Raw genomic sequence first — 57,671 nt, forward strand, 5'->3', positions numbered from 1 at the left:
TCAGCTCCCGCGCTGAAGCAACATCACTTGATACAAGCACATTTAACGCCAGCTGCATGTTCGCCAACACACGGTCATGCATGCTTTCCAGTTCCCTCTGCCCCTCTCTGGAGAAACTGATCTTGTTTTCCCGCAGTTCCCGAGCCCGTTCCAGAAGGTTTTTCGACACAAGATCGCCGGCACGTTCCAGGTTGATCGCAAAACTCGCCAGTTCCAGGCTTCGCTCAGCTTCCTCGGACGTCAGCTCCCCTCGGTTCAACTCGGCTATGTAAAGCTTGACCTCCGAGTGGATGGTATTGACGCTTGCATCCATTTGCTGGAGGCGCTGAATGTCTTCAAAGCTCCCGCTTTCCAACATCATCATGACGGGTCTCGTCATGATCTCCACCTCTTCACCCATGCGAAGCAGCTCGCGAGTGGCGCTTGCGAGCGCGAGCCGGGGCACATGCACAACCCTCTGATCCAGCGCGCTCTTGGGAGGCATTTGCTCCCCCTCTCCTGCGGCTGATCTATCGGGCATGATCGCTTCGACAAGTCTCGCCATCGGTCCTACAAGCGGCAGGCAAACGAGCACCAGGGCCAGATTGAATATGATGTGAACCGAAACCAGTTGCTGTGCCGGCACATTACCCAGCCTCTCAAACGGCAACTGGACCGAAGTCACCAGCAAGAGGGCCACAAGGGCGCCTGAGGTCCTGAATATGAAGTTCCCGAGTGGGAGAAGCCTGGCTTTGTGCTCCATCCCGCGAGTCAACCACAGCGCAACGGCTCCTGCTCCGACATTGGCACCGAGCACAAGGGGGACAGCGGCCTCAAGCGGAAGGCCTGCCTTTTGCACAAACGCGGCTATCATCAGAACCGCAGCAACACTTGAATGGATAAGGAAAGCCAGCAGGGCACCAACAGCAAGAGCCGTAGGCGCATCCGCAGCCAGATAGGACGCAATCTGAGGCATGAACTGCGCCTCTTTCAGCGGCACCGTCGATTCCCCGATCATCTGGAGCGAGATCAGGACAAGCGCAATTCCGATCAGAATGCGTCCGGCCTGCTTTACAGTTCGGTTTTCCACCTTCAGGAACAGCCAGGCCCCAACCGCCAGCAACAGCGGCACCAGCCAGCTCAGATCAAAGACCAGGAACTGGACAACAAGCGAAGATCCGAGATCCGCCCCGAGCAGAACCGCCAGTCCCGCTGCAGTGGTGAGAATGCCGGATGTGGCAAAACCCGCCGCCAACACGGCGACAGCAGTCGCGCTTTGTAGAAGGATGGCAACCACCACTCCCGAAATGGCGCCCGTCACACGACCCGATGCAGCCTTGCTGATCGTACGCCGCAATACGGGGCCTGACGCCCTCTCAAATCCGGTCCGCACCATACGGACCGCGTAGAGGAGCAGCATCACCGCACCAAGCATCTTGATCAAAATAAGAATCGCCATTTCGGATAAACTTCTATTTCTTCGCTGTTTTTTATTTAGCCGGTGAAACTTATAAACAGCAAAGAGGCTCAAAAACAAGAAAAAAGACGCACTCAGTGCATGACAACAAATTGACGCACCGATTTCCACGCCAGGCGGCCCAGGCGGGTGCACACAAAGTCAGGTTGGATTGTGGTCTGAAGTTAACTGCACAAATGACAGTCAAATGAGGTCATCGCAGCTCGATGGGCCAAACTTTGCCCGGAACGTTCAAGAAACCAAAAAAGGAAAACAGCCGCGCAGAGTTCTAACCACAGCCTGAAAAGGCCGTGTAAGCGCAGACAATTGATTTGAAGAGAGAATGGTGGGCGATGAGAGACTCGAACTCCCGACATCTTCGGTGTAAACGAAGCGCTCTACCAACTGAGCTAATCGCCCTCAACGAGGTGAGACGCCTTTTAGGAGGTCCCATTCGGCTTGGCAAGAGCAAATTCAAAGAAATTAGTTTCTCTTCAATCCGCCTGTGGATGACGGATCACAATCAAGTAGTGCCAAACGCCAAAATCCGCCAATGCACTGTGCCGACACGGGGTTTTGAACAGCATCTGATAGTTGGGGATCATTTTCTGAAGGAAGACTTCCGGACTTCAGGTGCGCAGCTTGTTTCCCGAGCCTGAATCGATCTCGAAGTCTGAATAATCAACCGCTGCAAGAATATCCGACATGTGCCACCGCACGTCACAGTTTCCCAGTCTCTACGGTTTCCGGTCAGACCGACGTGTCCTGGCAACGAAGGTCGAACGCCCCCCTCCCATCCTTGGATCTGTCTGAGCGAATTTTTCACGCTGCAGTGGTCCCGGCAAAGAAAATGCGCCACGAGCCTCTGCTGCTGATGACAGGCTCATCACTATATATCTGGGGTAGGTTATATGGTCGAACAAAGAGCGTGCGGTATCGACCAGCAATGAACAGTCGCTCGAAAGCTGCTTTGACACGTCCCCCGCTTCTTCCGCGCAATCTGGAGGGATCGAGTTCAATTGCGCGGTCGAATCTCTCCGAGCTGCTTCAATCGGGCGCAAAGCAGTTTTCACGGGCCCTGAAGTGTGGCCCTCAGGGGAAGCGTTCACCGACAATTCGAAACGTTTCCGGCCCTGCCCCATAACAAGCGACGAACCGGTGCAGTTGTGCAGGCTGGTTCACTCGAAGCCATGACTGAATTTTCATCTCTGAAAACTGAGACTATAGGACTTACCAAAACGAAAAACCCCGTGCCGGATAACCCAGGCACGGGGTAATTCAAGACAAACAGTCTATGAACGATTAGCCGTTCACTGCGTCCTTCAGGCCTTTACCAGCCTTGAACTTCGGCGTCTTAGAAGCCGGGATCTGGATCGTTTCGCCAGTCCGCGGGTTACGGCCTTCGGTTGCTGCACGCTCGGAAACCGTGAAGTTACCAAAACCGATGATGCGGACTTCGTCGCCGCCTTTCAGCGTCTGAGTGACTGCATCAAAAGTTGCGTCAACTGCTTCGCCTGCCTGCGCCTTTGTCAGGCCGGTCTTTTCTGCAACAGCTGCGATCAGATCGTTCTTATTCATAGCAGATACCTTTCTAAGAAACGGCAGAGTGCCGACGATTCCTGTCAGCGCCGTTAGCGCGAAATTCGGGCGAAATGAATCGAAACGCAAGTGGTTTTTTCGCAGAAAACAGCCATTTTGCCCGATTATTCAAAGGAAAAGCCCCGGTTGACCCGGGGCTTGCCATTTTGTGCACTGCAATTTGGCCTTTAGTGAGCCAAAACGCCGGACTTGTCCTTTTCCGACTCACCCGCTTTTGCAGCGGCTTCGGCAGCACTTTCATCCCATTCGATGGGTTCCGGAAGACGGACGAGTGCGTTCTTTAACACCTCTTCCATGCCGGAAACCGGGATGATTTCAAGCGAGTTTTTGACCGAGTCCGGAATGTCAGCCAGGTCTTTGGCATTGTCTTCCGGGATCATGACCAACTTGATTCCACCACGCAAAGCGGCCAGCAGTTTTTCCTTCAAACCACCGATCGGCAGGACGCGACCACGCAGGGTGATTTCACCCGTCATGGCCACATCACGCCGAACCGGAATTCCGGTCATGGTCGAGATAACGGCCGTTGCCATGGCGATACCGGCGGACGGGCCATCCTTGGGGGTTGCCCCTTCAGGAACATGCACGTGGATATCAGTCTTGTCGAACTTGGGCGGCTCGATACCGAAATCGACGGAACGAGAGCGAACGTAGGAAGCAGCCGCGGAAATCGACTCCTTCATGACGTCCTTCAGGTTACCGGTAACGGTCATCTTGCCCTTGCCTGGCATCATCACGCCTTCGATGGTCAGCAACTCGCCGCCAACTTCGGTCCATGCCAGTCCGGTTACGACACCAACCTGATCTTCAAGTTCAGCTTCGCCATAGCGGTACCGCGGCACACCGAGATAGTCTTCAACCACCTCCAGTGTCACCGTGATGCTTTCCTTGTCGCTCATCAGAATCTCCTTGACTGCCTTACGGGCCAAGGTCGCCATTTCGCGTTCAAGGTTACGCACACCGGCTTCGCGGGTGTACCGGCGAACAACGAATTGAAGCGCGTCGTCTTCAATCTTGAACTCACCATCGCGCAGTCCGTGATCCTTCTCCGCTTTCGGAATGAGGTGACGGCGGCAGATTTCCACCTTTTCCTCTTCCGTGTAGCCAGCAATCCGAATGATTTCCATGCGGTCCATCAGAGGGCCTGGAATATTCAGCGTGTTGGCCGTCGTCACGAACATCACATCCGAAAGGTCGTATTCGACCTCAAGATAGTGATCCATGAAGGACGAGTTCTGTTCCGGATCGAGCACCTCAAGCAGTGCAGAAGACGGATCACCGCGGAAATCCATGCCCATCTTGTCGATTTCGTCGAGCAGGAAGAGCGGGTTGGACTTCTTGGCTTTCTTCATCGACTGAATGACCTTGCCGGGCATCGAGCCAATGTAAGTGCGGCGGTGGCCGCGGATTTCTGCTTCATCGCGCACGCCGCCAAGCGACATACGGACAAACTCGCGTCCGGTTGCTTTCGCAATGGATTTACCGAGCGACGTCTTACCAACGCCTGGAGGCCCAACGAGACAGAGAATCGGACCGCGCAGCTTGTTCGCCCGGCTTTGCACCGCCAGATACTCGACAATGCGTTCCTTGACCTTGTCGAGACCGTAGTGGTCGGTGTCGAGAACCTTCTCGGCAAACGCCAGGTCATGCTTGACCTTGGACTTCTTGCTCCACGGAATACCGATCAGCCAATCGAGGTAGTTGCGAACAACCGTTGCTTCCGCGGACATCGGGCTCATCTGCTTGAGCTTCTTGATTTCCGCAGCCGCACGTTCGCGTGCTTCCTTGGTCAGCTTGGTCTTCTTGATCTTCTCTTCCAACTCCGCGATTTCATCACGGCCGTCTTCGCTGTCGCCAAGCTCCTTCTGAATGGCCTTCATCTGCTCATTCAGATAGTACTCGCGCTGCGTCTTCTCCATCTGCCGCTTGACGCGGGAACGGATACGCTTTTCGACCTGCAGAACGGAGATCTCGCTCTCCATCATGCCGAGAACACGTTCCAGACGCTCAGCAACGGAGACAACGCCGAGGATCTCCTGCTTTTCAGGGATCTTGATCGCAAGGTGAGACGCAATTGTGTCTGCCAGCTTCGAATAGTCGTCGATCTGGTTGACCGCGCCGAGTACCTCCGGCGACACTTTCTTGTTCAGTTTCACATAGTTCTCGAATTCCGAGACTACGGAACGCGCCAATGCTTCCACTTCGATGTTTTCGCCGTCCCGCTCTGGCAGAACGGTTGCGGACGCCTCGAAATAGTCGCTGCGGTCGGTGTATTCGCCAATCTGCGCACGAGCGCCACCTTCCACCAGCACCTTGACGGTGTTGTCTGGCAGTTTCAGCAGCTGCAAAACAGTGGCAAGCGTACCGACATTGTAAATCTGGTCCGGATTAGGATCGTCATCGGCCGCATTCACCTGGGTCGCCAGAAGAATGTGCTTGTCAGTGGTCATGACCTCTTCCAGCGCCTTGATTGATTTTTCACGGCCGACAAACAGCGGCACAATCATGTGCGGGAAGACAACAATGTCGCGCAGGGGCAATACGGGGTAAACAGCGGTGCCGTCAGGCTCGGTGGCGCGGATTTCTGCGTCGCTCATTTTTTATCCTTTCTCAGCGTGCTCTGGCCCCACTCAGCAAAAGGCAGCCAAAACACTGGAAAACGGCTTTCGGGTCGACATCCCGACAGGCCTAACCGCAGCACCCCAACTGGGCGCGCCAACGGTTCGCACGAGCCGTTCTTTAGCCCTATTAGGTGGACACCTGACCAGCCGGTGTCAAGGCGGGGCTGCGTTGCAAATGGGTCTTGTCTGTTGACGACTCACACCACCGGTGGAAAACGCACACCGTCCCGGCGAAAATGCGCTAAAAAAACAAAATGCCGCTCAGTTTGAGCGGCATTGTTTTCCTTGCATATCAACAGGTCTGAGAACCTCAGGCGCTGGTTGCGGAAGTCTCTTCCCGATCCTCGTAAATGTAAAGCGGACGCGCCTCGCCTTTCACGACTTCTGGCGAGATCACAACTTCCTTCACACCTTTGAGACCCGGCAATTCGTACATCGTATCCAGGAGGATCGATTCCAGAATGGACCGAAGTCCACGGGCACCGGTCTTGCGCTCGATTGCCTTGCGGGCAATTGCCTTCAGTGCCTCGTCGTGGAACGCCAATTCCACCTGCTCCATCTCGAACAGGCGCTGATACTGCTTGACGAGCGCGTTCTTCGGCTCCGTCAGGATCGTTACCAGGGCGTCCTCATCGAGATCCTCGAGCGTTGCGATAACCGGCAAACGACCGACAAATTCCGGAATCAGACCGAATTTCAGCAGGTCTTCCGGCTCAAGCTCGGAAAACAGCTCGCCGATGCGGCGATCTTCAGGTGCATGCACCTGAGCCTGGAAGCCGATGGAAGTCTGTGTACCGCGATCGGAGATGATCTTGTCGAGACCGGCAAATGCACCACCACAGATGAACAGGATGTTCGTGGTATCCACCTGCAGGAATTCCTGCTGGGGATGCTTGCGGCCACCCTGTGGCGGAACGGACGCAACCGTGCCTTCCATGATCTTCAGCAGGGCTTGCTGCACACCTTCACCGGAAACATCGCGCGTGATCGACGGGTTGTCGGCCTTGCGGCTGATCTTGTCGACCTCATCGATGTACACGATGCCGCGCTGTGCGCGCTCCACGTTATAGTCGGCAGACTGGAGCAGCTTGAGGATGATGTTCTCGACATCTTCACCAACGTAACCTGCTTCTGTCAGCGTCGTGGCATCGGCCATCGTGAACGGCACATCCAGAATACGGGCAAGGGTTTGCGCCAGAAGCGTCTTGCCGCAACCGGTCGGGCCGACCAGCAGAATATTGGACTTTGCCAGTTCCACATCGTTGTTCTTCGATGCGTGGTTGAGGCGTTTGTAGTGGTTGTGAACGGCGACCGACAGAACTTTCTTCGCGCTGCCCTGGCCAATGACATAGTCATCCAGAACGTCGCGAATTTCCTGAGGGGTCGGGATTCCGTCCCGTGACTTCACCAGCGAGGATTTGTTTTCCTCACGGATGATATCCATGCACAGCTCGACACATTCATCGCAAATGAAAACAGTCGGGCCGGCGATCAGCTTGCGAACTTCGTGCTGGCTCTTGCCGCAGAAGGAGCAGTAAAGCGTATTCTTGGAATCGCTGCCGCTGGCCTTGGTCATGTAGTCAACCTCGCGTTAGTGGGGAGTATCTCCCCTTATCTGCCCGGTTGCGGCCAAATTATGGCCTAACCGGTTTTGAAGGGGCGCCTCACGTACGCCTCTTCCAAGAGTGATGTCATCATGCTTCGCCGGTAAAAATCAATATAGGTTTAAAGCGAAGATGAAAACCCGGCTTCGTTCCGGGATTTTCCGGCCTTATTCATGGAATTTCAATCCATGCTTAAGGCCGGGTTAGTCCGATCAGTCGTCACTCTCGCCGCCAAGGGTCGAGCGATCGGTGATCACATTGTCTACGATACCGAATTCCTTAGCCTTTTCAGCAGTCATGAAGTTATCGCGCTCAAGCGCTTCTTCAACCTGATCGAGGCTTTGACCGGTGTGTTTCACGTAGATTTCATTGAGCCTGCGCTTCATCGCCAGGATTTCCTGTGCATGAAGCATGATATCGGCCGCCTGACCACGGAACCCGCCGGACGGTTGGTGAACCATCACACGCGCATTCGGAAGGATGAATCGCATATCCTTTTCACCGGCAGCCAGCAAGAGCGAGCCCATGGACGCGGCCTGACCGATACACAAGGTGGACACAGCAGGACGAATGAACTGCATTGTGTCGTAGATCGCAAGACCGGAGGTAACAAGACCACCCGGAGAGTTGATATAGATTGCGATTTCCTTGGACGGGTTTTCCGCTTCCAGGTAGAGCAACTGAGCGCTCACCAAGGTTGCCATGTGATCCTCAACCGGACCGGTGAGGAAGATGATGCGCTCCTTCAGCAAGCGCGAGTAGATATCGAAGGCCCGCTCGCCCCGGTTCGTCTGCTCGACGACCATCGGCACGAGAGTGTTCATGTAGATATCGACAGGATCCTTCATACCTCATCCATATGCTTGAGATGATGCCCGGAGAAGCCCGGGCAATACACAGACCCTTGAAGCGCATCGATCAGGGGCCTGACTCGAAAAAAGCGACATCCCGTATATATGAGATGTCGCTCCATTCGCAAAGTCATGACAGATGCGGCGTGAAGGCAAGGTTAAAGTTCACTCCGCACCTGGGGATTTTTTGGAAAACGCTTATGCGTCTTCCTCATCTTCAGCGACCAGCTTTTCCAGCTCTTCCTTGGTCACGGTCTTGTCAGAGACCTTTGCAAGTTCGAGCATGAAGTCGACAACTTTTTCTTCGTAGATCGGCGCACGAAGGGAAGCGAGAGCCTGCTGGTTGTTCTTGTAGAATTCGAACACCTGCTGCTCCTGCCCCGGGAACTGGCGAACGCGGTCGTAAAGAGCACGCTGCAGTTCTTCGTCGGTAACCTGGATTTCGTTCTTCTCGCCGATTTCAGAAAGAACCAAGCCGAGGCGAACACGGCGCTCGGCGATCTTGCGGTATTCCGCTTTCGCCTCGTCTTCCGTGGTGTCTTCGTCTTCGAAGGTTTTCTCGTTGCGCTTCATGTCCTCTTCGACCTGACGCCAGACAACGTCGAACTCGGAGTTCAGAAGTTTTTCCGGCAGTTCGAAGGAATAGTGCTCGTCGAGCTTGTCAAGCAGCTGACGCTTCACACGCTGACGGGTCATCGCACCAAACTGGCTTTCGATCTGACCGCGAACGATTTCCTTCAGCTTGTCGAGAGACTCAAGGCCGAGGCCTTTCGCGAATTCATCGTCGATCGTAGCTTCGCCCGGAGCAGCAACTTCCTTGACTTCGACATCGAAGGTCGCGGCTTTGCCCGCCAGGTGAGCGGCCGGATAGTCTTCCGGGAAGGTCACTTCAACGACCTTCTTGTCACCAGCCTTGGAACCGATCAGCTGATCTTCGAAGCCCGGGATGAACTGGCCGGAACCGAGAACCAGCTGGCCGTTCTCGTCAGCACCGCCTTCGAACGGCTCACCGTCGATCTTGCCGAGGTAAGACATGGTGACGCGGTCGCCGTCTTCAGCAGCACCGTCCTTGGTGTCGAACGGAGTGTTGTTCTTGGCGATGTCGGCAACCTGGGTGTCGACTTCTTCATCAGCGATCTCAACGACCGGACGCTCGATTTCAATGCCAGCGAAATCGACGATCTCGAATTCAGGCAAAACGTCATAGGTCATTTTGAAGGAAAGATCGGCATCGCCAGCCATGATCTTTTCTGCTTCGTCTTCCGGCAGATCAATTTCCGGTGTCAGAGCCGGGCGCTCGGAGCGCTCTTCAACGGCTTTCTGGGTCGTTTCCTGGATGGTGTTCGACAGGATCTCGGCCATTGCCTGGCGGCCGTACATCTTTTTCAGGTGCGCGACCGGCACTTTGCCCGGACGAAAGCCCTTGATGTTGGCCTTGCCTTTCAGGTCGGCCATGTAATCTTCGAGCTTGGCAGCGAGATCGCCAGCCGGAATGTCGATTTTGAGCTCTCGCTTGAGGCCCTCGGCGAGGGTTTCAGTTACCTGCATGGGTTTTGCATCCTCGATCCGCAGCGGCAATCCGCCCCGGAGGTTCTGTTTTTAAAATCCCGTGTGCCGCACCGCCCGCACTCTCCTTTTTACGAGAGCGTTCAAATAGCAATGCATCGTCTCAGATAGAGTCCGAGACGCACGATGGGAGCGCGATAAAGCTTGGACCCGAAAGTGTCAAGGGGAGACGCCGGATTTGAGACGGTATAGACACCAGAAAACGCGTTGCACGTCTGTGAACCGGCACCGCGTCTGTACTGTCAAAAACAACGAATAAGATCTTGGATCATGTTTGATCCGTCCATTTACTGAAAAAATTACGTGACAAATGGAGTTTTAGACCTTCGCTTTCACTCCTTGATCTTCTTTCAATACATCGTTTTCCCGTACTCATCTTCAAGTTCTTCATCGATTCTGCGCATCTCACCCGCGGTATTCGGCGCACCTGTCGTTTGATCCAGAATTATCTTTGAAAGCGACGGCATTTCATCGCGATCCTGAAACTGGTCCGGATTCCACAATTGGGAGCGCCGAAACGCTTTGGCGCAATGCATGAAGACTTCGGTCACCTTCACGATGATCGCAAGTTTGGGAACCCGGCCTTTCACGCTCATTTTTTCAAGAATTTCAGGATCGTTGGTCAGAAAAGCCCTCCCGTTTACACGTAACGTGTCATCAAACCCCGGAACGATGAACAATAGTCCGACACTTGGGTTGGCAAGAATGTTAACCAGCGAATCCAGCCTGTAGTTGCCTGGCCTGTCAGGTATCGCCAACGTGCTCTGATCAAGAATACTGACAAAGCCAGCAGGATCACCACGAGGACTGACATCTGCATTCGAATCCAGGTCTTGCGTACCAATGCAGACAAACGGTGACCGCGTGATGAAGTTCTGCGCGTGCTGGTCGAGCACCGTTAGACATTTCTGGGCAGCAAGAGAATTTACAGCAGGAAACAAACTTCTAAGCGCCTGTTCGTCAGATATGACGAAGTCCGGATTTGGCTCGAACTCTTCCATGAATTTCTCCCCTCAAACCATTCTCAAGCAATCTGTTCGTCAGAAACTCCTGACGACTATTTCTGCCATCTGCTTCTTCAGCCTGAAATGAAGGTACCGCCAAGCACGGTCATTCATATTTCTCGCTTCGCCCATACAGATGCAAAAAGAAACATGAGGTACGCTCCTCAAAATTTACACATCTGTCAACTTCCGAAGCATTGAACGCCGAAACAAGCTGCTCGAACAAGGAAGTTGTGAACACGGAGGTCAAACACACAGCGACAGGAAACGCATTCGCGTCGAACGGGGAGATTTATCGCAACGCGAGCACACGGGACATTCTGATAAAGGGAGAACGCTCTCAACTACCGAGGATCAATAGTGGAGCCAATAATGGTGCGGATGGAGGGACTTGAACCCCCACGCCTTGCGGCACCAGAACCTAAATCTGGCGTGTCTACCAATTTCACCACATCCGCAACGCTGGAGCTTGGGCGCCCCGCGTTTGAAGCGGGGCCTCTATAGCACCACAGATTTTCCCGTCAAAGGAAAAAGGTGAGCTCAGCCTCCTTCCCCACCCTGTTTGTCCACAAGCGAGGCAATAACGGGTTTGAGAGCTGGAGCAAGATCTTCTGCCGTCAGCCCCGGGCCGACGCCTTTCCCAGCCTCGCCATGCAGCCAGACCGCCTGACAAGCGGCCTCAAATCCCGGGACATTTTGCGCCAGCAACCCAACTGCAATTCCTGCAAGAACATCCCCGGAACCGGCGGTTGCCAACCAGGGTGGTGCGTTCGAATTGATAGCCGCCCTCCCGTCGGGAGCCGCGATAACCGTGTCTGCCCCCTTCAGGATAACAATTGCGCCAGATCTTTCCGCCGCCTTGCGTACCCGGTCGAGTTTTCCGCCGCCAAGATCGGGAAAGACTCGCCGAAACTCACCTTCATGAGGTGTCAGGATGACCGTGCCACCGGCAAACCTGATGATATCGAACAGACTGCCCGGATCGTCCGCAATGCTTGTCAGCGCATCCGCATCGAGCACAGCAGTCCGTCCATGCTCCAGTATGGTCCTGACAACTTCGCGAGTCTGTGGACCAACGCCGAATCCCGGCCCGATCAATGTGGCATTCAACCGGCCATCGGCAAGAAAGTTTGAGACGGCTTCGACACCTGCAACCTTCTTGAGCATCACCGCCGTCAGGTGACAGGCATTGACCATCAATGCGTCCGGCGGCGACGCCAGTGTCACCAATCCGGCCCCTGCGCGAAGCGCTGCGCCCGCCGAAAGCCTGGCTGCACCGGTCGCACTGACAGGACCGCCGAAAACCACCGCATGTCCTCTGTTGTATTTGTGCTCCATTGGATGCAGCACCGGCCAGTCTGACAACCAGACAGCCGGCATATTTTCGAACAAGGCGGGTTCGATCTGATCAAGCACGCCCGGCCCGATGCCGATGTCGGCAACTGTAATTGAACCACAAAGTTCCCTGCCCGGATAAAGCAGATGACCGGGCTTTTTCCGAAAGAAGGTAACCGTCGCGAGCGACTTGATCGCCTCACCTAATATCTCGCCATTGTCGCCATGAATTCCGGAAGGAAGATCAACGGCAACGACCGGCACATTCACTCGGTTAATTTCCCGAACGACCTGTGCAACGGTTCCAGACAAAGGGCGATCCAAACCTGCTCCGAACAAGGCGTCAATGACGAGGTCGGACGCTTCAAGGTCACCCAGAAAGCCGCGCGCGACTTGATCGCCCTCGCAAATCGCCTCGTGGGGCAAACACATGCGCTCGAATGCGATGAGAGCATCCCCCTTGAGGGAACCCGGATCCTTTAGCAGGCGAACACGGACCTTATACCCCAACGCCGCGAGGCAGCGTGCAGCAATGAAGCCGTCTCCTCCATTGTTTCCCGGACCGCAGACAATCAGAATTTCGCCCTCTGAAGGTGCGTTTTCCGCAGCTGCTCGTGCCACCGCCTGCCCCGCCCGCTCCATCAAATCTATTCCCGGAACGCCTCCTTCAATCGTCAAACGATCCGCCCGCCCCATTTCTTCGGACGTCAACAACATGGATGCGGATTGAGTTGAAACGGACATCATTCGAGACAGGCCTCCATTACGATGAGCGGCACGTTGCATGCGATGTGCAACTTTGTCGAGCTTCGCACCCGTGATGACTTAAACATCACAATTTGAGCTCATTTATTAGGCAATTTGCACACAAAATATGCAATGTTTTCGCATCGCAAAAATCGAAAGGGATGGCTCCAGAGGAAACTTGCCACTTTTTTTGGCGGATTTCTCCAACTTGCAAAAAAACACGAGCCCGCAATCCAGATTGGCACGCATCGTGCTAACAGGATTGCAACGGTCCCTGCCGGGTGACTTTTCTGCTTGCCCGGGCCTTCCGACATTTAAGAGCCAGCCGAGACTTCCGGCCTGAAATTGTGGAGAGAGAAACAAGGTGATGAAAAAGATCGAAGCGATCATCAAACCCTTCAAACTGGACGAGGTGAAGGAAGCTCTGCAAGAAGTCGGTCTTCAGGGTATCACTGTCACAGAAGCGAAAGGCTTCGGCCGTCAAAAGGGCCACACCGAGCTTTATCGCGGTGCGGAATACGTCGTCGACTTTCTGCCCAAGGTAAAGGTCGAAATCGTTCTTGGAGACGACATGGTCGAAAAGGCCGTTGAAGCTATCCGCTCCGCCGCTCAGACCGGCCGGATCGGCGACGGCAAGATATTCGTTTCCAATATCGAGGAAGCTGTCCGTATACGTACCGGCGAATCCGGTATCGACGCCATCTAATCAGCAATTCCGGCATCCGCCGGCACTCCGAATTCCAGTCCACGAACCAGAGCAACCCAAGATCCTCTGCCGGACCGGAACAAAACCCAACCGTTCAAACGAAAAACTAAAGGGATGGACATAATGACCACCGCTGCTGACGTCCTGAAGGAAATTCAGGAAAAGGACGTTAAATTCGTCGACCTGCGCTTTACCGACCCGAAAGGTAAAATGCAGCACGTCACCATGGACGTTGCGCTTGTCGATGAAGACATGTTTGCAGAAGGCGTTGCCTTCGATGGCTCCTCCATCGCCGGCTGGAAGGCCATCAACGAATCCGACATGATGCTGATCCTGGACCCGGAAACAGCTCACATGGATCCGTTCTTTGCTCAGTCCACAATGTCGATCTTCTGTGACATTGTCGACCCGGTCACCGGCGAAGGCTACAATCGCGACCCGCGCATGACCGCAAAGAAGGCTGAAGCCTACGTCAAGTCCGGCGGATTCGGTGACACCGTTTTCGTTGGCCCTGAAGCTGAATTCTTCATGTTCGACGACGTTCGCTTCAACGCTGACCCTTACAACACCGGCTTCATCCTGGACAGCTCCGAACTGCCGTCCAACATGGGTTCTGAGTACGAAACCGGCAACCTCGGCCACCGTCCGCGCACCAAGGGCGGCTACTTCCCGGTACCGCCGGTCGACAGCGCTCAGGACATTCGCTCCGAAATGCTGTCCGTTATGGCTGAAATGGGCGTTCCGACCGAAAAGCACCACCACGAAGTGGCAGCTGCCCAGCACGAACTCGGCATGAAGTTCGACCACCTGACCCGCTGCGCAGACAACATGCAGGTCTACAAGTACGTCGTTCACCAGGTCGCACACGCTTATGGCAAGACCTCGACCTTCATGCCGAAGCCGGTCTTCGGCGACAACGGCACGGGCATGCACTGCCACCTGTCCATCTGGAACAACGGCGAGCCGACCTTTGCCGGTAACCAGTATGCTGACCTTTCGGAAAGCTGCCTGTATTTCATCGGCGGTATCCTGAAGCACGCCAAGGCCCTGAACGCCTTCACCAACCCGTCCACCAACTCTTACAAGCGTCTGGTGCCGGGTTACGAAGCTCCGGTTCTGCTGGCTTATTCCTCACGTAACCGCTCCGCATCCTGCCGTATTCCGTTCTCGTCCAACCCGAAGGCGAAACGCGTTGAAGTCCGCTTCCCGGATCCGACAGCAAACCCGTATCTCTGCTTCTCCGCTCTGCTGATGGCTGGCCTTGACGGCATCAAGAACAAGATCCACCCGGGCGACGCAATGGACAAGAACCTCTACGATCTGCCCGCGGAAGAGCTGGCTGAGATCCCGACGGTTTGCGGCTCCCTGCGTGAAGCTCTGGAAGCTGTCGATGCCGACCGTGAGTTCCTGAAAGCCGGCGGCGTCTTCGATGACGACCAGATCGACGCATACATCGAACTGAAGATGGAAGAAGTCGAGCGTTTCGAAATGACCCCGCATCCGGTCGAATTCGACATGTACTACTCCGTCTAAGAGGTCTCCTCTTTCGGAAACGGAAAACCCCGGCTCTTCAGCCGGGGTTTTTTGTTGTCCGATCAAGACGACGATGCTGGTCAGATCAAGCGCTTGCTCAAGCCTCGTTGACTGTGCACCAATCTGCCAGAGAAGGCCTCTTGCTGCGCCCCCTGCCCCGCATCGCAGGTGAAGCGATCATTGAATTCAACACTGCCTCCTGGGTCGTTTCCGCGGCAGCCCTGAACAGAAGATCAATCTTATCCTCCGCAACTATATCGCGCACGACAACATCACACTCTTCGAAATGCATGATCCGCTGGGCAGTGGAAAATGCCAGGGCAATGTCACCGCTGCCATTGCCGTAGAAGGCACCGAGGCGAGCCAGACCTGCCCCGGCACGTTTTGCTATCCGCTTTAACTGGCGGCTCTCCAGAGGCGCATCCGTTGCAAGAACAATAATCACGGAGCCTCGCTCTTCGCTCTGCTTGACGTCCTTGGGATGGGGCATACGTCCGTCGGGCAGAACGAGATCTCCAGGCCTCCCGAAATTGGCCAGAACAAGCGCGCCGAGTGTGTACTGACGTTCCGCTAGATCAAACACGCGTGACGCCGACCCGATGCCGCCTTTGAAACCGAAGGCACTCATTCCGGTTCCAGCGCCCACACTGCCCTGTTCAAAATCTTCAGAAGCAGCTTCTACGGCAGCATCGGCATCTGCCTCGGTCAGGGCCATGGCCTGAATATCACTGAGATATCCATCATTACATTCCATCACCAGTGGATTGACTGTTCCGGTCGACCGTCCGATTTCAGAGTTTTCTGCGATTGCTCTGCGGATCAGAAAATTGACACCCGTACCGACACCGAACGTGTTGGTCAGCAAGATGGGCGTCTCCAGTGAGCCGAGCTCGTCTACCTGTACCAGCCCCGCGCTCTTGCCGAACCCGTTGATGATCTCGACAGCGGCGGGAAGTTTTTCGCGAAAGATGTTGCCCTGATGAGGCAGAACGGCGGTGAACCCGGTTCTTTGCTCGCCATCAATCAGGGTGAAGTGCCCAACAGTGACACCTGAAACATCTGTAATTCGGTTACTTGGACCAACAGGCATGGAACCGCAGGTAAGCCCGAGCGAACGGGATGGGGAAACGAGTTCTGAGGACATATAACACCAGAAAAAGATATCAATCGGCTGCATTGATAAAGAATTCGGTCCGTCTCTCAAAACGAAAAAGCCTCCCGAAGGAGGCCATTCGCGGTTCTGAACAAGTTGACCTTAATGGCAAACCTGCCGATAGCCGACGACAATGTACTGGCGATAGTAAGGGCTCCAGCGCTGGATCGGCTTGTTGTAGCAGCGAACCGGCGCGTAATAGCGTGGCTGGGCCTGAGACGCGATGATCGCACCGGCAGCCAGACCGATGATGGCACCTGCTGCAACGGCACCTGCCCGGTTTTTGGCTTCAGCTTCACCGGGTGTCATCGTGACGGCTGCGGTTGCCACGGTTGCTAAAGTAACGGCTGCGATTGCGAACTTGCGAAACATGACGGTCCTCTCTGCTTTCTAAAGCGGCGTTTCCATCGCCGGTAAGAAGATCCTGGACTTTGTAAGCATCAAAAGCTGTGATTGCCGTCACGTCAGCTCGTGCTAGGCTGTTTCTGACGCATAAACCGAAAAAAATGTTGCACAAATCACATTTTCAATGGAGCAACCCATGTGGGCAATACTTGCTGTTTCCATCCAATTACTGAATGGCCCGAACGTCTGGCCTGTTGCAGATGAAGGAACATTTGAAAACGAGGCAGATTGTCAGGCCGCACTAGACGAAGCCGTGCCGCGAACACTTTCCGAGGACATGCGTGTCGCCTGGGAACAGGGTGAGCTGAAATTTGTCTGCCTGAAAGTTCGAGGCGCTGGAACAACCGGTTAAAGGCGTTTTCTTCAGGGCCCCAGATTCGGATCTCTCCAAATCTCCTCCGAACACTGCCGGAGCTTTCCAAGTCTCAACAAAAAGGTGCAACACATGATTCAAGGAGCCATGATCGTCTGGTTTGTTCTCACAGCTGCCAGCCTTGCATTCGTTGTCTGGGATTCCATTTTCAACGGCGTCACCAGTTGGGTGCAAAAACTCGCATGGGTCCTGGTGGTCGCCTATACTGGACCATTCGGGTGCTTTCTTTACCTGATGACGTGCCGCAGCCCCTTCCCCGGAGGACATGACGCCTTCACCAAAAAGACATGGAAGCAGGCGGTGAACAGCGAAATGCACTGTCTGGCTGGTGATGCGACCGGAATTGTCATCGCAGCAGCGATTGTGCCCGCGTTGGGGCTCACAAACGGTTGGGACAGTGTGTTCGAGTACCTGGCCGGCTTTGTCTGTGGCCTCTTTATATTCCAGGCCTTGATGATGAGGGGTATGTTCGAAGGTGACTACTGGAAGGCCGTTCAAAAGACGTTCTTCGCTGAAACTGTCTCGATGAATTGCGTTATGGCCGGAATGTTACCAACGATGATTGTTCTGACCAGCTTCTGGCCAGATTCCAGGGAACCTTCATCGCCGGAATTCTGGTTTCGGATGAGCATCGCTTCGATCGTCGGTCTGATCACCGCCTATCCGGTCAACTACTGGCTCGTCGCCTCCCATCTGAAACACGGGTGCATGACCTTGCCCGGCAAGGACACTCCATCTCTCGGCCACCGTTCACCGGAGATGTCGATGGCAAGCGCGATGGAGGAAATGCCCGTCCACAATCGTGACGGAGGTGACGATCATGTGGAGCATGGCAAAATGCAGATGACATCCCTGCCTTTTACAATGCAATGCACGCTTATTGCCGCTTCATTTGCCTTGCTGTTCGGCGCCGGTATCGTCACCGATCTGTTTGTACCCATCAGGTTTGGTCTGATGAACTGAAGCAGCTTCTTCATACCGTCCCAAGGACAACGACTTGAGCACCTTGGTTACTAGCAATGCCAACCTATCAGGCCCCTGATTAACGGTGTTTCAGGCCGTTTTCCGCCTAGCTGCAATTTACAATGCCTCCGGCACGCGTTAGAGCACGTCCAAAGATACGCCATTCGGCAGGAAACAATTTACGGACGGACAAGCAGGCATGAGCGAGTTCAAATCGGACTTTCTAAACGTTCTTTCAGAGCGTGGTTTCATTCATCAGATTTCCGACCCGAAGGGTCTCGACGAGCTGTGTGCCAAGGAAACCGTAACGGCCTATATTGGTTTTGACTGCACGGCGCCGAGCCTTCATGCCGGTTCTCTTGTACCCATCATGATGCTGCACTGGTTTCAAAAGACCGGGCACAGACCAATTGCCCTGATGGGTGGTGGCACGACGCGTGTCGGCGACCCCTCAGGAAAAGACGAAAGCCGGAAGATTCTCACTGAGGAAGCCATCGAGGAAAACAAGGCGGGAATCAGGAAAGTCTTCGAGAAGCTGCTTACCTTCGGAAGTGGCTCGACGGACGCCGTCATGCTCGACAACGCCGACTGGTTGCTGAAGCTGAACTATGTTGATTTCCTGAGAGACATTGGCCGGCACTTCTCCGTCAATCAGATGATCCAGAGGGATTCGGTTCGCCTGCGCCTGGAACGCGAACAGCATCTTTCCTTCCTCGAATTCAACTACATGCTGCTGCAGGGCTATGACTACCTGGAACTCCACCGTCAAACCGGGTGCCGCCTGCAGATGGGTGGATCCGATCAGTGGGGCAACATCCTGTCCGGCACCGACCTCGTACGCCGACTTACGGAAACCGAGGCGTTTGCGCTCACCTCCCCGCTGCTGACCACTGCGTCCGGCGCCAAGATGGGCAAGACCGCAGCCGGTGCAGTCTGGCTCAATGAGGAGCAGCTGTCCGCCTACGACTATTGGCAATATTGGCGCAACACGGAAGATGCGGACGTTGAACGCTTCATGAAGCTGTTCACTGTCCTGCCGATGGACGAGATCGCTCGGCTCGCTGCTTTGCAGGGATCGGAAATCAACGATGCCAAGAAGATCCTGGCAACGGAAGCGACCGCGTTGATCCATGGTCGTGAGAAGGCCGAGGCTGCCGCAGAAACCGCACGTAGAGCTTTTGAAGAAGGTCAATCGGCAGAAGGTCTGCCCACTGTTGAGATTTCCAAGGCAGACCTTGAAGCAGGTCTGGGCGTTCTGTCCGCCTTTGTCACAGCTGGCTTGTGCGGATCAAACGGCGATGTCCGCCGTAACATCAAGGGCGGTGCAGTCAAAATCAATGACAAGGGAGAACAGAACGACAAGCGTCAGCTTTCTCTCGGAGATGTCACCGAAGACGGCATTATCAAGTTGTCGCTCGGCAAGAAGAAACACGTTCTGCTCAAGCCGATCTGATCCAGCTCTCCAGCAAATTTCCAAAAAAGGCCGGGCGACACCCGGCCTTTTTTAATTCGCCTGGAACTCGAACATCTTTCTGAATATTCCTGGAGCAATTACCGAGATCGGGTTAACCGTCAGAACCGGATCGGACAGCGAACCGGACAGTCGATAGGTCACGCCTATGAGCCCCTCTCCCGAATTGCCCCCAAGCGCGAAGCCAAGCAGAGGGATTTTTGCAAAGAAGTTGTTGAGCGCGTAAATCGGAACGAAGGTCCCCGTGAGGTTCAAGGTCTGTTGATCCAGGTTCACGGTTCCGCTGACAGTACCACCGAGAGCATTGCCTCGCAGTGCTCCACGGCTGATCGTCATAACGTCTCCTTCGCGGGTAAAATTCAGATCGAGCGTGTCGAAACTTGCTGACCCGTTGACTTGTGCTGCCGGCGTGATCGGATCACCGGGATTTGGGTTCTGCCGGTTGCGTTCGCGAATACTCTTGATTGCCGGGTCTTCGGCTATTTGCAGCGACCGAACCTTGAATTCACCAACCCAGCTATCCTCATCCGCCATTGCGACGTTCAAGGAACCGCTTCCGCCTCTCATGCGCTCGTAGACATCGAGAAAAAGAAGCGTGGCACCCGTATCGGCAAAATTTCCGATCGCATGCTGGCTCTTGTCCTGATCAACGATCTTGAACTCAAAGTCAGACCGACCATCTATCAGGCCTTCGAGGTCAGCCGATATCAGCCCCTTTTTTCCAGTCTCGATCTTGCCTGAAAAGTTGTTGAGGTTTTTGCTGTTGAAACCGATGACACGATCAATCGACGCCGAAATCCTGGCGCCTTCAGCAAAGTCCCCCTCGCCTTTGCTGCCGCCTGGACTGCGCAGACTGCGGATCAACCCGCGGCCGTCGAACGACGCGCCGGAGAAGATGATATTGTAACGGCCATCTGATGCTCGTTGGATATCGACTTCGACATTATCTTCAGGACGTAGCTTGAACGTGTCGAAGGTAGCACTGACAAGATCTCCTTTCGTGCTCAATCGCAAAGATCCGGCAACATCCGCGCCTTCAGACGCCAGGTCGAAATTCTCTATCCGGTTTTCGTCTTCACCCTCAATAAGTTTGAACGTCGCTCTGGCAGGCACGCCTTTTGCTTTTTGCCACCCTAGTGCCTGCAACCGGATCTCGGTCTGTTTCAGGTCGATCGAAAACTCCTGACCTTCGCCAACCTTGGCGACCGCAAGCGTCATGGGACCTTTCAGGAAGGCAGTGAGGTCGACTCCTTTCTGCTTCAGTTGCGCTGCAGTTACGGAAACAACGACATCCTGCTTTGCCGCGACACCTGATCCGCCCAAAGGCACGACAAGGTCGATGTCTGCCTGCAAACCGTCGAGCACACCCTTGCCGGTAATTGCAACCTGCTCACGGTTGGCGTCCAGCGAAATGTCGGCGTTCTTAATTGTGTGCCCCATGATCGGATTTTCATCCGAAAAGTCGGTCATCTGCCCTGTGGCTTGCCAATCGATTTCTGTGACATCGATTTTCTTGCCGAGTGGGAACGTTGCATTGATGTCCAGGTTCCCCGAACCACTGACACCATCGTTTTTCAGGTTTGCTCTATCAAGAACACTGAACGGTGCGCTGTTGACCATGGCGCCGAGGTCCCGGGTTTCGCCTTCGGCCCGCACAGCCACCTTGGCCATCTTGCCGTGCCTGAGAGGAAGATTAAGGATCTCGAACATTCCATCGGGCAAACGAATGTCGCCACCATTTGAGGCCGTAGCCGAACCGTCCCTGGCCAAAACAGTCAAGGTTTCATCCTTGATGGTCAGCGTTCCACTCAGGCCACCGATCTCAGGAATGTCACCCACCGGTGTCACTGCGCCATCTGAAAAGGTCATATCAAGCCGCAAATCATCTCCGGACCATCCCGGATCCGGATCGCGGTAGTCAAACCCTGGTGGGCGAATGGCACCGGTAAACGACACAGTCTCCAGCAGCCCGCCCTTGATGTTTTCGATCACCCATCGGCGCGCAGGTGGAACGAGCGTGATCGGCCAAAGCTGCTTTGCGACGGCAACCGGAATTTGTTCCCCATCCGCGGCAAGCGCGAGATAAGGCCCGTCAGGCGTGATCTGCACAGAAGCGACACCATGCACCACCGCTTTCCCGGAACGGGCTGTAAACCGGTCTATGGAGAGCAGGCGATCCACCGGATCAAAACGGGCTCTCACGGAAACCCCGTCAAGCATGTGCGTCGCTTCAGGAACATCAGAGGAACCGAATTGAGGATGTTTCGTGTCCAGCCATATCGACCAATCCGACGTTCCCTCGCCGATAGGCTTCAACCCACCGGTGAAGAAGATCTTGGTATTGCCGCGAATTACATGTGATTTGGTGATCTCGATGGCGCTCTGGCCTGCCTTGAATAGCAGCGACAAGGCTGCGTCATCGAAGGCGACCAGTGTCCTGCCAAGTTGAAACCAGCCGTCTCGCATCAAAGCAACCGCATTGGCGGAGATGAATTTGCCGTTGCCGTCGAGCTTGCTCTCAATCTTGGCCGATGCTGGCAGCCTCAGTCCCTTGCCCTGTTTCCCGACCGCGTTCGGCCCCAACAATTCCGCAAGCGTGATACCGTTGACCACAACACCTATGGATTTCTGATCGCCACCTTCCGGTGCGGTTCTCGCCAGCTCCAGTCTCCAGGTCGAGACATTTCCGGTCACTCGCGCGAAAGCTCTGATTGTACGGTTGTCGCTGCGAAGGATGTCTGTATCGATACCTTCGAAACTGCGAGGAAAAGCTCCGGAAAGCTGAATAGAACCGTCTCGAATTCTGACAAAGCGCAACCCCCGGCGTGCAAACTGATCATCGACGACATCGCTTACGCGGTCGACCGCTTCCATCAGCGGTCCCATTTCCGGAACCTTTGCCGGCCCGCCTTTCAGCGAGACAGTCACATGCGGTTGTTCCAGATTGAGCGAGGAAAAATGAATCTTGCCCATCAAAAGTGCATCTCGATCGATGGGTGCGGTTAGTTTCGGTAAAGTGATGCTCACAGGAGACGTTCCCGAAATCTCGGCCTTCGCGTCTTCCAAAATGACATCGATTCCACCTGGCGAGGTGAAGTCCACGCTTGCTCTGGCAACGGATAGCTGAACAGGTCCCCGTGTCCCCTGATACGCCAGCAGGCTACCGAGCATGGGAATGCGAACCGGACCGCTGGAAAAGAGAACAACCAGGCCCGCGACCAAACAAGCGAGAATAGCCAACGAAATGTACCGCAGGCGCAGATATTTGCGTCGCGATTTCGCACTCTTGGCTTTTTTCGGTCCTTCAGATCCGCCAGGTTTATGCAATTAAGTCAGTCCATTCTTCCGCCTGAACGCATAAAACAGGCATGCAGTGTAATCCGGGGCAAGGCACCTGGGTTATCTAACGCAGCGTTGATCGAGTCGCTGTACGACTTATGATACGTCAAAAGCTGCGGCAAAAGCGACAGCTGCGTGCTATGAGGCAGCCGGCTAACGGCATTAACGCACAAACTATGACAGAAGGAAGGCAGAATGGGCGAATTGGCCATAGGGGATACGGCACCGGACTTCGACCTCGAAAGTGATGGTGGAAAAAGGATCTCGCTGGGTGCGCTGAAGGGAAGTCCCGTCGTTGTGTATTTCTACCCCAAGGACAACACACCGGGCTGCACAAAAGAGGCAATTGCCTTTTCTGAACTGATCGGGGAGTTCGACAGGTTAGGCGTAACCATCGTCGGACTGTCTCCGGATACCGCCAAAAAACACGACAATTTCATCGCCAAACACAATCTGGCGGTTCGGCTTGGCGCCGACACCGAAAAGCAAACGGCAGAGGCCTATGGCGTCTGGGTGGAGAGGTCCATGTACGGAAAAAAATATATGGGCGTGGAACGTTCGACATTTCTGGTAGACGCCGAAGGCAAAATCGCTCAGATCTGGCGCAAGGTGAAGGTTGCGGGACATGCGGAAGCAGTTCTCGAGGCTGTCCGGGAACTTTGAAGTCGCCGAACCAAGAGAACCGGCGACGCTAAACTGAGCCTTCTAGAGAATGACTGAAAATCTCGCACCCAACCTGCCCTCCAGCCTTGTAGCAGGCGCCAGAGCCATCGTTGCAACCCCGGACACGTCCGAAAAGGTGCGATTGGCATTTGCCGTTTCGAAAGCCTGGTTTCAAAGGAAGCTGGCATTGGGGACACTATCCAAAGACGGCCCCATGCCTCACCGACCGGGCCGACCGGACAAACCAGTATTGCTGGCCCCAAGAGACATGCCCAAGAGAAGCCTGACCGGCAAAGCCGGTCGGCTGGCGCTTATTCATTCGCTGGCACATATTGAGTTGAATGCAGTGGATCTGACCTGGGATCTGGTTGGCCGTTTCGCAGATACCCGCCTACCCCGCTCCTACTATGATGACTGGGTCAGGGTCGGGCTGGAAGAAGCCAAACACTTTTCGATGCTTCAGGACCGGCTGGCCGGACTGGACGCCGCCTATGGCGATCTGCCCGCTCATGACGGACTTTGGCAGGCGGCGCAGGACACGGGTCACGACCTCGCCGCCCGCCTGGCGATCATCCCGCTGGTGCTCGAAGCACGTGGCCTGGACATTACCCCACCCATGATCGAAAAGGCACGAGAGATCGGAGATGAGGAAACGGCCAAGTGCCTGGACATCATTTATCGTGACGAAAAATTCCACGTTGCATTTGGCGCGAAATGGTTCCGATTCTTGTGCGATCGTCAGGGAATCAGGCCTGAACCGGCCTTTCACACATTCGTCCGTCGCCACTTCAGGGGATCGTTGAAACCGCCGTTTAATGATCGCGCACGCTCGGAAGCTGGCCTAACCCCCGGTTTTTACAAGCCTCTCGCACCTCTCTCAGGGTAAATTCAACTGCAATGAAGACGAATTATTAACCTTACCAAATTCTAATCAGACTCAGTTCTTTTGCAGAATGCAGGCAGTGACTGAGTGACAATGCAACAGCGCCAAGAAACGACGCATAGCTATCGAGCGCCCAAAGAGGCGACGCACCATTCGGCGTTGGGCAGGAATGCCCAGACGACCACCTACAGTGTCCGTCCGCTTCATCTGATTTGCGGTGCGCTTGCCTGTATCTCGGCAACTCTGGCGATCTCGGGTACGATCGGCTACTACGTTCTTCGCAATGACATGATGGCGGAAGCCAGCGCTGAACGCACTGAGCTGGTATTGGAATATCAGGACCACATAGACCGGCTCAGGACTGAAATTGAGAACCTGACAAGTCGGCAGATGGTCGACCGTGAAACTGTCGAAATTCAGGTGATGGACGTCCTCCGCAGACAGCAAAGTCTCAACCAGCGGCACGCTATCGTGGCTGACCTGGTGGCAAGAGCTGAAAGCGTTGGCATCTATCTCAGCAACGACAAACCCATGCCCCCGCAAAAACCGGCTATTGATGCCCGCAACCTCGCCTCGATCAGTTCCGACGACAAGACCGCCATTGGTGGCGAAAGCGAGTTGATCGATGAGCCGGTCAAGGCTTTGGGATTGAGAGATGGAACAAGCAAGAGCTTTGATCCATTGTCCGTCCTTCAGCAACCAGCTACCGAAACCTCCGCTGAAGAGTTAAAAAAAAACTCTGAAAAACAAGCTGCGCTAGATGCGGTCAAAGCGCATATCACCGAGATGGATGTCGAAAGCACTGCCGCCATTGATGCAATTACAGTTGCAACGGAAGGCCGCATTGAGGACATCCTCGGCATAACGCTTCAAATCACGCCTGGTCTCAATGCAGCCTTACGCAAGAACACAGCGATTGGCGGCCCTTTCCAACCGATTTCTTCCAAGACGTTTCCCGAGCGCCTGAAACGGGCAGACGATGCGCTGCAAGCTTTGAGAAGGGTGAAATTCACTGCGCTACGCCTGCCGATCAAACGCCCACTTCGCAATGGCAGAGTATCAAGCAGCTACGGGCCACGGGTCGACCCATTCCTGGGCCGCCTGGCCATGCATACCGGCATCGACTTCAAAGCCCCCTACGGTGCTCGCGTATACTCCACAGCGCCCGGCACAGTCATCACCGCAAAGAGAAAAGGGGGCTACGGCAAGATGGTGGAAATCCGCCATGCCAACGGGTTTGTCACGCGTTACGCCCATCTGAGCCGTATTCAGATTGCCGAAGGAGATCACGTACTTGCCGGAGATTTGATCGGCAACGTTGGCTCCACGGGCCGGTCAACCGGCCCGCATCTCCACTACGAAATCCGCCGAAACGACAAGCCAAGCAACCCGGCAACATTTCTATCAGCCGGGGATCAGCTGACAGCTCTTTCCCTATAATGCAAAACGGGGCCAACCGGCCCCGCAATCGTTCTCTCTGGCTGTTTCTGAAGTCCTACTCGATGTCCTCGACTTCGACCGGGTCACCACCGAAGACTCTCTGAGCCAGCGCGGCTTCCATGAACTTGTCGAGATCGCCATCAAGCACATCACCGGGCGAAGTGCTTTCCACCCCGGTTCTCAGGTCTTTCACCAGCTGGTAGGGCTGGAGGACGTAAGAACGGATCTGGTGCCCCCAACCGATATCAGTCTTTGAGGCAGCCTCCGCATTGGCAGCTTCTTCGCGTTTCTTGAGTTCCGCCTCGTAGAGACGCGCCTTCAACATGCCCCAGGCCGTTGCACGGTTCTTGTGCTGAGAGCGTTCGGACTGGCACTGTACAACAATACCGGTCGGCTGGTGCGTGATACGAACGGCCGAATCGGTCGTGTTGACGTGCTGCCCACCTGCACCGGAGGCGCGGTAGGTATCGATACGGCAATCACTTTCGTTGATGTCGATCTCAATCGAATCGTCGATCACCGGGTAAACCCAAGCACTGGAAAAGCTGGTATGTCGGCGCGCATTACTGTCATAGGGCGAAATCCGGACCAGACGGTGAACGCCTGACTCCGTCTTCATCCAGCCATAGGCATTTTCACCCTTGATCAGCAACGTTGCCGATTTGATGCCTGCCTCTTCACCATCGTGATACTCAAGGATTTCCACCTTGAACCCGCGTTTTTCAGCCCAACGCCTGTACATGCGCAAAAGCATGGAAGCCCAATCCTGGCTCTCCGTGCCACCCGCGCCAGAATTGATTTCAAGATAGGTGTCGTTTCCGTCGGCTTCGCCCGATAGCAGCGAATTGAGCTGCAACTGGTCGACCTTGGCCTTTAGTCCACGCAGAGCGTCTTCCGCGTCTGTCACAACGGAAGCATCGTCTTCCATTTCACCAAGCTCAATCAGCTCGATATTGTCTGACAGATCCTGCTCCAGTCCCTTGACGCCATTGATGCCGTCATCAAGTTGCTGGCGTTCACGCATCAGCTTTTGCGCTTTGGACGGGTCATTCCACAGCTCGGGATCTTCGGAAAGGGCGTTCAGTTCTTCCAGACGGACAAGAGCCTGATCCCAGTCAAAGATGCCTCCTCAGCAGGCTTATGGCCTGCTTGATTTCATCGACGATCGCTTCCATCTCGGCGCGCATCGGATACCTCTCTCAGATTATGCGAAACGGCCCGGTCTCGTTTTCGAGCAACCGGGCCGAGAATTGGAGCCGGACCTTAGCCGGGCCGGCAACATGTGTAAACCACGTAAATCGCAGCGGATTACAATCCTTTCCGCCGGCGTCATCAGGGCCCTTAGTAGAGGCCGCCTGTGCCTTGAGTGACAGCGTCCTGAGCCTCCGGAGATACCGCGTGGGAAACGCCAAGCGAGCTCTGGAAGTCAATGATCGCATAACTGTCGTTGGGTGCCATTCCCGGTTTGAACGCTTCCAGGATCGCACCAGGTGTGCCGGGAGCCGCGCGCAGACCGGTCCGGCGGTTGATCGCGATCAGCTGCAGACCGCGCGGGACACGGAATTCCACCGGAGGTTTGTCGGCCAAGGCCTTTTTGACGAAGTCAGTGAAGATCGGTGCAGCAACCTGTCCACCGGTTGCACCGCGTCCCATTGGCTTGGGATTGTCGTAGCCGACAAAAACACCAACCGCGAGGTCCGGTGTGAAGCCCATGAACCATGCATCCTTTTCGTCGTTGGTCGTACCGGTCTTGCCGGCAACCGGACGGCCGACCGCACGAACCGATGTAGCGGTACCACGCTGAACGACGCCTTCCATCATCGAGGTGATCTGATAGGCGGTCATCGGGTCCAGAACTTGTTCACGATCATCGATCAGCGTCGGTTCGCCCTGATCCTCCCACACATCTTGCGTGCAGCCATCGCAAATACGGCTGTCATGCTTGTAAATGGTGCGGCCATAGCGGTCCTGAATTCTGTCGATCAGGGTCGGACGCACTTTCCTGCCGCCATTTGCAATAGTGGCATAAGCGGTGGTCATGCGCAGGACAGTCGTTTCGCCCGCGCCCAGCGACATGGAAAGCACTGGCAACATATTGTCGTAGATGCCGAAACGCTTTGAGTATTCAGCCACAAGCGGCATACCCATGTCCTGTGCCAGACGCACGGTCATCACGTTTCGCGACAGTTCGATACCTGTCCTCAGAGTTGACGGACCATAGAACTTTCCGCCGTAGTTCTGAGGACGCCAGGTGCCGAGCCCCGGACCCTGGCTGATTTCGAGCGGAGCATCCATCACAACCGAAGACGGCGTGTAGCCGTTGTCAAGAGCGGCCGCATAAAGGAACGGTTTGAACGAGGATCCAGGCTGGCGATAGGCCTGAGTTGCCCGGTTGAACTCACTTTGCGCGAAGCTAAAGCCCCCCACCAGCGCAAGCACACGGCCCGTATAGGGATCCATTGCGACAATCGCACCGGACACTTTCGGGATCTGGCGAAGTTCGAATGTCCCGGGAGCAACCTGGCTTTCCTGGACATAGACGACATCGCCCGGAGCCAGAACATCGGAAACGGAACCAGGGGCACGACCGTTGACCCTTGCCCACTTCATTGTCTCGAGAAACAACGGTCCGGTAGTGCGCTCGTCTGACAGTTTGCCGCTGACAAGGGTATCCGGCTGCACACCGATCTTTGCCTGGTCGGATCCGCTTTCCAGAATAACAGCCAGCTTCCATTCGGGAATGTCGCTGAGGGCCTCAATTTTCGCCAGGTCAATGCCCCAGTCCGCGCCAATGGTGATACGGTCGACCGGACCGTTCCAGCTGCCACGCTTGTGGTCGAAATTGATCAGCCCCTCCATGAGAGACTCACGTGCCATCTTCTGGAGTTCGGGATCAAGCGTCGAACGCACCGAAAGGCCACCTTCATAAAGGCGCTTGTCGCCGAAAATGTCGGCAACTTCTCTCCGCACTTCTTCCGTGAAGTATTCTGCGGCAAACAGGCGGGAGCCGGTCTCTCGAGGTTTCACCGTAATCGGCTTTTCCTTGGCTTCCTGACCTTCTTCAACGCTGACATAACCGTCGGCAACCATGCGATCGATGACATAGTTGCGGCGAGCGATTGCACGTTCGGTATGGCGGAACGGATGATAGTTGTTGGGAGCCTTGGGAAGAGCGGCCAAATAGGCGACTTCATCCAGCGTCAGTTCATGGACCGACTTGTCGAAATAGATGAGGGCTGCGGCGGCAATCCCGTGAGCCCCCAGCCCGAAATAAATCTCGTTGACGTAAAGTTCGAGAATCTCGTCCTTGGTATAGGCCTGCTCGATTCGGAGCGAGAGAATCGCTTCCTTGATCTTTCTGACAATCGAAAGGTCGTTGGTAAGAAGAAAGTTCTTCGCTACCTGCTGCGTAATCGTCGACGCACCTTCCGGGCGCCTGCCCGATCCGTAGTTCTGGATGAAGCGCACAGCTGCACGCGCGATACCTTCCGGGTCGACGCCGATATGCGAATAGAAATTCTTGTCTTCCGCCGCAATGAATGCCTGCTTCACTCTTTCCGGAATAGCCTGAATCGGCAGAAACATGCGCCTTTGCGTCGCATACTCCGCCATCAGGCTGCCATCGGCAGCGTGAACACGGGTCATGACCGGTGGTTCGTAGTTCTTCAGGGCTGTGTAATCTGGCAGGCTTTCATCGAGGTGCTGCAAATACATCCAGACCCCTGCGGCAATCAGCAATGCCAAAGCAGCACCGACCCCGAAGAGATAGCCAAAAAATTTCACCAAAAATTTCATACCGCGGGCTCGTCTTTCCCCGTCTTTAGCGCTTCCTGTCTTCTAACATGGAAACTTTGTTCCGGCACCCTTTGGCGCCTCTAAGCACAGTTGGTTGCCTGCCTTCCTCAGCCACCAATATGGCGATGCTGAGGCAATTGCCAGTCAAGACCCGCAAATTCTCAAACAATTCAAGCTTTTTACTGCGATGCCGCGGCCTGTCCTCGAGCAAGCCGAGGTCGGAAAAATCCGTGAATCGCTTCCGTCATGGCACTCGCCATTCTGTCGCGCCATTCTTCGGATATCAGCAGCTTCTCGTCGTGTTCGTTTGACAGATAGCCCAACTCGACCAGAACTGAAGGAACATCATGTGCCTTCAGCACCTTGAAACCCGCAGATCTGTGCGGATTATTGATAAGGCGAACTGCGCTTTTCATTTCATTGACAAGTGTTCTTGCGAAATAAACCGAAAATGATCGCGTTTCCCTGCGCGCCAGATCCAACAGGATGTCGGTAACATCTGTCGGCTCTTCATCCAGAACGACGCCGGCGATGATATCGGACATGTTTTCCGATTCAGCCAAATCTTCCGCCAACTGATCGGAAGCCCTGTCGGACAGCGTGTAAACGGTGGCCCCACGGACGAGTTTACGACCTCGACGCACAGAATCAGCGTGTATGGAAATAAACAGATCCGCGGCCAGTTCATGCCCGATCTCCACGCGCCGAGAAAGCGGAATGAACGTGTCATCGTCCCGCGTCAGGCGCACGTCGTAGAGATCTCCTTCGTCGAGTTTTTCCTTAAGCAGTTTGGCAAAGTCGAGCACGATCGCCTTTTCCAGAGTCCCGGCCACGCCTGTCGCGCCCGTGTCAATGCCACCATGGCCCGGATCGAGCAAAATCAACGGCTTGTCTTTGGCCTTCGGAGCTGAGAGTCGATCGCTCTTGGACGACTTCTTCTCGTTTTTGGCAGTTTCCCTGGAACGGGAAGTGGCAACGAAAGCGGCAAATTCGTCGGGGGTTGAACGCACCAGGTCCACCACCAGGCGTGCGGGCTGATCGTCCACTGCCGGCAGGAAGAATGTCTTGTCGACACTGATCGGATCGGTCAGATCCATCACCACCCGTGATTTCCCCAGAGCAAACAGACCGAAACGCCAGTCGGAAATCAAACCGCGACCAGACTGCCCCACTCCTTCAGGCAAGTCGAATGTCACTTCCGGCAAATCGACGATCAATCTATAGGGATTGGTCAAACCGGAGATCACAGGCACCACCTGCGCGTTCAGGTCCAGAACGAATCGCGTCCTGTCTTCATCACCGGCCACCCGGGCACCGGTTATCACCGGTTTGGCTGACTGGGCTAGCGCAGAACCCGACTGACCAAACGAAAATGGCAGACCAAACGCAAACACGATTGCCAGAAGCACCACAACCAGAAAACTGGCACCTAAAGCCTTACCAACCTGTGATTTTATCCAGTTTTTATTCACAATCTCACCGGTCATGATACTCGCAAATCGCCTGCGACATTCCCACTGTTGCCTTTGTCATACGCGATCTGCTCTATCAGGAAAATGCTTTATGCTGTTCACATTGCTTGCAATGCTGATCGCCGGAACGTAAAAGTACCTTACGGATTTCGGTTCGAGACCGATACCTTCCCGGATGGCGATTAGGAGTAACTATCCACAACGTCATCATATTTCCGGGCCAGTAGACGACGGAAGAGAGGCCTTTTCGTCGAGTGTGGATGAGCCAGGATTATTGTGGAAGCAAAGTGTCGGAATCTCTTTAATACCGCACCGCCTCGCGCAGTCGCGCCCGTTTTCGGAGCCGAATTTTCAGCGAGGAACGTGGCGGCAGCAAGAGCGAACCATTCCGAAACCGGGTGCAGATGAAGCGGCAGACGCCAGCCTGCATTCCGGCGAAAGTACAACGACTTAACTAAAGGGCCTGCGTTGCCCCGAAGGACCCGCGCGATGCATGTGGAGATCAACATAAAGCAAGGAACCGCTCCAGCGGCCGCTTTTGTTGGTCATTCAACCGCGCCGGGCGCAGACGCCCTTCCCTATCTTAGCAAAACAAATACGGCAGCCTTCCTCCTTTCGGGCGATGCGCGTTTTGGATACGCGCCAAGCAGCGCTGCCGTGGAGACCTTCGAGAATGGCAAACAAAATGCTGATCGACGCGGGCCACCCGGAAGAGACCCGGGTAGTCGTCGTGCGTGGCAATCGGGTTGAAGAATTCGACTTTGAAGCAGCAAACAGAAAGCAGCTTCGCGGGAATATTTATCTGGCGAAAGTCACTCGGGTAGAACCTTCGCTTCAGGCAGCCTTTGTGGAATACGGCGGAAACCGCCACGGGTTTCTCGCATTCAGTGAAATCCATCCCGACTATTATCAGATCCCGGTTGCGGACCGTGAAGCGTTGCTTGCGGCCGAAGCCGCCGAGCGCAACAACGACGAGCCTGAGGCAGAGGAAAAGCCGAAACGTCGCCGCCGGTCTCGTGCGGCCAAGAACGAATCGTCAGATACCGTTGCCAGCGAAAAGGTAGAGGCGGCTGAAGCCTCGAACTCTGATACTGCGGAAGGCAATCAGGACGATGTCGCCGACACCGGCACTGAAAACGCTTCTGGAGAATCGGAGGGGGGCGCTGAAGTCGTAGCCGCCTCTGAAGAAGGCGAAGCGTCCGAAACAGAAAACACACCAGCAGAGGCGAAAGCCTCTGAAGAAGCTGATGCTGCTGAAACGTCTTCCGATCAGGATGCCGAGGAACAGGAAACTGACGACGGCGATAACACAGAAACCGTCGAAGCAACCTCTGAAGATGAAGAAGAAGCTCCAGTAAGGGCTCGCGGCCGTCGCAGACGTCGCAATCGCGATGAAGACGAGGACACCGACAATGATGAAGACACGGTCGAGTCGGTAGGTGCGGAAGACGCGATGGAAGAAGTTCCTGAGCGTCCTGTTCCGCTGCGCAAGCAGTACAAGATCCAGGAAGTCATCAAACGCCGCCAGATCATTCTGGTTCAGGTCGTCAAGGAAGAGCGCGGCAACAAGGGCGCAGCTTTGACCACGTACCTGTCGCTTGCAGGTCGCTATTCAGTGTTGATGCCGAACACTGCTCGTGGTGGCGGGATCTCCCGCAAGATTACTCAGCCAACCGATCGCAAGCGCCTGAAGAAAATTGCCTCCGAGCTTGATGTGCCGGAAGGCATGGGCGTGATTCTGCGCACCGCAGGTGCCAGCCGTACGAAAGCCGAGATCAAGCGTGATTTCGAGTATTTGATGCGGCTTTGGGAAAATGTGCGCGAGTTGACGCTTAAATCGAGCGCTCCGAGCCTTGTTTATGAGGAAGGGAGCCTGGTCAAACGATCAATAAGGGATCTTTATAACAAGGACATCAACGAGGTACTTGTCTCGGGTGACGAAGGTTATCGTGAGGCTAAGGACTTCATGCGCATGCTTATGCCGAGCCATGCCAAGAATGTTCAGCCCTACAGAGATCCCTCACCGCTCTTCATCCGCTATGGCGTCGAGCCACAGCTGGACGCGATGTTCTCGCCGCAGGTGACATTGAAGTCCGGAGGATACATCGTCATCAACCAGACCGAAGCTCTGGTCTCGATCGACGTCAACTCCGGCAAGTCGACCCGCGAACACAACATTGAGGACACTGCTCTTCAGACCAACCTGGAAGCAGCCGAGGAAGTAACGCGCCAGCTGCGCCTGCGTGATCTGGCCGGTCTCGTCGTGATCGATTTCATCGACATGGAGGAGTCAAAGAATAACCGGGCTGTCGAGCGCAAGCTGAAGGAGTGCCTCAAGAACGACCGTGCTCGCATTCAGGTCGGTCGAATTTCTCACTTCGGCCTGCTCGAAATGTCGAGACAGCGCATCCGCACTGGTGTTCTTGAAAGCTCCACAACACCTTGCCCGCACTGCCAGGGAACCGGAATGATCCGGTCGGTTGAATCAGTGGCACTGCATGTCCTGCGGTCGATTGAAGACAATCTTCTGAAAGGCGCGTCCCACAATCTGATTATCCGGACCACAACGCAGGTTGCGCTCTACATCCTCAATCAGAAACGCTCGAACCTGTTCGATCTGGAAACTCGGTTTGCGATTGAGATCGAAGTGCACGCCGATGACACGGTCAACGGTCAGCTTTATGTTCTGGAGCGCGGAGCGCCTGTTGACCGCGACCGTATTCCGGCCCCGGTGCCGACTGTGCAGCCGGATACGATTGAAATCATCGACGAGAACACCGAACAGCCAGTCATCGAAGAGCAGGCAGAGGACGACGACGGTGGTGATCGTCGCCGCAGACGCCGCCGCAAGCGCCGCAGGGGCGGCTCCGACAACCAGCAGGATGCGGGCGATAGCCGTCAGGTAGCAGCCGAAGGCGATGATGCAGAGGCCGAAGAAGGTCAACCGCAAGAAGCCCAGTCCGGCGAAGACGAAGGCGGTGAGGATGAACCCCGCCGCAAGCGTCGCCGGGGTCGCCGTGGCGGCCGCCGTGGACGTCGCAACGGTGACGGCGTGGAGGCTCAGGCGGAAGACGGTGACGATACCGAGAACTCCGCTGAACAGCCTTCTGAGGGTGCAGCCGCATCAGATGATCAGACAGAGAACGATCAGGAGAACGGCGAAGCGGAAGCAATCGCGGTAGCAACTGAAAGCACCTCGGAAATGCAAGCGTCCACCGAAGACCAAACGGTCAACGGTGAAACCAGCGAAGCGGTTCTGGTGGAAGAAGTCGCAAGCTCCACCGAACCGGTTGAAGCGAAAGATGACGCCGTAACAGAAGCAACAGAAGCTGGTGATGACACCACCGACACACCAGACGAAGCTGCCACAGAAGACACGATTGTTGTCGAGACACCGACCTCCGAACAGCCTGTCGTGAATGAAGCTTCTGAAGAGGAAACTGCGGAAGAAGCCCCCACGGCTCCGGCTGAACCGGTCGTTACAAGCGAGACCTCTGGTGAGGACAAGGAAGACAAACCGAAGCGTGTCGGCTGGTGGCAGCGCGGTCGCTCGTTCTTCTAAGAATTTCTAACAAAGATGCAAAAAGGCGGCCGTGGGGCCGCCTTTTTTTGTCTCCATACTTTCACTGCCCATGCAGACAAAGCTGCCTACCTTAGAAACCCCTGCAATCGCGCAAGTGCTTCCTTCATATCGTCATGCGCCCCTGCAAAGGAAAACCGCAGGAATTCATGGCCGTGAACAGGGTCGAAATCGACACCCGGAGTGGCCGCAACACCTGCCTCATGCAGCATCCGCTTTGCAAAGTCGAGACTGTCAGCGCTGAACTTGCTGATATCGGCATAAATGTAGAAGGCCCCGTCGACTGGCAGCAACTTGTCCAACCCAATCCTAGGTAGCCCTTCAATCAGCAAAGTCCGGTTGGCTGCGTAGCCCGCCTTGACCGCCTCCAGCTCCTGCACTGCGTCGAGTGCGGCCGTTGCAGCGATCTGGGAGAGTTCCGGCGGAGAGATATAGAGACTTTGAGCGATACGTTCAGCAGGACGAACGAGCTGCTCCGGCAACACCATCCAGCCAATGCGCCAGCCTGTCATGCAGTAATATTTGGAGAAACTGTTGATGATGATCGCTTTTTGAGTGGTCTTGAGTGCAGTGGCCTGTTCCCCGGCATAGTCGAGACCATGATAGATCTCGTCGGAGATGAACCAGATGTTCTCATCTTCACAATACCGCAGCAGCGTTTCCAACGCTTCCGGTGTCATCATCGTTCCGGTCGGGTTGGCGGGGCTGGCAACAAGAACACCTTTCACAGGCCCTCCCCTTTGCGCTTCTGCAAGATGCTCCGGCGTCAGGCTCCACCTTGTGTCTTCGCCAACTTCAACTTCAACCGGCACAAGCCCGAGTGCCTTGAGAATGTTCCGATAAGCGGGATACCCGGGTGCGGTAAGCACAATCCTGTCGCCGGGATCAAAGGCGGCCAGGAATGCCAGGTTGAAACCCGCTGATGATCCGGTTGTAACCATGATCCTTTCCGCGGGAACTCCAACCCCGTATGTCTTCTTGTAATGCCCGGAAAGAGCCTCCCGCAACGGTCTGATGCCAAGCGCCTCGGTGTACCCTAGACGGCCATGATTCAAGGCTTCCTGTGCTGCGGCGAGCGCGGATTTCGGAGCAGGCGCAGAGGGTTGCCCCACTTCCATGTGAATGATCTTCCTGCCCGCAGCTTCCAGTTTTGCTGCTTCCGACAACACGTCCATGGCAATGAAGGGTGCAACGTCGCTGCGCTCGGACGGCAGAAAGGCGTTCTTTGTCATGTTGATCCGATGTTCCGGCTTAGAGATTGTCTTCGTTCCGTATTGCGGATTTTTTGCCGGGGTGCAATCGGCTCGGCCATAACTTTTCGGCATTTCGGGAGGCAAACAAAAGTCGAACCTTTCCGAATTGTCATTTGGCTGTTCTTGACCGGAACCCACAGTCTCCATACCTTCGGCCAAAACTCATATGCGTGGATATTGATCCATGGAATTCGGATTGGAGTTTCGATTTGCTGCGTAAAAATTCTGTTCTTGCCCGCAAATCTGCAAGAACTTATGGATGCCTTGTCAAAAGGACAGTGGCCTTGGCATGTTCCGCAGCAATTGTACTGCCGATGGTTGTCACCCCGGCCAGTGCGCAACGAGGAAGGTTGCCTCTGATACGGGACGCGGAAACGGAAACTCTACTGAAGGACTACGCGAAACCGATCTTCAAGGTTGCGGGTATCTCAAACTCCGAACCGGAGATCATTCTGGTCAATGACAAGAGCTTCAACGCCTTTGTCCCCGATTCCCGCCGCATGTTCATCAACATCGGTGTTTTGATGGAGGCCGAAACACCTGGTGAAGTCATCGGAGTGGTCGCCCATGAAACCGGTCACATTGCCGGTCGCCATCTTGTGCGTCTTCGGTCGGCTGCAGCCAATGCCCAGATCGTGTCCGTGATCGGCATGATCCTCGGCGCAGGCGCGGCAGCAGCAGGTGCTGCCGCCGGCTCGAGTCAGGCCGCCTCTGGTGGTGCGGCGGCAGCTCTCGGCGCCGGTTCAGTCGGCAAACGCTCTCTCCTTTCCTATCAAAGGGGAGAAGAAGCAGCAGCTGACCGTGCCGCTCTCAAGTATCTGAATGCCACCGGCCAGAGTGCGCGCGGCATGCTGAAGACATTCGAGCGCATGTCCGAGCAGCAAATGTTCACCCGAAAGTTTGCCGACCCTTACGCGCAGAGCCATCCAATGGCTCAGGAACGCTACAACGGACTGTTGAACGAGGCCCAGAAGTCCAAGTACTTCGATCAACCGGACGATTACGTCTTGCAGTACCGGCATGACCTGGTTCGGGCAAAACTGTTCGCCTATACGAGCCATCCTTCAGCAACGCTCAGGGCTTACCCGCGCAGCGACAAGAGCCCGGCTGCACAATATGCACGCGCGATCGCAGCCATGAAGAGCCGTGGAAAGGGCGCTGTGAAGGAGATAGACGCCCTCATCCGCACACAGCCCAACAACCCGTACTACTACGAACTCAAGGGGCAGGCCTTGCTCGAAGGCGGAGATCCCAAGGGCGCTATTGCACCATTCCGCAAGGCGCTTTCCATCAAGCCCAACGAACCGCAATTCATGGTCTGGCTAGGATACGCGCTGGTTGGCGCGAACAATCCTTCTTATCTGCCTGAAGCTGAAAAAGTGCTGAAACGCGCCATTCAAAGAGACCCGAATTCCGGTGTGGCTTACAGTCAACTCGCAATCGCCCATGGACGCCAGGGCGAGCGCGCCGAAGCGGATTTGGCGACAGCAAAGGGATTGATGGTGAGCGGAGACTTCCAGGCCGCCAGGCGTTACGCGGCCCGTGCTCAAAAAAGTTTGAAGCGCGGATCGCCCGCATGGCTTCAAGCGGACGACATTGTAGCGTACAAACCTCCCAATCTGCCGAATCGCCGGTAATCCAAGCTATACACAAGGCGGCGTGGTCCGGTGTTTCAAGATCAGCCGCCCAAGGAGCCCTGAATGACCCAATATTTTGTCTTTTCCCGGCGCTTTTGCCCGCCAGCATTGCTGCGCGTTCTTTCCGCCTGCGCACTTGCCTTGTCCCTGGTCGCCGGAACGGCCGCGGCACAGGATATTGACCGCAGCGAGATCGAAAAGATCGTACGCGAGTATCTCATTCAAAATCCGGAAGTGATTGCGGAAGCATTGACCGAGCTCGAGCGCAGGGAACAGGAAGCCGCGGAAGCTGCACGCCTGCAGGCTCTGACCGACAGCGCGGACATCCTCTTCAATTCCACGCGTCAGGTTGTTCTCGGCAATCCGGAAGGCTCAGTGACCCTGGTCGAGTTCTTTGACTACAATTGTGGTTACTGCAAACGCGCTTATGGCGACATGGTCAGACTGATTGAAGAAGAGCCCGATCTCAAAGTCGTGCTGAAGGAATTTCCGGTTCTTGGCCAAGGCTCGATTGAAGCCGCGCAAGTTGCAGTCGCCGTCAATTCCGTCGCTCCGGAGAAATACGGCGAATTCCACGAAGCCCTGCTGCTCAGGCGTGGCCAGGCCAATCTGGCCAGTGCTCTTGCCGCGGCGACCGGTACCGGCATTCCGGAAGAAGACCTGAAAAAGGCGATGGAAACCGACGAAGCCGGCGCAACGTTCGAAGAAGTCTACACGATCGCAAACCGCCTCGGACTGACCGGAACACCTTCCTATGTGGTTGGAAACGAAGTTGTCCAGGGAGCTGTAGGTTACGATCAGCTGCGTGCAAAAATCGACGCAGTGAAGAATTGCGGCGAAGCAAGCTGCTAAACAAGCCTGTTGGAAAAAGCACTTCCTCGATATCAATGAAAAATCGGGGGTTTTCCTGCTACAATTGAATCCCTATAAGAAGCGAGGCTCGTATCCAAACAGGATGCGGGCCAAAGATCTGTATCCGCTTATTTTTGGCGGGGCAAAGAACGCAAGGCAAACCGGTTTCTGAAGGGGATGTCCCCTGCTCAACAACCGGGTATTACCGATCTGACCCCACTTGTTGTTGGAGATGTCGATCCGGCTGATATTCAGGCTGCGCTCTTTGAAGACCGAGTGTGAGAGCCAAACGACATGATGCGTAATGATAACAAGAAATTCGACACGGCCCTGATCCGGGATCTCGCCGTCCTGTTGGATGAGACAAATCTTTCTGAGATTGAACTGGAACAGGGCGATACGCGCATCCGCGTTGCACGGCAGATGTCGATCAGCGCTCCGGTGAGCGTTGCAGCAGCACCTGCTGCCGCTGCTGCTCCTGTTGCCAACGCAGCGCCCGTCGCTGCAGAAGCTGCACCTGCCGCAGAAGCTGCTGTCCAGTCCGGTGCAACCGTGACTTCCCCGATGGTCGGCACCGCCTACCTTGCCGCTGAGCCTGGTTCAGCACCGTTCATCCAGGTGGGTGACAAGGTTGCTGAAGGTCAGACGATCCTGATCGTCGAGGCCATGAAGACCATGAACCACATCCCGTCCACAAAAGCCGGCACAGTCAAGCAGATCCTTGTTGAAGATGCCCAGCCGGTTGAATTCGGCGAACCGCTCATTATCGTCGAATAAGGAGCCGTTGCGGCCATGTTCTCCAAGATTCTCATTGCCAACCGTGGCGAGATTGCCCTGCGCATCCTGCGCGCCTGTAAAGAGCTCGGCATCTCGACGGTTGCAGTCCATTCAACAGCTGACGCCGACGCGATGCACGTGCGCCTTGCAGACGAAAGCGTTTGCATCGGCCCGCCAGCAGCTCGCGACAGCTACCTGAATATCCCGCAACTTCTGGCAGCCTGTGAAATCACGGGGGCTGATGCAGTCCATCCAGGATACGGCTTTCTGTCCGAAAATGCCCGGTTTGCGGAAATTCTCGAAGCTCACAACATTGAGTTCATCGGCCCGACCGCGGAACACATCCGCATCATGGGTGACAAAATCCAGGCGAAACAGACCGCCAAGGATCTCGGTATTCCGGTCGTTCCAGGTTCCGACGGAGCCGTTACCCCTGAAGACGATGCTCACGCGATTGCGCGTGAAATCGGCTATCCGGTTCTGGTCAAAGCCGCTTCGGGCGGCGGTGGCCGTGGCATGAAGGTCGCGGAAACTGAAGCTGACCTCGACACCGCCCTTTCGACTGCCCGCTCGGAAGCTAAAGCTGCCTTTGGCGATGATGCCCTCTACATGGAAAAGTATCTCGGCAAGCCTCGCCACATCGAGATTCAGGTTCTCGGCGATGGTAAGGGCAATGCCGTACACCTGGGTGAGCGCGACTGTTCACTGCAACGCCGGCATCAGAAGGTCCTGGAAGAAGCCCCTTCCCCATGCCTCAATGCCGAGCAGCGCGAAGAAATCGGTGAAGTCGTTGCCAACGCGATGCGCAAACTGAAGTATCGCGGCGTCGGCACAGTCGAGTTTCTCTATGAGAATGGCGAGTTCTACTTCATCGAAATGAACACCCGTCTCCAGGTGGAACACCCGGTCACCGAAATGATCACCGGAATCGACCTGGTAAACGAGCAGATTCGCATCGCCGCTGGTGGCTCTCTCGACATAACTCAGGAAGATATCAAGTTCGACGGACATGCCATCGAATGTCGTATCAATGCCGAGGACCCTGTCACGTTTGCACCGTCTCCGGGCACAATCACCTACTACCATCCGCCTGGCGGTCTGGGAGTGCGTGTCGACTCAGGTGTCTATCAGGGCTACAAAATTCCGCCATATTATGACAGTCTGATCGGCAAGCTGATCGTTCATGGCCGAAATCGCGTTGAGTGCATGATGCGCCTTCGCCGTTGTCTGGACGAATTTGTCGTTGACGAGATAAAGTCAACTATTCCGCTTTTCCGTGATTTGGTGGACAATCAGGATATAGCGAACGGTCAGTACGACATTCACTGGTTGGAAAAGTACCTGGCTGACAAGTCGAACTGACCGCAATGGGCAAAGGGGCATTGCCCCTTGCCGCGTGGGCAGTGAGACCAAATGGCAGGCTACAAAGACGACATCGTCATGGAAATCACACCGCAGGTGCTTTTGAAAGCATATGCCTGTGGCTTGTTCCCGATGGCAGAATCCGCCGACGATCCCGGGCTGTTCTGGCTGGAGCCGGAACAGCGCGGCATTCTTCCCTTCGAAAACTTTCACATTCCGCGGCGCTTGAGACGCACCATTCGTAATGACGTCTTTGAAATCCGCGTCAGCAACGATTTTCAAGGTGTGATCGATGGATGCGCCGAGCCCATGCCCGGGCGGCAGAAAACCTGGATCAACCGCGAAATTCGTCGGCTCTACGGCGATCTTTTCGAAATGGGCTATTGCCACACCGTGGAGGCCTGGCGGGATGGCAAGCTGGTTGGCGGTCTCTACGGCGTCAGTCTGAACGGCGCATTCTTTGGCGAAAGCATGTTCACCTTTGAAACAGACGCGTCCAAGGTTTGCCTGGCTCATCTGGTAGCTCGCCTTATCGTCGGAGGCTACTCCCTTCTCGATACACAGTTTGTTACCGATCACCTCAGCAAGTTCGGAACGATGGAAGTCTTGCAGGCCGACTATAACAAGCGACTTGCCGAAGCCTTGAAACTCGAGACGGACTATTACGCTTTGTCCGCCCATGCGAATGGTGGAGAAGTGTTGAAAGTCCTTGATCTGGCGAGCTGACTAACCGGCTTCCACCGAACCGATCAAAAGCTCCTGCTGTCGGCGTCTTGATTGAGAACGCTCACGAATGACGCCGCACAACCCTTGATCGAGAACCGGTTGCATTTGCCGGAAAAATCGATTTTTGGTAGAATTCCCCTACGTAATTCCTATTCGTCAGGAAAAACTATGGCTGGGGACACAAAAGAATCTGCCGCGGGCAAGGTCACACAGGAAACGGACTTAGGTGCGCGTCTGCGGGTAGAATCCAAGCCGAAAGACAAGTCTGCAGTTGTTTCGAAAGAAGAGCCGGAAACAGATCCGCAGGAACTGGAGATCCCATCAACTCCGGAAGAAAGGTCAGGCTTCGGCGAAGAACTCAGACAGGCGACTGGCAAAATCACAAGCATGGCCACCTCCGTTTTCGGCAGCGGTTCCTCTCCCCCAAACCCCGAAAACTTCATCACGGACGCAAAATTCAACGAGGATCTGGAAACCCTTCGAAACCTTCACACATTCCTGAACAAGGAAGCCGTGCCGCTTCCCGATGGCTTCCGGCTCGGTGCGCTGAACAGTCTCAAGGCTGCGGGGCAGAACCAGAAGGGGCGCCCGCCGACACAGGAAGAATGGATGGCGGTGGAAGACAAGACGCAAGCCTTGTTCGCTCAGCTGAGCGACGCCGACCGAAAGAGTTATCTGGCGTCTCAGATGCCCAACTTCTTGCCCAGGCTTGCCGTTTGGCTCGTGATCGTTTCGATCGGCTCCATGATACTGTCGGTGTTCATGGCGGAAGTGACACTGCTCAGCAAAGGGCTCGACGGTGCGCTCATGGTGTTGTTCTTTCTGCTCTGGCTCATGTCACTTGGGGCAATCGGCGCCGCTGCATTCATCGGCTTCAACGCGATCAGCGTGACAAGCGACATAACCTTCGACATTTCGGATTCCCGGCTCATCGTTCAAAGGATCGTCCTTGGCGCCTTGTTCGCGCTGTTTTTCACGCTGCCGTTCGGTTTCCATGAGTTTCTGGCCTTTGTTAAAAGCCTCAGCGCCGCCGCACTGAACAAGGCAACCGTCCCGACCAAGTCGGAAATTGCCTTCACCAATCAATCGTTGCTGCTCATCATGCCGTTTGTCCTCGGCTACAGCACGTCTCTGGTGATCCTGATACTGAACCGTATGATTTCTTCAGCGAGCACTCTGTTCGGTGCACAGGAAGCTCCAGCGAAAGGCAAATCACGGAACAAACCTGCTTAAGGTCCACGAAGCTCCCAGGGTCTGTTCGCCCCGATAACAAAAAAGCCCCGCATTGCGGGGCTTGATCATACGGAAAACAGAAAGCTTAGTTTCCAGGCGTCCAGGCTTCGTAGTCTCCTGTGACTTCCGGACGCTTTTCCGGGGTCAGGATAGAGCCATGCGGACGATAGGCTTCCGGCGTCCCGGTCTTGTTCGTCTGGTGCACTTGCTGCCAGTGCTTCGGATGATAAGTTTCTTCGGACGGCGGCGTATCAACCCGATGGTGCATCCAGCCATGCCAGCCCGGAGGGATCGATGAGGCTTCTGCAAGACCGTTATAGATCACCCAACGCTTGGTGCCTGCGCGTTCCTTGTAGTACTTGTTGCCAAACTCGTCCTCACCGACAAATTCACCTTTGCGCCAAGTGAAAAACCGGGTGCCCATGGTTTGGCTGTTCCACCAGGTGAAGATTTCTAGCAGCAGAGTTTTCATGGCCCTCTAAAGGTCCTTCGATTACAGAACTTTTGTCCCAAGCTAACAACCTTGGAAGAATTTCGCGGAATATGGCTGGATCTGCCGCTCCTGTCCAGTGTCGCACTGCCGCACAGACACATTAATTGAACGGATTTGGTTCGCCCCCTCTCTTTTGAAAGGAAAGGGGGAATTGCTGGTGATCATCGTCAGCGACCGGCAACAAGGGCCAGTCCGAACCAATCCCTCAATTCCACCGGTTATCAAGGCGTATCCCACTGAGCGCCGCTAATGAAGTTTGACGCCCTTGATCGTAGAAAATTCCGCATCCCGGATATGTTTGGCGGCGGCCGACTGCTTCTTGGTCCCACCTTTCTTAACACCGGCGAAGATCGGCCCTGAAGGCGATTTCTTCTCGAATGCCTCTTCAACCACTTCCTCGACTTTGGTCCGCTTCTCGATGGCGATTCGGTGATGCAACCTGGCGCCTGCAAGCGACTGCATCTTTTCTGCCTGCTCATCCATCGCCTTGCCAATGCCATAGATGTTGTAGAAGCCGGAATGCTCGAGGGTCATCGGCCGGTCATCTGTCAGCAACCAGCTGAGGCGCTTGTGGAGCGTTGAGGGCGAAACCGGTTTGACCAGCACGTGATGCGCCCCCGCTCTCAATGCCTTGTCTACAAGCGGTCTCGTGCCATGCGCCGTGATGAAAATGATCGGGACGTAGCACAAGGGCTCCATGTGCCGGTGCCGAACGAGACGCAGGAACTGGTAGCCTGTGGTCGGCTCCATGCGCCAATCGGTAAGAATGACATTGGGAGGTTCTGCAAGACTTGATTCCAATGCGTCGTCAACCGAATCAAATGTCCTCACGCGGGCAACTTTGAAGCTGAGCAGAATCGAGCGGAGTATGGTTTGCATCGGCTTGCTGTCTTCCACGACAACCACGTCGACATCTTCCATCGACAGCCCGAATGCAGCGTGATGTTTCATGAAATGCGGACCCTTTTCCCTATCTGGTCCGCAGTAGAACAGCCCCGGCTTAAACCCTGTTGAAATCGGTGGGGGCCATTTTCTTCAAATTTTCATAAAACCGGTCCATCAATCATCCACAGAAGGATTTGACGTCCGAACCGGCACTCCTTCGCCGGGAAAGCAAGCGCAAATTTCCTAGCGGTTGCGCTCTCCCCACTCCCCTCCCCACTATCCACACCACCACACAATATTTTGCGTTTGCCCACAATCTAGGCACTAGCTGTTGTCACTCGAACCTTGACCTTAAGAATTCGTTTACATTAGTTTCCTAATCATTGCGATGTGCGTAGTCGGGGCCCCTCCAGGCGCTCTGGTCATCCAAAACACTCAAGTAACCGCGTTCCGCTTCCGTCATTCTTGATTGAATCCGGGGGACGGGATTTTGTGTGCCGAGGTCACGGCGCATATCGTGACAAACCTGTTGAGAACCACTATATATAGTGGACCCACAAAATTGATACGCTACATACAGGTAACAGACCTGTGAGCAACGGGGCGGCATTCGGCAAAGAGGCAGGCGGAATCGTCAAGCCGGATGTGATGCGGATTTGGTCTGGTTCAGCAGGAACCGGCCGGGGATACAAGGGGACTTAGAGAATGCGGATCGAGCGGCGCTATACCAAGGAAGGTCAATCGCCTTACGCCGGAGTAGAATTTCGGACAGCAACAAGCGAGATCCGGAATCCGGATGGATCTGTCGTGTTTCGACTGGAGAACATTCAGGTTCCGGCCCAGTTTTCTCAGGTCGCGTCTGACATTCTGGCTCAGAAATATTTCCGCAAGGCAGGCGTTCCCGCCAAACTGAAGCCGGTTGAAGAAAACACCGTTCCTTCCTGGTTGTGGCGTCATGAGGCCGATGAAGAAGCTCTACAGGACGTTGCTGAAGACGAGCGCTACGGCTCCGAGATCGACGGCCGTCAGGTTTTTGACCGTCTTGCCGGTACCTGGACCTACTGGGGCTGGAAAGGTGGCTACTTCGATCAGGAAGCCGATGCGCACGCCTTCTATGACGAGTTGCGCTACATGCTGGCGACGCAGAAAGTGGCGCCGAATTCCCCGCAATGGTTCAACACCGGTCTGCATTGGGCCTATGGCATTGATGGGCCGAGCCAGGGTCACTTTTATGTCGACTTCCAGACCGGCAAGCTGACCAAGTCCAAAACCGCATACGAGCATCCGCAACCACACGCTTGCTTTATCCAGTCCGTGGGCGACGACCTCGTGAACGAGGGCGGCATCATGGATCTTTGGGTCCGCGAAGCGCGTCTGTTCAAGTACGGTTCCGGCACCGGCTCAAACTTCTCCCATGTTCGTTCCGAGGGTGAAAAGCTTTCCGGCGGCGGCAAGTCTTCCGGTCTTATGAGCTTCCTGAAGATCGGCGACCGGGCAGCCGGCGCGATCAAGTCAGGCGGCACCACCCGCCGTGCAGCCAAGATGGTTGTGGTCGATGTCGACCATCCCGACATCGAGGAGTACATCAACTGGAAGGTCAAGGAAGAGCAGAAGGTCGCAGCCCTGGTGACTGGCTCCAAGATCTGCCAGAAGCATCTGAGCGCAATCATGCGCGCCTGCGTCAACTGCGAGGCGGACAACGGTGATTGCTTCGATCCGGCCAAGAACCCGGCGCTGAAACGCGAAATCCGCGCAGCAAAGAAGATGATGGTGCCGGAGAACTACATCCAGCGCGTTATCCAGTTCGCAAAGCAGGGCTTCACCAAGATCGAGTTCCCGACATACAACACCGACTGGGACTCCGAAGCTTACCTGACCGTCGCGGGCCAGAACTCCAATAACTCCGTGCGCGTTACCGACGGCTTCCTCAATGCCGTTGTCGAAGACAGCACCTGGGACCTGACCGCACGCCGTACCGACGAGACCCTTAAAACCGTCAAGGCGAAGGAACTTTGGGAACAGATCGGTTATGCCGCGTGGGCATCCGCCGATCCCGGCCTCCAGTATCACACCACCATCAACGACTGGCATACCTGTCTTGCCGATGGTGAGATCCGGGCTTCCAACCCGTGCTCTGAGTACATGTTCCTGGACGACACTGCGTGTAACCTTGCATCCCTTAACCTGATGCAGTTCCGCAACGACGATCGTTCCTTCGCCATCGACAACTATGAGCATGCCGTCCGCCTGTGGACCATCGTTCTGGAAATTTCGGTGCTGATGGCACAGTTCCCATCCAAGGAAATTGCTGAACTTTCCTACAAGTTCCGCACCCTTGGTCTTGGCTATGCCAATATTGGCGGCCTGCTGATGACGTCCGGCATTTCTTACGACTCCGATGAAGGCCGCGCCCTGTGCGGTGCCCTCACAGCTGTCATGACCGGTGTGTCCTACGCAACTTCCGCTGAAATGGCCGGCGAACTTGGCTCCTTCCCGGGTTACAAGAAAAACGCCAAGCACATGTTGCGCGTCATCCGTAACCACCGCCGCGCAGCTTACGGCGAAGCAGACGGATATGAGGGTCTGAACACCAATCCGGTTGCCCTCGACCATGCATCGTGTCCCGATCAGGTCATTGTCGAACGCGCCCAAAAAGCCTGGGACCGCGCGCTGGAACTCGGCGAGAAGAACGGTTTCCGCAATGCACAGTCGACTGTGATCGCGCCGACCGGCACCATCGGTCTCGTTATGGACTGCGACACCACCGGTATCGAGCCTGACTTTGCCCTGGTGAAGTTCAAGAAACTCGCAGGCGGCGGCTACTTCAAGATCATCAACCGCGCCGTGCCGGAAGCCCTTCGTGTGCTCGGCTATTCGGAAAGCGAAATCGGCGAGATCGAGGCCTATGCGGTTGGACACGCTTCCATTGATCAGGCACCCGGCATCAACCCGTCCACATTGAAATCCAAGGGCTTCACCGACGAAAGCCTCGGCAAGTTGAAAGATGGAATGAAGTCGGCGTTCGACATCAAGTTCGTCTTCAACCGCTGGACACTTGGCGACGATCAGTTGAAGGCACTGGGTGTGTCCGAGGAGCAGCTGGAAGACGCTGAGTTCGATCTGCTGTCGTTCCTTGGTTTTTCCAAGGCTGACATCGAAGCCGCCAACACCCATGTCTGCGGAGCCATGACACTGGAAGGCGCACCGTTCCTGAAGACCGAACACTATCCGGTCTTCGATTGTGCCAACCCATGCGGCCGTATCGGCAAGCGCTTCCTGTCGGTTGAAAGCCACATCCGCATGATGGCTGCAGCACAGCCGTTCATCTCCGGTGCGATCTCCAAGACGATCAACATGCCGAACGATGCAACGGTCGAGGACTGCAAGGAAGCCTACATGCTGTCCTGGAAGCTGGCTCTCAAGGCCAACGCGCTTTACCGCGACGGTTCCAAGCTTTCCCAGCCGCTCAACGCACAGCTTCTGGCTGATGACGAAGACGACCAGGACGAGGCAGCTGAAGAACTGGCAGCCAAGCCGCAGGCCGCAAAGGCTGAAGTCGTGGCTGAGCGCATCGTGGAACGCATCGTGGAACGTGTTGTTCGCGAGCAGGAAAAGCTGCCGGCACGCCGTAAGGGTTACACCCAGAAAGCCAAGATCGGTGGCCACACGGTGTTCCTGCGGACTGGCGAATATGACGACGGTCGTCTTGGCGAAATCTTCCTTGATATGAACAAGGAAGGCTCCGCACTGCGCGCCTTCATTAACAACTTCGCCATCTCTGTCTCGCTTGGCCTTCAGTATGGTGTGCCGCTTGAGGAATATGTCGACGCGTTCACTTTCACCAAGTTCGAACCGGCCGGCATGGTTCAGGGCAACGATGCGATCAAGAATGCAACGTCGATCCTCGACTACGTGTTCCGTGAACTTGCGGTCTCCTATCTCGGCCGCCACGACCTCGCACACGTTCCGCCGGAAGTCTTCGGCACTTCCGGAGTGAGTGCATCGTCTTCTGAAGATCGTGGCCAGGGTGGTCAGATCGTCTCTCACGGCCTCGTGCGTGGTCAGACCGAGCGTTTCCGCATCGTACCGGGCTCCGAGCCGGCGGGCGAAGCAACCGAAGCGATCTCCGTTCAAACGGCAAGCACTCCGGCAGCTCAGGTGTCTGCGGTAGCAACCGCCTTTGCCCGCGGAGCTGAAGCAGCAGCAGCTGTGGAAGTCACTGCCGCCCCTGCCCCGCAAGCTTCGACGGCTGCGCAGCAGATCGCTCAAGCCCGTATGAAAGGCTATGAAGGCGAGAGCTGTGCTGAATGCGGCAACTTCACCATGGTCCGCAACGGCACCTGCCTGAAGTGCGATACCTGCGGCTCCACAAGCGGTTGCAGCTGAATGGGGGGAAAGCCTTGAACCTCGTTAAGTCCCTAGAACACAATCCCACGATTGCGGATTTTGGACTTGTCGAAGAAAAAATCCGCGGCTGCGAAAGCGCCGCGGATTTAGGCTTGCGCGAGAATAAGCGACGATCACAAGCATTCTCTCGTCTTGTGCTCGAAACATTTTTTCAAATTTCTTCTGACGAAACAGACGAACACATCGTTGACGGAGGCAATGACCGAGGCATAGACCTCATTTACATTGATCATAGTAACCGCAAGATTAGCATTGGCACTTGTAAAACAGTTTCAAATTTTAAGAACTCAAAAAAGAATTTTCCCGCTGATGTAGTCGACTGTGTCATCTCCTTTGTACAAGATCTGATGTATCATAGGGAAGAACTGCTTGACTCAGTCAATGGCTCTCTTGCCCTCAAAATCAGACAAATTTGGGAAATCTTCTCTAACGACAGATACAAAATCTCTGTTTATCTCTTCTCAAATCAAGCACGTTTGAGTTCTGAGCCGAAGCAGCGCTTGTTGGAGGCGCTTTCTAGACACGAGATTGAGCTATTTGAATGTGGATTATTTGAACTGTGCCATGGGTTAGTAAAGCATACAAAACCCAAGTTCACGAAGACTTTGACCCCTCACTCTGAAGGCGTTAGAGGTCCACAAATACGAAACACTCTAAGCGGTGTTGAGTGCTCGGTTTCTCTGACAGAATTGGTAAACTTCTGCTCGACTCAGAATGGAAATTTCGATGACCGTCTTATTTGGGAAAACGTTCGCTATTTTCTCGGTATCGAAAATGAAGTCAATCGAGAGATCAAAGAAAGTCTGCTTGCTGGAGATGTCCAAGAATTTTGGTTTTTGAACTCTGGTGTCACAATTGTTTGTGATCAGATTCTTTCCATGGCGAACGGTTGCCATCCGTTCAAAATGGTAAATCCCCAGATCGTAAATGGTTGCCAGACAGCCTCAGTTCTTCACTCGGTTTCTGAAGCAACACTTGCCGATTTAAGTCATGGCAGTGTGCGGGTCAGAATCATACAAACAACAAATCCAGAACTTATTAAGAAAATAGCTCGGGCGAGTAATCTTCAGAGCCGAATTGGCTCTAGGGATCTTCGGGCTAATGATGATTTTCAAATTCAATTGGCAGAAGATCTACGCTCATTCGGTTTTTATTACAAGAGAAAGAGGGGTTCAGATAGAATACCAAGCGGACTAGTGCCAATTGATTCATTGCGCGTTGGCCAGATGTTGCTCGCGTATACTTGCGGAGAGCCAACCAAAGCAAAAACTAATTCCCAGGAAATTTTTGGTGAGTATTACTCTGAAGCCTTTGACCCGGCGCGGGTCAACGCGGAGCTTATTGTCTCAATGCTCAAGATTTACGAGCAGATATCTACCCGCAGAGAAAAAGCGTTAGCTCTCCAGAAATCTTTGGCAAAGAATTCATTTGAAGAAACCTGGCTTGTCGAGGGACACTTTCACGTGCTGTTCGTGGTTTCGGAACTCATGAAACGGGAACGATTTCCACTTACTGACTTTCACAACGGCATAAAGCTTGTCAATTCGGCTGTAGAAATAGTCGATGAATTTGCGAAAACTGCAAATAAAGCTGCTTATAGAACTTTCAGGCTCGTGAAATCGAAACCGGAAATTCTTAAAATTCTTGACCGGTACACAGGGTCTTGCGGAGTTATTGTTGGACAACTGGATTGGTTGACCGATTTAGACTGAGAAAGTCGAAGCAGATCGGATTAAGTCAAGCTTAGCCGGGAGTTCGCCCAGGCAGGAGCAATCCAGCCACGTGCGGCTCCCGGCGCCCAACATCAAGAGCCCGCCGAACGGAAGCGTTTGGCGGGTTCTTAGTTTTCAAAGGGATAAAAAAGCATCTCGACTATCAACTTTGCTTCGGAGCATCTCATCAGGGCATAGACGATGGCTGTGTTGTCCTCAACCTCGGCTCAAATCGTATTGGCTCTCAATCAGGTCACATCCGTCAGAAGAGATTGGCCGAGGCTTAAGTGTCGCCGACAAATGACAACGGCTACCAACCACTCAAGACGCGATCGTCAGCCCAACGTTGACGAGATTTGACCCATCACGCTACCATTACGAGTACTATAGTTGTTGTCGCCTCATTGAAACGATCCTTGGAACTGGCTTTTCATTCCAGTCAATCCCTCAGCCCGTCGAGCAAGTCGAGGCAATCATCAGAGTTCGGTTGCTGTTCTCGTCAGCGGCACTCGAGGAAGGTCTTGAAAGTAAAAATCAGCTGATCTCGACACTTTCGAGACAATTTACCATTTCAGTGCCGCAACATATTTACGGCGCCGCATAAAAAAACGCCGTTGGGCGTAGGAGACATTCAATCGGTTACAGCAAGGTGAACGCATGCCTTTATTGGAACGTGAAAATGTCGTCAAAAGCTACAAGCAGGGCACACACAGGATTGAAGCGCCCTGCGACACGCTGGCCAGAGTAAAGCCGCTATTTGCAGACATGGGCATAACGAGGCTCGCCAACCTCACCGGTTTGGACCGAATTGGCATTCCCGTAGTATCGGCCACCCGCCCAAACTCGAGATCTGTTTCAATTTCGCAAGGCAAAGGCACGTCCCTTGATGCAGCTATGGCCTCAGCGGCCATGGAAGCGATCGAAAGCTACCACGCGGAGCGCATCACCCTTCCCTTGAAACTCGGCAGTCACCGCGAGTTATCTTCTCACCATGATCTTGTCGACGTGGATGAGTTGCCCAAGCTCAAGGCAGGTGCATGGCATCCCGATCGCCAGATCGTCTGGATCGAGGGCCGGAACATAATGGCGGACAACACCTTGTGGCTTCCATACGAAGTTGTCCATTCCAACTTTACGGTCCCGGCAGTCTCCGGCAGTGGTTGTTTTGTTTCCAGCACCAACGGACTTGCTTCGGGCAATCACCTCCTTGAAGCCATTTCCCACGGTATCTGTGAAGTGGTGGAACGCGACGCCAACAGCCTGTGGAACCAGCTTGCCGAACCCGCACGCGCCTCCACCCGAATTGACAATTCAACGATCAAGGACAGGGACTGTCAGGTTTCGCTCAACGCCCTGCAAAATGCCGGTTTTGCGGTTGGAATTTGGGACATGACCGGCGATGTCGGCATACCCGCGTTCTATTGTCTGATTGTCGATGAACGGGACTCCCTGGGACACTCCGGTGGCGGTGCCGGGTGTCATCTGGATCCGGCAATAGCGGCCTCGCGGGCCATAACGGAAGCGATACAGGTCAGAACCAATTACATTGCAGGTGTTCGCGACGACCTTGGCCAGTCCGAATATCAATCGGGCGAAGTCAACTCAAAGAACGAACACGCCAGATGGCTGATGGGATTGGCTTGCGAAAACCCGATCAATTTCGGCAGCTTCGAAGATCAATCCTCTGATTGTTTTTCGACTGATATTGAAATCTTGCTGGACAGGTTGAGAAAGGTCGGAATTGAGCAGGTGCTATGCGTGGATCTGACAAGAGAGACCTATGGGATCCCGGTCGTCAGGATCGTCATACCGGGACTTGAGGGCCCGGATGACCACGAAGACTACTTGCCGGGTCGTAGAGCGGGCGGCGATTGAGCGATGAGCATTATCCTGTTTGCAGGGCCGACGATCAGCAGGGCCGAAATTCATGAGCAACTGGAGGCAGACGTAAGGCCACCTGCCCAAATGGGTGACATCTATCTTGCCGCTCAATCAGGCCCCTCGGTAATAGGCTTGATCGATGGGTATTTTCAGGGTGTTCCGTCTGTCTGGCACAAGGAAATACTCTGGGCCATCGACCAGGGAATTGCGGTATTTGGCGCGTCCAGCATGGGCGCTCTTCGCGCTGCTGAGCTTTTTCAGTTCGGCATGACAGGTATTGGATCCATCTTTGAAGCCTTTCGGGACGGGCTGCTTCACGATGACGATGAAGTAGCAGTTCTGCACGGTCCGGCAGAACTCGGCTATCCCTCACTGTGCGAACCGATGGTGAATATTCGTGCAACTCTCAAGCACGCTGTTGCCGAAGAAATCCTGGACGACCGCACTGCCACTTGTTTCATAGATATCGCAAAGTCGACTTACTACCCAGATCGAAATTGGGACTATCTGTTTGATAAAGCGTCACAACTGGAAGAGATGAGTGCGGCCGGTCACGCACTCAGGGAATGGCTTTCAACCAACCGTGTCGACCAAAAGCGGGAAGACGCACTTTCCTTGCTGGATGCAATATCAGAAGAGGTCTCGAAAGAACCCAAACCGTCTGAGCCAAAATTTGCCTTCGAATGGACTGTGATGTGGGACCGCCTCGTAAGGACAGCTTCTGCCAGTTCGACGGAAGCCACGATCACGACTGCAGTTCTGGACGAATTGCGCCTGCAACCTGCCTACTATGTTGAAATCAAACGCAAGGCCGTTGGCCGATTTTTGATCAGCAAGGCTGGTCGTGGCAGCAACAAGATAGACCCCGCTCCCCTGCCCGAGATTTTGCGCAACTTTAAAGAACAACGCGGGTTATACTCAACCAGGCAACTCAAATCATGGTGTGAGGAAAACGGTCTCGACGAAGCGGGGTTGCGCTCGTTGCTTGAGGAGGAAGCTCATATGGACGGGCTCGGCCGTCATGTGGTGGCCAATGCCCCTCAGTATCTGCTCTCGGAATTGAGAACGGACGGGACTTACCACGCGCTGGCCAACCGGGTGAACTTGAAGTCCGAACATGATTGTCAACCTGATAGCCGCGCCACCAACGGACAAGATAGCGTTGCTGCCTCCGCTGGTCTCAGACTCTGGTACTTCGAATCCTGTCTCAAGGTTCCCCTTCCTGAAAACATGGATGAGCACCTGCGAAAAATCGACATTGAGGATCAGGGCAAATTTGATTCGATGGTGGCTCGGGAATACGCTTTTCGACAAAGTTCGAGCTGGGACGAATTGAAAGCCGACTAAATAATACGTCACGGAAAGATGCAGCAACCGGCTTTTGTCACTCCGATTGAAGAACAAGAGGAAGACAGGATAAGCACATGGACCCAAGATCTATTCCCCATCCTGGAACCCGGTTCCTGTTGTTTCCCCAGTTGCCAAGCCTGAAAGATCAGGGAACCCCGGAAGTGGTGTGGGTATCAACCCCTGCCGGCAGTGTCGGCCAGGGTCCTTCAGACGAGCGAATGTATGTAATCGATCCGGTGGGCAAGGAAATGCCCTACGGATACTATCAGCGTGCAGGACGCCCCTTCCACTACAAACCACCATGGGACGGCCCCATCCGCCCGCCAGCTATGCCAGATCCGGACGGACATTTCGATCATCTCCATTTTGGCACACCGCAGTTCGAGCAGGCCCACGCCTACGGTTCGATCCGGTTCACACTGGATGTCTGGGAGGAGTATTTCGGCCACCCGATCGATTGGCACTTCGCGCAGCACTACGACCGTCTGGAGATCCTTTTCCTGCGCGGTCTGGACAATGCCTTTGCCGGATTCGGTTCAGTGGAAATCGGGTCTTACGAGCACGAAGGTGGCACGCATGTGAATTTTGGTCTCAGCTTCGATGTGCTGTCTCACGAAGTCGGACACCTTATCATCTATAAAGAAGTCGGAATGCCGGACACCAACGACATTCACGGCGAATATTTCGGATTTCATGAATCCGCTGCCGACATGGTTTCCCTGGTCACCCTGATGCATTTCCAATCACCAATGTCGGATCTGCTGAAGGAAAGTCGCGGAAATCTGTACACATTCAACCATCTCAACCGGTTTGCTGAAGTCTCGGAAATGGAGCAATTGCGTATTGCGTCCAACAACCTGACCCTTTTCGACTTCAAGGATGGCTGGACATACGAGCACGATCTGGCGCAGCCGCTCACCGGTGCGATGTTCGACATTTGGGTTGATGTATTTCACGAGCATCTGGTTGAGGACGGTCTCATCTCGATGGAACTGGAAGAACTGTCTGACCGGGTCGAAAACGATCCTGACTACAGCAAGATCATCCAACCTCTCTTTGATGAAGCCTTCGCTCAAGACCCTGACGGATTTGCCACTGCTCTCGCCGACTCGCGCGATTTCATGGGGCTCGCACTGGCCGGAACCTGGACGCGGCTTTCATCCGCTCACCTGGATTACGCGGATGTCGCGCAGGCGATGCTTGAAACCGACCGGGAGGTAACCGGCGGACGGTTTGCGCGCATCATCTCATTGAATATGAAAAGAAGAGGAATTGGCGAGATTTCCGCAGGCCCCCGCCTGAAACCCCCGGATGAAAAGAGCCACGCCTTCTCCGCGCGCGCGGTCGTTGCTGAAAATCAGGATCACGGCACACCTGGCCATCAATGTTCCCATTTGCCGTTTTCAACACGAATGGCACTCAAACGCTTGGTCGAATAGATTGAAGAGTAAACGATAAGTAATTTCAGGTAGATTTCCGTAGGGTACGTGCTACTATAGCGATAGTTTATCGATTTAATGTGTCTAATTGCCGGAGGTTCAAATGCCGGAAACGCTTTTCAGTACTTCAGAAATTTTGTTATTTGGCCGGATCATGGAGGACCTTGAGTATAAAGCCTCGAATAATCCAGTGAGCAGCGATCCTCCCCCCAACCAGAACAGTGCCGGCGCCCCACCCAGATATGGTGGCAACAACGCGTTCATCAATCAGATGTTGGCCGACAAATCCGTAAGTCATAAGAAGGTGAAGTTTGCCCGAATTTATGGGTTTGCTTTTGAAGGCCAGTATTATGATTTTGCGCGACCGCAAATCTTCCTGGTTCACGGCGACGGGACGCCGGCTGAAGGTCCTATTCCTGACCAAAACAACCAGATGAAACGAGCTGCAAGGCATCCAGGCAGTACCGATCGTCTGGGAACAGCCGTGAGTGGTGCCTCATTCGCCGACGATATTATGGTTTGGTCGTACGATAAGGGTGACTATCTGGTTAGGATGGACCCGGAGGTGGGCCCGCTGGAACAGATCGTGCTGGAAGCGGAAGCCGGCTCGGCAGCGCCAGCCTATAGCGGCGGCAAAGCCTACAGCGGTGGTAAAGCCTATAGCGGTGGCAAAGCCTATAGCGGTGGTAAAGCCTACAGCGGAGGCAAAGCCTACAGCGGCGGCAAGGCCTATGGCGGCAACAGCGATTAAAACCGCGATCCGCATCGCCAAAACCAGGACGCTGCGAGCATCGCCCCCCCCGCGCCGAAACCAATAATCTCAGGTGACTGATTAGAGGGCACTTCTGCGCAGCTTGCGAGGAACCTCACCGATATTGCGGAAGGTTATTTCTGGGTGCATCCGTTATCGTTGTCTGCTGGACGACAGCAGGAAGGAGTTCCAGCAGGCATATGGTGGTAACAACAGGTCCAAGCCCACCATTTCCAGGTGATGTTGCATATTTAAAACTCTGCAATGCCGCAGCGGCATGGAAGATTGTTGATCTATTCCGGACAACAATCGAACGCGCTTCCTGATAGTTGCAAAACGCACTTGGAAGAAGCATGTCCTGATCCCCAGAGACCTCTAAAACGACCAAGACAGAGAATGCTCACTCCCACAGCATGTGAAACTTGATGTCATCTTCGCCACAAAAGGCAAAACCTAGGCGTTGGTAGAGAGTGATCGCCGGATTTCCCTTTATCATTGAAAGATGCAGCGGCTTCCCTTTTGAGGCCGCTTTCTGCATGACATCTCTAATCAGAAGCGTGCCGAGACCCCGATTTCGATAGGCCGAAATCAAGTAGACCTGGTCAAGATTGATCTGCTCGGTTTCTTCCGAAACCTGAAACCAGCCCACGACGTCATCGTCAATGACGACCAGGCTGATTTCATGACACTTGAAGTAACTTTTGAAGGCTTTTTCTGCTCGCTGACGATCCAGGCAATCCAAGGCCTCAAGGAGCGGAAAAATTGTTTCTATATAAAGTTTTCGGCAAAACGAAAAATCTGAAGGAACAGCAGTTCGAAGGTTATACGGTCTTTGTTCGGTCGTTGTCTGATCCATTACGTTCTTCAGTGTCCGGTGTATTCGCTCATTTAAATCCGGCTTTCTTCAACCCTTCAATCAGCCGCTCGCGGGAGGCAGGGTTGCGGTCTGGCGGCACGTTCTCCCAGTGCTTGAGGGTAAATTCAGGATGCGTCGCCATCAATTGCTCTGCATACTGGTTTGCGGTTGAAACATCTCCGATCAGTGCATGGCTTGCGGTCAACATGCGGTAGCCTTCAGTCTTGTCATGCATCTGAGTAAGCGTCCCGATGGCAGATTTGAAATCCTGCATGTCAAAATAGGCCTCACCAAGGTGCCAAAGATACCAGTCCGGATAGCAAGGGTTCAGCCTCATGGCGCGTTTGATCAGATTTGCCGCTCTCTCCGGGTCTCCATAGCAGCATACTGAGTGCCCCATTTCCGCAAGGACGTCCGCATCGTTGGGATTAAACTCGATCGCTCTTTCATAAGCCGCAAGCGACTCTTCATGTTGACGCTTGTAAAGACAGGCAAGCCCGAATGCCGCATAGCCCCACGCATCGCTGGGCGCGAGACCTATCGCCATCTCTGCCTGGTTCATCGCCTTGTCCAGCGCTGTCTCGGGAGGATCGGCCCAGTGAAATCGCCAGGCATCGTTCAACATGCGAGACATACCGACATAAGAGCGCGCGTAGTTGGGATCAACGCTCGATGCCAGCTCGAACAGGCTATGAGCGTGATAGTTGGTTTCGCGATCAGGTCGCCGATAGACTTCCTTGCCTCTCAAAATCAGACCATATGCCTGCAGGTCCGAAGGGGCACTGTTTCGCTGTCGCAGCAATTCGGCTGCATTGACTTCCAACGAGAGCCGAGAGGCGATCACTGCGGTGACTTCATCCTGGAAATCGAAGATGTCGTCCAGATCGCCATCAAAATGCTCGGACCACATGGTCAGTTCAGATTGCGCTTCGATAAGCTCCACCAGAATGCGGACACGGCTACCCGACCGCTGCAGACCGCCATCGACGAGATAACGCACACCAAGCTTGCGGGCAATTTCTCCGAGTTCCTGGAATTTCTCCGCAAAGGCAGACGAAGATCTTTGCGCAATGACATGAAGGTCGTGAAACCGGGTCAGATTGCCGATAATGTCACCCGTCAAGCCATTGCAAAGATGGACAAGTTGGGGTTCGCCAGTGATATTGCGCAAGGGCAGAACCGCAATCGAACTCTCGACCTTCTTGCGGTCTGCCAGCGGTTTGCGGTGGACCACCGGTGTCGGCAATGCCTGCCCTTCCATGACAGGGTCAACCGCAAACACCTCAACGGGCTCTTCGATGTTTTTCAAAGCTGGCTGGCCGAGTGTGCGAAAATTTACATTTTCCAGCCCTCGGGCAGTTTGCTTGACCGCTGCCGATACGCAGATTTCTCCAGGTGCCGCCACTTCCTGAATTCTTGCCGCAAGATTGACACTATGCCCCAGAATGCCAATCCTGCCCTTGCGAACTTCTCCAAGGTTTATGCCGATGCGAAACTGGATCGGATCCTTGTCAGAATT

The 57,671-nt window shown here is 54.7% G+C and carries 40 protein-coding genes and 2 tRNA genes (2 of these 42 only partly in view); 21 read left to right on the forward strand and 21 right to left on the reverse strand.

The features are described from left to right. The 10 genes from ABLO27_RS06480 to ABLO27_RS06525 all read right to left on the reverse strand — a co-directional run. Positions 1 to 1,438: the 5' portion of a Na/Pi cotransporter family protein gene (locus tag ABLO27_RS06480; protein ID WP_353031392.1), read on the reverse strand. 221 nt of this gene lie to the left of the window's left edge; the window shows 1,438 of its 1,659 coding nt (coding positions 1-1,438); it begins with the start codon at positions 1,436 to 1,438; its stop codon lies beyond the left edge, outside the window. A 341-nt stretch (positions 1,439 to 1,779) separates the two neighbouring features. Further along, positions 1,780 to 1,855 (reverse strand) — tRNA-Val (locus ABLO27_RS06485). An 882-nt stretch (positions 1,856 to 2,737) separates the two neighbouring features. Then, positions 2,738 to 3,013: an HU family DNA-binding protein gene (locus tag ABLO27_RS06490; RefSeq protein WP_352943448.1), complete on the reverse strand. Its 276-nt coding sequence runs from the start codon at positions 3,011 to 3,013 to the stop codon at positions 2,738 to 2,740. Positions 3,014 to 3,201: 188 nt separating this feature from the next. Further along, positions 3,202 to 5,631, reverse strand: a complete 2,430-nt coding sequence (gene lon / locus ABLO27_RS06495; RefSeq protein WP_353031394.1) for an endopeptidase La — start codon at positions 5,629 to 5,631, stop codon at positions 3,202 to 3,204. 334 nt (positions 5,632 to 5,965) lie between these two features. Continuing rightward, positions 5,966 to 7,231: an ATP-dependent Clp protease ATP-binding subunit ClpX gene (gene clpX / locus ABLO27_RS06500; RefSeq protein ID WP_352943442.1), complete on the reverse strand. Its 1,266-nt coding sequence runs from the start codon at positions 7,229 to 7,231 to the stop codon at positions 5,966 to 5,968. Between the two features lie 240 nt (positions 7,232 to 7,471). Next, on the reverse strand, positions 7,472 to 8,107 hold the full coding sequence (locus ABLO27_RS06505) for an ATP-dependent Clp protease proteolytic subunit (protein WP_353031395.1): 636 nt from the start codon (positions 8,105 to 8,107) through the stop codon (positions 7,472 to 7,474). A 201-nt stretch (positions 8,108 to 8,308) separates the two neighbouring features. Continuing rightward, positions 8,309 to 9,658 carry a trigger factor gene (tig, locus tag ABLO27_RS06510; RefSeq protein WP_353031396.1) on the reverse strand — a complete coding sequence of 450 codons (1,350 nt, stop codon included), beginning with the start codon at positions 9,656 to 9,658 and terminating at the stop codon, positions 8,309 to 8,311. Between the two features lie 368 nt (positions 9,659 to 10,026). Continuing rightward, positions 10,027 to 10,677 carry a pyridoxamine 5'-phosphate oxidase family protein gene (locus ABLO27_RS06515; RefSeq protein WP_353031397.1) on the reverse strand — a complete coding sequence of 217 codons (651 nt, stop codon included), beginning with the start codon at positions 10,675 to 10,677 and terminating at the stop codon, positions 10,027 to 10,029. A 376-nt stretch (positions 10,678 to 11,053) separates the two neighbouring features. After that, positions 11,054 to 11,138: transfer RNA gene (locus tag ABLO27_RS06520), tRNA-Leu, on the reverse strand. Positions 11,139 to 11,220: 82 nt separating this feature from the next. After that, positions 11,221 to 12,762: an NAD(P)H-hydrate dehydratase gene (locus ABLO27_RS06525; RefSeq protein WP_353031398.1), complete on the reverse strand. Its 1,542-nt coding sequence runs from the start codon at positions 12,760 to 12,762 to the stop codon at positions 11,221 to 11,223. A gap of 367 nt (positions 12,763 to 13,129) precedes the next feature. Between ABLO27_RS06525 and ABLO27_RS06530 the strand changes: the two genes are divergently transcribed. After that, positions 13,130 to 13,468 carry a P-II family nitrogen regulator gene (locus tag ABLO27_RS06530; protein WP_094074571.1) on the forward strand — a complete coding sequence of 113 codons (339 nt, stop codon included), beginning with the start codon at positions 13,130 to 13,132 and terminating at the stop codon, positions 13,466 to 13,468. A 123-nt stretch (positions 13,469 to 13,591) separates the two neighbouring features. After that, on the forward strand, positions 13,592 to 15,001 hold the full coding sequence (gene glnA, locus ABLO27_RS06535; protein ID WP_353031399.1) for a type I glutamate--ammonia ligase: 1,410 nt from the start codon (positions 13,592 to 13,594) through the stop codon (positions 14,999 to 15,001). Between the two features lie 97 nt (positions 15,002 to 15,098). Here glnA and ABLO27_RS06540 read toward each other — a convergent pair whose 3' ends face one another. Then, complete coding sequence (locus ABLO27_RS06540; RefSeq protein WP_353031400.1) at positions 15,099 to 16,091, reverse strand: P1 family peptidase; 993 nt, start codon at positions 16,089 to 16,091, stop codon at positions 15,099 to 15,101. A gap of 165 nt (positions 16,092 to 16,256) precedes the next feature. Further along, positions 16,257 to 16,526, reverse strand: a complete 270-nt coding sequence (locus ABLO27_RS06545; RefSeq protein ID WP_353031401.1) for a tyrosyl-tRNA synthetase — start codon at positions 16,524 to 16,526, stop codon at positions 16,257 to 16,259. Positions 16,527 to 16,695: 169 nt separating this feature from the next. Here ABLO27_RS06545 and ABLO27_RS06550 point away from each other — a divergent pair, with 169 nt between their 5' ends. The 3 genes from ABLO27_RS06550 to tyrS all read left to right on the forward strand — a co-directional run bounded on the left by ABLO27_RS06550 (position 16,696) and on the right by tyrS (position 19,348). Next, positions 16,696 to 16,911, forward strand: coding sequence for a hypothetical protein (locus ABLO27_RS06550; RefSeq protein WP_353031403.1), 216 nt, complete (start codon positions 16,696 to 16,698; stop codon positions 16,909 to 16,911). A 93-nt stretch (positions 16,912 to 17,004) separates the two neighbouring features. Further along, a complete protein-coding gene (locus ABLO27_RS06555; protein WP_353031405.1) occupies positions 17,005 to 17,895 on the forward strand; it encodes a DUF4396 domain-containing protein in 891 nt (296 codons plus the stop codon). A gap of 199 nt (positions 17,896 to 18,094) precedes the next feature. Continuing rightward, the gene (gene tyrS / locus ABLO27_RS06560) at positions 18,095 to 19,348 is read left to right on the forward strand and encodes a tyrosine--tRNA ligase (protein ID WP_353031407.1); all 1,254 of its coding nucleotides are present in this window, start codon (positions 18,095 to 18,097) and stop codon (positions 19,346 to 19,348) included. Positions 19,349 to 19,399: 51 nt separating this feature from the next. Here the strand turns inward: tyrS and ABLO27_RS06565 are convergent, their stop codons facing one another. Further along, positions 19,400 to 22,606 (reverse strand): AsmA-like C-terminal domain-containing protein, encoded by a 3,207-nt coding sequence (locus ABLO27_RS06565; RefSeq protein ID WP_353031409.1) that lies wholly within the window; start codon positions 22,604 to 22,606, stop codon positions 19,400 to 19,402. 294 nt (positions 22,607 to 22,900) lie between these two features. Between ABLO27_RS06565 and bcp the strand changes: the two genes are divergently transcribed. From bcp to ABLO27_RS06580, 3 genes are all read left to right on the forward strand, one after another. Beyond that, positions 22,901 to 23,368: a thioredoxin-dependent thiol peroxidase gene (gene bcp, locus ABLO27_RS06570; protein WP_353031411.1), complete on the forward strand. Its 468-nt coding sequence runs from the start codon at positions 22,901 to 22,903 to the stop codon at positions 23,366 to 23,368. A gap of 49 nt (positions 23,369 to 23,417) precedes the next feature. Then, positions 23,418 to 24,254, forward strand: coding sequence for a ferritin-like domain-containing protein (locus ABLO27_RS06575; protein ID WP_353031413.1), 837 nt, complete (start codon positions 23,418 to 23,420; stop codon positions 24,252 to 24,254). Between the two features lie 90 nt (positions 24,255 to 24,344). Further along, positions 24,345 to 25,691 (forward strand): M23 family metallopeptidase, encoded by a 1,347-nt coding sequence (locus tag ABLO27_RS06580; protein ID WP_353031415.1) that lies wholly within the window; start codon positions 24,345 to 24,347, stop codon positions 25,689 to 25,691. Between the two features lie 55 nt (positions 25,692 to 25,746). Here ABLO27_RS06580 and prfB read toward each other — a convergent pair. The 3 genes from prfB to ABLO27_RS06595 all read right to left on the reverse strand — a co-directional run bounded on the left by prfB (position 25,747) and on the right by ABLO27_RS06595 (position 30,973). Further along, positions 25,747 to 26,878 (reverse strand): peptide chain release factor 2 gene (gene prfB, locus ABLO27_RS06585; RefSeq protein WP_353031417.1). Its coding sequence is split into 2 segments (ribosomal slippage): positions 25,747 to 26,808 and positions 26,810 to 26,878, totalling 1,131 coding nucleotides; the frame shifts between segments, so codons are not numbered across the junction. A 154-nt stretch (positions 26,879 to 27,032) separates the two neighbouring features. Beyond that, entirely contained in the window at positions 27,033 to 29,486 is a 2,454-nt protein-coding gene (locus ABLO27_RS06590; protein ID WP_353031418.1) for a penicillin-binding protein 1A, read from the reverse strand. Positions 29,487 to 29,665: 179 nt separating this feature from the next. After that, positions 29,666 to 30,973 carry an N-acetylmuramoyl-L-alanine amidase gene (locus ABLO27_RS06595; RefSeq protein WP_353031419.1) on the reverse strand — a complete coding sequence of 436 codons (1,308 nt, stop codon included), beginning with the start codon at positions 30,971 to 30,973 and terminating at the stop codon, positions 29,666 to 29,668. Between the two features lie 658 nt (positions 30,974 to 31,631). Between ABLO27_RS06595 and ABLO27_RS06600 the strand changes: the two genes are divergently transcribed. Continuing rightward, on the forward strand, positions 31,632 to 34,520 hold the full coding sequence (locus ABLO27_RS06600) for an Rne/Rng family ribonuclease (RefSeq protein WP_353031420.1): 2,889 nt from the start codon (positions 31,632 to 31,634) through the stop codon (positions 34,518 to 34,520). An 86-nt stretch (positions 34,521 to 34,606) separates the two neighbouring features. Here ABLO27_RS06600 and ABLO27_RS06605 read toward each other — a convergent pair whose 3' ends face one another. Next, positions 34,607 to 35,770, reverse strand: a complete 1,164-nt coding sequence (locus tag ABLO27_RS06605; RefSeq protein WP_353031421.1) for a pyridoxal phosphate-dependent aminotransferase — start codon at positions 35,768 to 35,770, stop codon at positions 34,607 to 34,609. 299 nt (positions 35,771 to 36,069) lie between these two features. Between ABLO27_RS06605 and ABLO27_RS06610 the strand changes: the two genes are divergently transcribed. The 6 genes from ABLO27_RS06610 to ABLO27_RS06635 all read left to right on the forward strand — a co-directional run bounded on the left by ABLO27_RS06610 (position 36,070) and on the right by ABLO27_RS06635 (position 42,378). Next, entirely contained in the window at positions 36,070 to 37,428 is a 1,359-nt protein-coding gene (locus tag ABLO27_RS06610; protein ID WP_353031423.1) for a M48 family metalloprotease, read from the forward strand. Positions 37,429 to 37,491: 63 nt separating this feature from the next. Continuing rightward, positions 37,492 to 38,280: a DsbA family protein gene (locus ABLO27_RS06615; RefSeq protein WP_353031424.1), complete on the forward strand. Its 789-nt coding sequence runs from the start codon at positions 37,492 to 37,494 to the stop codon at positions 38,278 to 38,280. Between the two features lie 297 nt (positions 38,281 to 38,577). After that, positions 38,578 to 39,057, forward strand: a complete 480-nt coding sequence (accB, locus tag ABLO27_RS06620) for an acetyl-CoA carboxylase biotin carboxyl carrier protein (protein WP_353031731.1) — start codon at positions 38,578 to 38,580, stop codon at positions 39,055 to 39,057. Between the two features lie 15 nt (positions 39,058 to 39,072). Continuing rightward, a complete protein-coding gene (gene accC / locus ABLO27_RS06625) occupies positions 39,073 to 40,419 on the forward strand; it encodes an acetyl-CoA carboxylase biotin carboxylase subunit (protein ID WP_353031425.1) in 1,347 nt (448 codons plus the stop codon). Positions 40,420 to 40,470: 51 nt separating this feature from the next. After that, complete coding sequence (gene aat / locus ABLO27_RS06630; RefSeq protein WP_353031426.1) at positions 40,471 to 41,145, forward strand: leucyl/phenylalanyl-tRNA--protein transferase; 675 nt, start codon at positions 40,471 to 40,473, stop codon at positions 41,143 to 41,145. A 168-nt stretch (positions 41,146 to 41,313) separates the two neighbouring features. Then, entirely contained in the window at positions 41,314 to 42,378 is a 1,065-nt protein-coding gene (locus tag ABLO27_RS06635; protein WP_353031427.1) for a hypothetical protein, read from the forward strand. Between the two features lie 85 nt (positions 42,379 to 42,463). Here ABLO27_RS06635 and ABLO27_RS06640 read toward each other — a convergent pair whose 3' ends face one another. Together ABLO27_RS06640 and ABLO27_RS06645 are read right to left on the reverse strand one after the other, a co-directional pair. After that, positions 42,464 to 42,850, reverse strand: coding sequence for an NADH:ubiquinone oxidoreductase subunit NDUFA12 (locus ABLO27_RS06640; RefSeq protein ID WP_353031428.1), 387 nt, complete (start codon positions 42,848 to 42,850; stop codon positions 42,464 to 42,466). 267 nt (positions 42,851 to 43,117) lie between these two features. Further along, entirely contained in the window at positions 43,118 to 43,822 is a 705-nt protein-coding gene (locus tag ABLO27_RS06645; protein ID WP_353031429.1) for a response regulator, read from the reverse strand. 639 nt (positions 43,823 to 44,461) lie between these two features. Between ABLO27_RS06645 and ABLO27_RS06650 the strand changes: the two genes are divergently transcribed. The 6 genes from ABLO27_RS06650 to ABLO27_RS06675 all read left to right on the forward strand — a co-directional run bounded on the left by ABLO27_RS06650 (position 44,462) and on the right by ABLO27_RS06675 (position 55,296). Further along, on the forward strand, positions 44,462 to 48,142 hold the full coding sequence (locus tag ABLO27_RS06650) for a vitamin B12-dependent ribonucleotide reductase (RefSeq protein WP_353031430.1): 3,681 nt from the start codon (positions 44,462 to 44,464) through the stop codon (positions 48,140 to 48,142). Between the two features lie 14 nt (positions 48,143 to 48,156). Continuing rightward, positions 48,157 to 49,875 carry an AIPR family protein gene (locus ABLO27_RS06655; RefSeq protein WP_353031431.1) on the forward strand — a complete coding sequence of 573 codons (1,719 nt, stop codon included), beginning with the start codon at positions 48,157 to 48,159 and terminating at the stop codon, positions 49,873 to 49,875. Between the two features lie 657 nt (positions 49,876 to 50,532). Beyond that, positions 50,533 to 51,750, forward strand: coding sequence for a YcaO-like family protein (locus ABLO27_RS06660; protein ID WP_353031432.1), 1,218 nt, complete (start codon positions 50,533 to 50,535; stop codon positions 51,748 to 51,750). Positions 51,751 to 51,753: 3 nt separating this feature from the next. Continuing rightward, on the forward strand, positions 51,754 to 53,103 hold the full coding sequence (locus tag ABLO27_RS06665) for a TfuA-like protein (RefSeq protein ID WP_353031433.1): 1,350 nt from the start codon (positions 51,754 to 51,756) through the stop codon (positions 53,101 to 53,103). Positions 53,104 to 53,180: 77 nt separating this feature from the next. Beyond that, positions 53,181 to 54,545, forward strand: a complete 1,365-nt coding sequence (locus tag ABLO27_RS06670; RefSeq protein WP_353031434.1) for a hypothetical protein — start codon at positions 53,181 to 53,183, stop codon at positions 54,543 to 54,545. A 103-nt stretch (positions 54,546 to 54,648) separates the two neighbouring features. Continuing rightward, positions 54,649 to 55,296: a hypothetical protein gene (locus tag ABLO27_RS06675; RefSeq protein WP_353031436.1), complete on the forward strand. Its 648-nt coding sequence runs from the start codon at positions 54,649 to 54,651 to the stop codon at positions 55,294 to 55,296. Positions 55,297 to 55,696: 400 nt separating this feature from the next. Here ABLO27_RS06675 and ABLO27_RS06680 read toward each other — a convergent pair whose 3' ends face one another. Both ABLO27_RS06680 and ABLO27_RS06685 read right to left on the reverse strand, forming a co-directional pair. Next, entirely contained in the window at positions 55,697 to 56,152 is a 456-nt protein-coding gene (locus tag ABLO27_RS06680) for a GNAT family N-acetyltransferase (protein ID WP_353031437.1), read from the reverse strand. A 28-nt stretch (positions 56,153 to 56,180) separates the two neighbouring features. Beyond that, positions 56,181 to 57,671 carry the 3' portion of an adenylate/guanylate cyclase domain-containing protein gene (locus ABLO27_RS06685; RefSeq protein ID WP_353031438.1) on the reverse strand. It continues 270 nt past the right edge of the window, so the window shows 1,491 of its 1,761 coding nt (coding positions 271-1,761); its start codon lies off the right edge, out of view; it ends in the stop codon at positions 56,181 to 56,183.

Source organism: Roseibium sp. SCP15 (assembly GCF_040329435.1).
In the GTDB taxonomy this organism is placed as follows: domain Bacteria; phylum Pseudomonadota; class Alphaproteobacteria; order Rhizobiales; family Stappiaceae; genus Roseibium.

Coding starts and splice junctions, on each gene's coding strand:
- ABLO27_RS06490 (WP_352943448.1), bottom strand. CDS start 3,013: ATGAATAAGAACGATCTGATCGCAGCTGTTGCAGAAAAGACCGGCCTG.
- lon (WP_353031394.1), bottom strand. CDS start 5,631: ATGAGCGACGCAGAAATCCGCGCCACCGAGCCTGACGGCACCGCTGTT.
- clpX (WP_352943442.1), bottom strand. CDS start 7,231: ATGACCAAGGCCAGCGGCAGCGATTCCAAGAATACGCTTTACTGCTCC.
- ABLO27_RS06505 (WP_353031395.1), bottom strand. CDS start 8,107: ATGAAGGATCCTGTCGATATCTACATGAACACTCTCGTGCCGATGGTC.
- tig (WP_353031396.1), bottom strand. CDS start 9,658: ATGCAGGTAACTGAAACCCTCGCCGAGGGCCTCAAGCGAGAGCTCAAA.
- ABLO27_RS06515 (WP_353031397.1), bottom strand. CDS start 10,677: ATGGAAGAGTTCGAGCCAAATCCGGACTTCGTCATATCTGACGAACAG.
- ABLO27_RS06525 (WP_353031398.1), bottom strand. CDS start 12,762: ATGATGTCCGTTTCAACTCAATCCGCATCCATGTTGTTGACGTCCGAA.
- ABLO27_RS06530 (WP_094074571.1), top strand. CDS start 13,130: ATGAAAAAGATCGAAGCGATCATCAAACCCTTCAAACTGGACGAGGTG.
- glnA (WP_353031399.1), top strand. CDS start 13,592: ATGACCACCGCTGCTGACGTCCTGAAGGAAATTCAGGAAAAGGACGTT.
- ABLO27_RS06540 (WP_353031400.1), bottom strand. CDS start 16,091: ATGCCTGTTGGTCCAAGTAACCGAATTACAGATGTTTCAGGTGTCACT.
- ABLO27_RS06545 (WP_353031401.1), bottom strand. CDS start 16,526: ATGTTTCGCAAGTTCGCAATCGCAGCCGTTACTTTAGCAACCGTGGCA.
- ABLO27_RS06550 (WP_353031403.1), top strand. CDS start 16,696: ATGTGGGCAATACTTGCTGTTTCCATCCAATTACTGAATGGCCCGAAC.
- ABLO27_RS06555 (WP_353031405.1), top strand. CDS start 17,005: ATGATTCAAGGAGCCATGATCGTCTGGTTTGTTCTCACAGCTGCCAGC.
- tyrS (WP_353031407.1), top strand. CDS start 18,095: ATGAGCGAGTTCAAATCGGACTTTCTAAACGTTCTTTCAGAGCGTGGT.
- bcp (WP_353031411.1), top strand. CDS start 22,901: ATGGGCGAATTGGCCATAGGGGATACGGCACCGGACTTCGACCTCGAA.
- ABLO27_RS06575 (WP_353031413.1), top strand. CDS start 23,418: ATGACTGAAAATCTCGCACCCAACCTGCCCTCCAGCCTTGTAGCAGGC.
- ABLO27_RS06580 (WP_353031415.1), top strand. CDS start 24,345: ATGCAACAGCGCCAAGAAACGACGCATAGCTATCGAGCGCCCAAAGAG.
- ABLO27_RS06590 (WP_353031418.1), bottom strand. CDS start 29,486: ATGAAATTTTTGGTGAAATTTTTTGGCTATCTCTTCGGGGTCGGTGCT.
- ABLO27_RS06595 (WP_353031419.1), bottom strand. CDS start 30,973: ATGACCGGTGAGATTGTGAATAAAAACTGGATAAAATCACAGGTTGGT.
- ABLO27_RS06600 (WP_353031420.1), top strand. CDS start 31,632: ATGGCAAACAAAATGCTGATCGACGCGGGCCACCCGGAAGAGACCCGG.
- ABLO27_RS06605 (WP_353031421.1), bottom strand. CDS start 35,770: ATGACAAAGAACGCCTTTCTGCCGTCCGAGCGCAGCGACGTTGCACCC.
- ABLO27_RS06615 (WP_353031424.1), top strand. CDS start 37,492: ATGACCCAATATTTTGTCTTTTCCCGGCGCTTTTGCCCGCCAGCATTG.
- accB (WP_353031731.1), top strand. CDS start 38,578: ATGCGTAATGATAACAAGAAATTCGACACGGCCCTGATCCGGGATCTC.
- accC (WP_353031425.1), top strand. CDS start 39,073: ATGTTCTCCAAGATTCTCATTGCCAACCGTGGCGAGATTGCCCTGCGC.
- aat (WP_353031426.1), top strand. CDS start 40,471: ATGGCAGGCTACAAAGACGACATCGTCATGGAAATCACACCGCAGGTG.
- ABLO27_RS06635 (WP_353031427.1), top strand. CDS start 41,314: ATGGCTGGGGACACAAAAGAATCTGCCGCGGGCAAGGTCACACAGGAA.
- ABLO27_RS06640 (WP_353031428.1), bottom strand. CDS start 42,850: ATGAAAACTCTGCTGCTAGAAATCTTCACCTGGTGGAACAGCCAAACC.
- ABLO27_RS06645 (WP_353031429.1), bottom strand. CDS start 43,822: ATGAAACATCACGCTGCATTCGGGCTGTCGATGGAAGATGTCGACGTG.
- ABLO27_RS06650 (WP_353031430.1), top strand. CDS start 44,462: ATGCGGATCGAGCGGCGCTATACCAAGGAAGGTCAATCGCCTTACGCC.
- ABLO27_RS06660 (WP_353031432.1), top strand. CDS start 50,533: ATGCCTTTATTGGAACGTGAAAATGTCGTCAAAAGCTACAAGCAGGGC.
- ABLO27_RS06665 (WP_353031433.1), top strand. CDS start 51,754: ATGAGCATTATCCTGTTTGCAGGGCCGACGATCAGCAGGGCCGAAATT.
- ABLO27_RS06670 (WP_353031434.1), top strand. CDS start 53,181: ATGGACCCAAGATCTATTCCCCATCCTGGAACCCGGTTCCTGTTGTTT.
- ABLO27_RS06675 (WP_353031436.1), top strand. CDS start 54,649: ATGCCGGAAACGCTTTTCAGTACTTCAGAAATTTTGTTATTTGGCCGG.
- ABLO27_RS06680 (WP_353031437.1), bottom strand. CDS start 56,152: ATGGATCAGACAACGACCGAACAAAGACCGTATAACCTTCGAACTGCT.